The sequence below is a fragment of the Halolamina sediminis genome (assembly GCF_001282785.1).
GTDB classification, from domain to species: Archaea; Halobacteriota; Halobacteria; order Halobacteriales; family Haloferacaceae; genus Halolamina; species Halolamina sediminis.
The window spans coordinates 493,978-548,527 of the sequence record NZ_CVUA01000001.1 but is presented as its reverse complement, the minus strand read 5'-3'; the positions used below and the strand labels follow the sequence as shown (position 1 = coordinate 548,527).

At 67.5% G+C, this 54,550-nt stretch carries 60 protein-coding genes and 3 tRNA genes (1 of these 63 cut by a window edge); 33 read left to right on the top strand and 30 right to left on the bottom strand.

The genetic code is table 11. The features are described from left to right. Positions 1 to 142: the 5' portion of a dCTP deaminase gene (dcd, locus tag BN1959_RS02850; RefSeq protein ID WP_053947206.1), read on the bottom strand. Its footprint begins 449 nt before the window's first position; only the first 142 of its 591 coding nucleotides appear in the window; its start codon is at positions 140 to 142; its stop codon lies beyond the left edge, outside the window. A gap of 285 nt (positions 143 to 427) precedes the next feature. Here dcd and pth2 point away from each other — a divergent pair, with 285 nt between their 5' ends. Both pth2 and truD read left to right on the top strand, forming a co-directional pair. Further along, on the top strand, positions 428 to 766 hold the full coding sequence (gene pth2, locus BN1959_RS02845) for a peptidyl-tRNA hydrolase Pth2 (RefSeq protein ID WP_053947205.1): 339 nt from the start codon (positions 428 to 430) through the stop codon (positions 764 to 766). A 126-nt stretch (positions 767 to 892) separates the two neighbouring features. After that, positions 893 to 2,251 (top strand): tRNA pseudouridine(13) synthase TruD, encoded by a 1,359-nt coding sequence (gene truD / locus BN1959_RS02840; RefSeq protein WP_053947204.1) that lies wholly within the window; start codon positions 893 to 895, stop codon positions 2,249 to 2,251. A gap of 6 nt (positions 2,252 to 2,257) precedes the next feature. Here the strand turns inward: truD and BN1959_RS02835 are convergent, their stop codons facing one another. After that, positions 2,258 to 3,688, bottom strand: coding sequence for a hypothetical protein (locus BN1959_RS02835; protein ID WP_053947203.1), 1,431 nt, complete (start codon positions 3,686 to 3,688; stop codon positions 2,258 to 2,260). Between the two features lie 84 nt (positions 3,689 to 3,772). Here BN1959_RS02835 and BN1959_RS02830 point away from each other — a divergent pair, with 84 nt between their 5' ends. The 6 genes from BN1959_RS02830 (at position 3,773) to BN1959_RS02805 (ending at position 6,833) form a co-directional block, all read left to right on the top strand. Further along, positions 3,773 to 4,525 (top strand): DUF2103 domain-containing protein, encoded by a 753-nt coding sequence (locus tag BN1959_RS02830; protein WP_053947202.1) that lies wholly within the window; start codon positions 3,773 to 3,775, stop codon positions 4,523 to 4,525. A gap of 56 nt (positions 4,526 to 4,581) precedes the next feature. Continuing rightward, entirely contained in the window at positions 4,582 to 4,851 is a 270-nt protein-coding gene (locus BN1959_RS02825; RefSeq protein WP_053947201.1) for a 50S ribosomal protein L37, read from the top strand. Next, entirely contained in the window at positions 4,852 to 4,986 is a 135-nt protein-coding gene (locus BN1959_RS02820) for a DNA-directed RNA polymerase subunit P (protein WP_049981803.1), read from the top strand. It abuts the gene before it with no gap. Further along, complete coding sequence (locus BN1959_RS02815; protein ID WP_053947200.1) at positions 4,983 to 5,240, top strand: KEOPS complex subunit Pcc1; 258 nt, start codon at positions 4,983 to 4,985, stop codon at positions 5,238 to 5,240. The genes BN1959_RS02820 and BN1959_RS02815 overlap by 4 nt, the downstream gene beginning before the upstream one ends. 24 nt (positions 5,241 to 5,264) lie before the next feature. Next, on the top strand, positions 5,265 to 6,104 hold the full coding sequence (locus tag BN1959_RS02810) for a proline dehydrogenase family protein (protein WP_053947199.1): 840 nt from the start codon (positions 5,265 to 5,267) through the stop codon (positions 6,102 to 6,104). 66 nt (positions 6,105 to 6,170) lie between these two features. Further along, a complete protein-coding gene (locus tag BN1959_RS02805; RefSeq protein WP_053947198.1) occupies positions 6,171 to 6,833 on the top strand; it encodes a DUF502 domain-containing protein in 663 nt (220 codons plus the stop codon). Positions 6,834 to 6,858: 25 nt separating this feature from the next. Here the strand turns inward: BN1959_RS02805 and BN1959_RS02800 are convergent, their stop codons facing one another. Then, complete coding sequence (locus tag BN1959_RS02800; RefSeq protein WP_053947197.1) at positions 6,859 to 7,560, bottom strand: TVP38/TMEM64 family protein; 702 nt, start codon at positions 7,558 to 7,560, stop codon at positions 6,859 to 6,861. Between the two features lie 156 nt (positions 7,561 to 7,716). On the opposite strand from BN1959_RS02800, the gene BN1959_RS02795 reads away from it, so the two are divergent. After that, entirely contained in the window at positions 7,717 to 8,448 is a 732-nt protein-coding gene (locus BN1959_RS02795; RefSeq protein WP_053947196.1) for a creatininase family protein, read from the top strand. On the opposite strand, the gene BN1959_RS02790 is transcribed toward BN1959_RS02795, so the two are convergent. Continuing rightward, entirely contained in the window at positions 8,449 to 8,859 is a 411-nt protein-coding gene (locus BN1959_RS02790) for a DUF5790 family protein (RefSeq protein WP_053947195.1), read from the bottom strand. Positions 8,860 to 9,004: 145 nt separating this feature from the next. Beyond that, on the bottom strand, positions 9,005 to 9,355 hold the full coding sequence (locus tag BN1959_RS02785) for a dihydroneopterin aldolase family protein (RefSeq protein ID WP_053947194.1): 351 nt from the start codon (positions 9,353 to 9,355) through the stop codon (positions 9,005 to 9,007). A 93-nt stretch (positions 9,356 to 9,448) separates the two neighbouring features. On the opposite strand from BN1959_RS02785, the gene azf reads away from it, so the two are divergent. The 4 genes from azf to BN1959_RS15210 all read left to right on the top strand — a co-directional run bounded on the left by azf (position 9,449) and on the right by BN1959_RS15210 (position 13,486). Beyond that, on the top strand, positions 9,449 to 10,246 hold the full coding sequence (gene azf / locus BN1959_RS02780; RefSeq protein ID WP_053947193.1) for an NAD-dependent glucose-6-phosphate dehydrogenase Azf: 798 nt from the start codon (positions 9,449 to 9,451) through the stop codon (positions 10,244 to 10,246). A 368-nt stretch (positions 10,247 to 10,614) separates the two neighbouring features. After that, entirely contained in the window at positions 10,615 to 11,703 is a 1,089-nt protein-coding gene (locus BN1959_RS14300; RefSeq protein ID WP_161803739.1) for a HEAT repeat domain-containing protein, read from the top strand. Between the two features lie 14 nt (positions 11,704 to 11,717). Next, on the top strand, positions 11,718 to 13,199 hold the full coding sequence (locus tag BN1959_RS02775) for a glycosyltransferase family 2 protein (protein WP_202594634.1): 1,482 nt from the start codon (positions 11,718 to 11,720) through the stop codon (positions 13,197 to 13,199). Positions 13,200 to 13,363: 164 nt separating this feature from the next. Next, complete coding sequence (locus BN1959_RS15210) at positions 13,364 to 13,486, top strand: hypothetical protein (protein ID WP_394325235.1); 123 nt, start codon at positions 13,364 to 13,366, stop codon at positions 13,484 to 13,486. Here the strand turns inward: BN1959_RS15210 and BN1959_RS02770 are convergent, their stop codons facing one another. After that, entirely contained in the window at positions 13,487 to 13,960 is a 474-nt protein-coding gene (locus BN1959_RS02770; protein WP_053947192.1) for a redoxin domain-containing protein, read from the bottom strand. 89 nt (positions 13,961 to 14,049) lie between these two features. Here BN1959_RS02770 and BN1959_RS02765 point away from each other — a divergent pair, with 89 nt between their 5' ends. Continuing rightward, complete coding sequence (locus tag BN1959_RS02765; RefSeq protein WP_053947191.1) at positions 14,050 to 14,862, top strand: MOSC domain-containing protein; 813 nt, start codon at positions 14,050 to 14,052, stop codon at positions 14,860 to 14,862. On the opposite strand, the gene BN1959_RS02760 is transcribed toward BN1959_RS02765, so the two are convergent. The 3 genes from BN1959_RS02760 to BN1959_RS02750 form a co-directional block, all read right to left on the bottom strand. Further along, positions 14,859 to 15,500: a hypothetical protein gene (locus BN1959_RS02760; protein ID WP_053947190.1), complete on the bottom strand. Its 642-nt coding sequence runs from the start codon at positions 15,498 to 15,500 to the stop codon at positions 14,859 to 14,861. The genes BN1959_RS02765 and BN1959_RS02760 overlap by 4 nt on opposite strands. Then, positions 15,497 to 17,398 (bottom strand): flippase activity-associated protein Agl23, encoded by a 1,902-nt coding sequence (locus tag BN1959_RS02755; protein WP_053947189.1) that lies wholly within the window; start codon positions 17,396 to 17,398, stop codon positions 15,497 to 15,499. The genes BN1959_RS02760 and BN1959_RS02755 overlap by 4 nt, the downstream gene beginning before the upstream one ends. Positions 17,399 to 17,473: 75 nt before the next feature. Then, positions 17,474 to 18,895: a single-stranded DNA binding protein gene (locus BN1959_RS02750; RefSeq protein WP_053947188.1), complete on the bottom strand. Its 1,422-nt coding sequence runs from the start codon at positions 18,893 to 18,895 to the stop codon at positions 17,474 to 17,476. A 204-nt stretch (positions 18,896 to 19,099) separates the two neighbouring features. Here BN1959_RS02750 and BN1959_RS02745 point away from each other — a divergent pair, with 204 nt between their 5' ends. Together BN1959_RS02745 and BN1959_RS02740 are read left to right on the top strand one after the other, a co-directional pair. Beyond that, entirely contained in the window at positions 19,100 to 19,783 is a 684-nt protein-coding gene (locus BN1959_RS02745) for a hypothetical protein (protein ID WP_053947187.1), read from the top strand. A gap of 59 nt (positions 19,784 to 19,842) precedes the next feature. After that, complete coding sequence (locus BN1959_RS02740) at positions 19,843 to 20,037, top strand: cold-shock protein (protein WP_053947186.1); 195 nt, start codon at positions 19,843 to 19,845, stop codon at positions 20,035 to 20,037. A gap of 186 nt (positions 20,038 to 20,223) precedes the next feature. Here BN1959_RS02740 and BN1959_RS02735 read toward each other — a convergent pair. The 4 genes from BN1959_RS02735 to BN1959_RS02720 form a co-directional block, all read right to left on the bottom strand. Further along, positions 20,224 to 20,296 (bottom strand) — tRNA-Pro (locus tag BN1959_RS02735). Between the two features lie 42 nt (positions 20,297 to 20,338). Continuing rightward, positions 20,339 to 22,222 (bottom strand): SLC13 family permease, encoded by a 1,884-nt coding sequence (locus BN1959_RS02730; RefSeq protein ID WP_053947185.1) that lies wholly within the window; start codon positions 22,220 to 22,222, stop codon positions 20,339 to 20,341. A 48-nt stretch (positions 22,223 to 22,270) separates the two neighbouring features. Beyond that, a complete protein-coding gene (locus BN1959_RS14970; RefSeq protein ID WP_053947184.1) occupies positions 22,271 to 22,477 on the bottom strand; it encodes a hypothetical protein in 207 nt (68 codons plus the stop codon). Between the two features lie 37 nt (positions 22,478 to 22,514). After that, entirely contained in the window at positions 22,515 to 24,569 is a 2,055-nt protein-coding gene (locus BN1959_RS02720) for a DEAD/DEAH box helicase (RefSeq protein WP_053947183.1), read from the bottom strand. A 131-nt stretch (positions 24,570 to 24,700) separates the two neighbouring features. Here BN1959_RS02720 and BN1959_RS02715 point away from each other — a divergent pair, with 131 nt between their 5' ends. Further along, positions 24,701 to 24,904, top strand: a complete 204-nt coding sequence (locus BN1959_RS02715) for a hypothetical protein (RefSeq protein ID WP_053947182.1) — start codon at positions 24,701 to 24,703, stop codon at positions 24,902 to 24,904. A gap of 74 nt (positions 24,905 to 24,978) precedes the next feature. Here BN1959_RS02715 and BN1959_RS02710 read toward each other — a convergent pair whose 3' ends face one another. Next, a complete protein-coding gene (locus BN1959_RS02710; RefSeq protein ID WP_053947181.1) occupies positions 24,979 to 25,350 on the bottom strand; it encodes a cupin domain-containing protein in 372 nt (123 codons plus the stop codon). 87 nt (positions 25,351 to 25,437) lie between these two features. On the opposite strand from BN1959_RS02710, the gene BN1959_RS02705 reads away from it, so the two are divergent. Further along, positions 25,438 to 26,622, top strand: coding sequence for a CBS domain-containing protein (locus BN1959_RS02705; RefSeq protein WP_053947180.1), 1,185 nt, complete (start codon positions 25,438 to 25,440; stop codon positions 26,620 to 26,622). Positions 26,623 to 27,166: 544 nt separating this feature from the next. Here the strand turns inward: BN1959_RS02705 and BN1959_RS02700 are convergent. After that, positions 27,167 to 27,237, bottom strand: a tRNA-His gene (locus BN1959_RS02700). Positions 27,238 to 27,351: 114 nt separating this feature from the next. On the opposite strand from BN1959_RS02700, the gene BN1959_RS02695 reads away from it, so the two are divergent. After that, positions 27,352 to 27,807, top strand: coding sequence for a DUF5814 domain-containing protein (locus BN1959_RS02695; protein ID WP_053947179.1), 456 nt, complete (start codon positions 27,352 to 27,354; stop codon positions 27,805 to 27,807). Here BN1959_RS02695 and BN1959_RS02690 read toward each other — a convergent pair whose 3' ends face one another. Then, complete coding sequence (locus tag BN1959_RS02690; protein ID WP_053947178.1) at positions 27,808 to 28,194, bottom strand: ribbon-helix-helix protein, CopG family; 387 nt, start codon at positions 28,192 to 28,194, stop codon at positions 27,808 to 27,810. It lies immediately after the preceding gene. A 116-nt stretch (positions 28,195 to 28,310) separates the two neighbouring features. On the opposite strand from BN1959_RS02690, the gene BN1959_RS02685 reads away from it, so the two are divergent. Together BN1959_RS02685 and BN1959_RS02680 are read left to right on the top strand one after the other, a co-directional pair. Next, complete coding sequence (locus BN1959_RS02685) at positions 28,311 to 28,505, top strand: cold-shock protein (protein ID WP_049981782.1); 195 nt, start codon at positions 28,311 to 28,313, stop codon at positions 28,503 to 28,505. A gap of 125 nt (positions 28,506 to 28,630) precedes the next feature. After that, positions 28,631 to 29,131 carry an acyltransferase gene (locus tag BN1959_RS02680; protein ID WP_053947177.1) on the top strand — a complete coding sequence of 167 codons (501 nt, stop codon included), beginning with the start codon at positions 28,631 to 28,633 and terminating at the stop codon, positions 29,129 to 29,131. A 20-nt stretch (positions 29,132 to 29,151) separates the two neighbouring features. On the opposite strand, the gene BN1959_RS02675 is transcribed toward BN1959_RS02680, so the two are convergent. Next, entirely contained in the window at positions 29,152 to 29,955 is an 804-nt protein-coding gene (locus tag BN1959_RS02675; protein WP_053947176.1) for a mechanosensitive ion channel domain-containing protein, read from the bottom strand. Then, positions 29,955 to 30,761, bottom strand: coding sequence for a diadenylate cyclase DacZ (dacZ, locus tag BN1959_RS02670; RefSeq protein ID WP_053947175.1), 807 nt, complete (start codon positions 30,759 to 30,761; stop codon positions 29,955 to 29,957). The genes BN1959_RS02675 and dacZ overlap by 1 nt, the downstream gene beginning before the upstream one ends. A 118-nt stretch (positions 30,762 to 30,879) precedes the next feature. On the opposite strand from dacZ, the gene BN1959_RS02665 reads away from it, so the two are divergent. Next, positions 30,880 to 32,049: an AI-2E family transporter gene (locus BN1959_RS02665; RefSeq protein WP_053947174.1), complete on the top strand. Its 1,170-nt coding sequence runs from the start codon at positions 30,880 to 30,882 to the stop codon at positions 32,047 to 32,049. A 184-nt stretch (positions 32,050 to 32,233) separates the two neighbouring features. Here BN1959_RS02665 and BN1959_RS02660 read toward each other — a convergent pair. The 3 genes from BN1959_RS02660 to BN1959_RS02650 form a co-directional block, all read right to left on the bottom strand. After that, a tRNA-Leu gene (locus BN1959_RS02660) sits at positions 32,234 to 32,318 on the bottom strand. Positions 32,319 to 32,409: 91 nt separating this feature from the next. Then, positions 32,410 to 33,273, bottom strand: a complete 864-nt coding sequence (locus tag BN1959_RS02655) for a class 1 fructose-bisphosphatase (RefSeq protein WP_053947173.1) — start codon at positions 33,271 to 33,273, stop codon at positions 32,410 to 32,412. Then, positions 33,270 to 34,094, bottom strand: coding sequence for a class I fructose-bisphosphate aldolase (locus BN1959_RS02650; protein WP_053947172.1), 825 nt, complete (start codon positions 34,092 to 34,094; stop codon positions 33,270 to 33,272). The genes BN1959_RS02655 and BN1959_RS02650 overlap by 4 nt, the downstream gene beginning before the upstream one ends. Positions 34,095 to 34,338: 244 nt before the next feature. Here BN1959_RS02650 and BN1959_RS02645 point away from each other — a divergent pair, with 244 nt between their 5' ends. From BN1959_RS02645 to trmY, 6 genes are all read left to right on the top strand, one after another. Next, entirely contained in the window at positions 34,339 to 34,932 is a 594-nt protein-coding gene (locus BN1959_RS02645; protein ID WP_053947171.1) for a DJ-1/PfpI family protein, read from the top strand. 157 nt (positions 34,933 to 35,089) lie between these two features. Further along, positions 35,090 to 36,196: a PQQ-binding-like beta-propeller repeat protein gene (locus BN1959_RS02640; protein WP_079978585.1), complete on the top strand. Its 1,107-nt coding sequence runs from the start codon at positions 35,090 to 35,092 to the stop codon at positions 36,194 to 36,196. Positions 36,197 to 36,311: 115 nt separating this feature from the next. Continuing rightward, positions 36,312 to 37,673, top strand: coding sequence for a M28 family peptidase (locus BN1959_RS02635; protein WP_053947169.1), 1,362 nt, complete (start codon positions 36,312 to 36,314; stop codon positions 37,671 to 37,673). Positions 37,674 to 38,017: 344 nt separating this feature from the next. Further along, positions 38,018 to 38,449, top strand: coding sequence for a universal stress protein (locus BN1959_RS02630; protein ID WP_053947168.1), 432 nt, complete (start codon positions 38,018 to 38,020; stop codon positions 38,447 to 38,449). 100 nt (positions 38,450 to 38,549) lie between these two features. After that, the gene (gene ggt / locus BN1959_RS02625; RefSeq protein ID WP_053947167.1) at positions 38,550 to 40,199 is read left to right on the top strand and encodes a gamma-glutamyltransferase; all 1,650 of its coding nucleotides are present in this window, start codon (positions 38,550 to 38,552) and stop codon (positions 40,197 to 40,199) included. Between the two features lie 41 nt (positions 40,200 to 40,240). Then, positions 40,241 to 40,837 (top strand): tRNA (pseudouridine(54)-N(1))-methyltransferase TrmY, encoded by a 597-nt coding sequence (trmY, locus tag BN1959_RS02620; protein ID WP_053947166.1) that lies wholly within the window; start codon positions 40,241 to 40,243, stop codon positions 40,835 to 40,837. On the opposite strand, the gene BN1959_RS02615 is transcribed toward trmY, so the two are convergent. The 4 genes from BN1959_RS02615 to arcS form a co-directional block, all read right to left on the bottom strand. Further along, a complete protein-coding gene (locus BN1959_RS02615) occupies positions 40,834 to 41,670 on the bottom strand; it encodes an RAD55 family ATPase (RefSeq protein WP_053947165.1) in 837 nt (278 codons plus the stop codon). The two genes, trmY and BN1959_RS02615, sit on opposite strands and share 4 nt — an antisense overlap. Before the next feature lie 61 nt (positions 41,671 to 41,731). Beyond that, the gene (locus tag BN1959_RS02610) at positions 41,732 to 42,694 is read right to left on the bottom strand and encodes a beta-ribofuranosylaminobenzene 5'-phosphate synthase family protein (protein WP_053947164.1); all 963 of its coding nucleotides are present in this window, start codon (positions 42,692 to 42,694) and stop codon (positions 41,732 to 41,734) included. Positions 42,695 to 42,749: 55 nt separating this feature from the next. Next, entirely contained in the window at positions 42,750 to 43,097 is a 348-nt protein-coding gene (locus BN1959_RS02605; protein ID WP_053947163.1) for an SHOCT domain-containing protein, read from the bottom strand. Between the two features lie 93 nt (positions 43,098 to 43,190). Beyond that, positions 43,191 to 44,948, bottom strand: coding sequence for an archaeosine synthase subunit alpha (gene arcS / locus BN1959_RS02600; RefSeq protein ID WP_053947162.1), 1,758 nt, complete (start codon positions 44,946 to 44,948; stop codon positions 43,191 to 43,193). Positions 44,949 to 45,033: 85 nt separating this feature from the next. Here arcS and BN1959_RS02595 point away from each other — a divergent pair, with 85 nt between their 5' ends. Together BN1959_RS02595 and hemL are read left to right on the top strand one after the other, a co-directional pair. Continuing rightward, the gene (locus BN1959_RS02595; RefSeq protein WP_053947161.1) at positions 45,034 to 46,182 is read left to right on the top strand and encodes a sensor histidine kinase; all 1,149 of its coding nucleotides are present in this window, start codon (positions 45,034 to 45,036) and stop codon (positions 46,180 to 46,182) included. Positions 46,183 to 46,250: 68 nt separating this feature from the next. Next, complete coding sequence (gene hemL / locus BN1959_RS02590; RefSeq protein WP_053947160.1) at positions 46,251 to 47,591, top strand: glutamate-1-semialdehyde 2,1-aminomutase; 1,341 nt, start codon at positions 46,251 to 46,253, stop codon at positions 47,589 to 47,591. Here the strand turns inward: hemL and BN1959_RS02585 are convergent. Both BN1959_RS02585 and BN1959_RS02580 read right to left on the bottom strand, forming a co-directional pair. After that, positions 47,588 to 48,010 (bottom strand): PIN domain-containing protein, encoded by a 423-nt coding sequence (locus BN1959_RS02585; RefSeq protein WP_053947159.1) that lies wholly within the window; start codon positions 48,008 to 48,010, stop codon positions 47,588 to 47,590. The genes hemL and BN1959_RS02585 overlap by 4 nt on opposite strands. After that, positions 48,007 to 48,246 (bottom strand): hypothetical protein, encoded by a 240-nt coding sequence (locus tag BN1959_RS02580; protein ID WP_053947158.1) that lies wholly within the window; start codon positions 48,244 to 48,246, stop codon positions 48,007 to 48,009. The genes BN1959_RS02585 and BN1959_RS02580 overlap by 4 nt, the downstream gene beginning before the upstream one ends. Positions 48,247 to 48,344: 98 nt before the next feature. Between BN1959_RS02580 and hemC the strand changes: the two genes are divergently transcribed. Both hemC and BN1959_RS02570 read left to right on the top strand, forming a co-directional pair. Next, positions 48,345 to 49,493 carry a hydroxymethylbilane synthase gene (hemC, locus tag BN1959_RS02575; RefSeq protein WP_053947157.1) on the top strand — a complete coding sequence of 383 codons (1,149 nt, stop codon included), beginning with the start codon at positions 48,345 to 48,347 and terminating at the stop codon, positions 49,491 to 49,493. Next, positions 49,494 to 50,228: a uroporphyrinogen-III synthase gene (locus BN1959_RS02570; protein ID WP_053947156.1), complete on the top strand. Its 735-nt coding sequence runs from the start codon at positions 49,494 to 49,496 to the stop codon at positions 50,226 to 50,228. Between the two features lie 4 nt (positions 50,229 to 50,232). Here BN1959_RS02570 and BN1959_RS02565 read toward each other — a convergent pair whose 3' ends face one another. The 3 genes from BN1959_RS02565 to BN1959_RS02555 are packed head-to-tail and all read right to left on the bottom strand — an operon-like array spanning position 50,233 to position 51,865. Then, positions 50,233 to 50,688, bottom strand: coding sequence for a nucleoside deaminase (locus BN1959_RS02565; RefSeq protein WP_053947155.1), 456 nt, complete (start codon positions 50,686 to 50,688; stop codon positions 50,233 to 50,235). Between the two features lie 44 nt (positions 50,689 to 50,732). Further along, positions 50,733 to 51,350: a trimeric intracellular cation channel family protein gene (locus BN1959_RS02560; protein ID WP_053947154.1), complete on the bottom strand. Its 618-nt coding sequence runs from the start codon at positions 51,348 to 51,350 to the stop codon at positions 50,733 to 50,735. Beyond that, entirely contained in the window at positions 51,350 to 51,865 is a 516-nt protein-coding gene (locus BN1959_RS02555) for a nicotinamide-nucleotide adenylyltransferase (protein WP_053947153.1), read from the bottom strand. The genes BN1959_RS02560 and BN1959_RS02555 overlap by 1 nt, the downstream gene beginning before the upstream one ends. A gap of 202 nt (positions 51,866 to 52,067) precedes the next feature. Between BN1959_RS02555 and lonB the strand changes: the two genes are divergently transcribed. Then, positions 52,068 to 54,197: an ATP-dependent protease LonB gene (lonB, locus tag BN1959_RS02550; protein ID WP_053947152.1), complete on the top strand. Its 2,130-nt coding sequence runs from the start codon at positions 52,068 to 52,070 to the stop codon at positions 54,195 to 54,197. Positions 54,198 to 54,550: the final 353 nt, after the last annotated feature.

The following is a 54,550-nucleotide window of genomic DNA, read 5'->3' as shown; positions in this document are numbered from 1 at the left end:
TACGCTGGAACTCTAGGAACTCCTCGCCGAGGCGGAGATCGAGGCTGGCCGGCTGCAGTTGGGTGTCGAGATCGTCGACCGGGTCGACGACGAGGTCGCCCTCCTCCATCCGGCGCAGGATGTCGCGGTCCGAGAGGATCATACCCGAGGGAGAGAGCCGCGGGGGCCTAAACGCCCCGGTCCGCCGAGAGTTGAAAAGGGAGAGCGCGACCAGTCACGCCATGGTCTGAGAGCCACCCCGGAGCGGCGAGGGGGAGCGCAGCGCACCGCTTCGGGAGCCGTGAGCCCGCCTGTTCGCGATCCCGTGGCGTCGGCCCGGGAGGGTCGGCCACCACTGTGGGGCTGGAGTGGTGGCAGATAGCGACGGCCAGCGGCGAGGCCGCCGGACTCCCGAAGCGCTTACCCCCGCGCCGCGGGAGGGTCGGGTATGAAGCAGGCGATCGTCGCGCGGACCGACCTCGGGATGGGGACCGGCAAGCTGGCCGCACAGGTGGCACACGCCTCGCTCTCGGCGTACGAGGACGCCGACAGCCGCACCCGGACGGCGTGGAAAGGCGAGGGCCAGAAGAAAGTCGTCCTGAAAGGTAGCGGCGAGGACCAGCTGTTCGAGCTGGCCGACCGCGCCGAGCGGGAGGGGCTCCCCAACGCGGTCGTCCGGGACGCCGGCCACACCCAGCTCGATCCCGGTACGGCGACGACGGTCGCGATCGGCCCCGGGGAGGACGAGGTGGTCGACCGCGTGACGGGCGATCTCTCGCTCTACTGATCGTCCCGTCACAGCACCCGAACCGGCGTCAGTTCTCGGACCGCCCTCGGATCCCCCGTTTCGTCGGCGGCGTTTTCGAACTCGGGACGAACAGCGTTAACCCCCGAGGCGGGGTACTCTCGGGCGATGCGTGAAGCCCACCCCCGCGAGCGGACCGTCGGCGTCGACTGGTACGTCAGCGACGCCGACGGCGTCGGCGGCCGCCTACGGGACCGCCCCGAGGAGTTCCGGGTCCGGGAGCTGGAGGCGTTCGACACCGAGCCCGTCGCCGGCGGCGCCGACGACTACCCCTACCTCGTGCTCCGGGCGACGCTGTCCGGGTGGGACACCAACGACTTCGCCGGGCGGCTCTCCGACGCGATGGAAGCCTCCCGCGAACGCGTCGACTGGGCGGGCACGAAGGACAAACACGCCGTCACGACCCAGCTGTTCTCGGTGTACGACGCCGAGCCCGAGGCGCTGGCCGAGATCCGCGACGCCGAGATCGAGGTCGTCGGCCGCGCCGGGCGACACCTCTCCTACGGCGACCTCGCGGGCAACGCCTTCGAGATCACGGTCCGAGAGCCCACCCAGCCCGAGAACGCCGCGGCGATCACCGACCAGCTGCGGGCGTTCGCGGGCGATTCGGACGGCGATCGGATCGGCGTTCCCAACGTCTTCGGGCACCAGCGGTTCGGCAGCCGCCGTCCCGTCACCCACGAAGTCGGGCTCGCGATCGTCCGCGGGGAGTGGCGCGACGCGGTGCTTTCGTACGCGGGCAACCCCTCCGACACCGAGCCCGGCGACACCCGGGCGGCCCGGGCGTTCGTCGACGAGCAGGCCGCGAGCGAGGACCCCGACTGGGGCGCCTGCCTTGACCGGATGCCCCGGAAGCTGGGGTACGAGCGGTCGATGCTCCACCGGCTACAGGAGCGGGACGCCGGTGGCGCCGACGGCGGGGAGCCGGACGACTGGCGGCACGCGCTCGAAGCCGTCCCGTCGAACCTCCAGCGGCTGTTCGTCAACGCCGCCCAGTCGTACGCGTTCAACCGAATCCTGAGCGAACGACTCAATCGCGGGCTGGCGTTCCATGCGCCCATCGAGGGCGACGTGTGCTGTTTCGCCGACAACGCGATCGACGCGATCCGGAAGCCCGATCCCGATCGACTCCAGCGTGCGACCGCCGAGCGCGTCGACGTGCTCACCCGTCACTGCGAGCGCGGGCGGGCGTTCGTGACCGCGCCCCTGATCGGGACCGAAACCGAGTTCGCCGACGGCGAGCCCGGCGAGATCGAGCGCGAGGTGTTCGACGAGCTCGGGCTGGCACCGTCGATGTTCGACCTCCCGGGGAACTTCGAGTCCACAGGGACGCGGCGGGCGATCCTCGTCGACACGGAGATGACCGTCGAGCGCGACCCGCTGACGTTCGAGTTCGCGCTCCCCTCCGGAAGCTACGCGACGGCGGTGCTGCGGGAGTACCTGAAAACCGATCCCACGGAGCTGTAGGCGCGATCAGGCGTCGGTCGGCGTCGATCCCCGTTCCTCGCCGAGCAGCCACCCCGCGAGCAGCAGCGGCGCGCCGAGGAGCAACGCGGCGCTGACGGCCGGCAAGCCGAGCAGAATCCCGGGCACGAGTAGCCCGACCTGTGCGAAGTAGAGCACCGGCGACGCGACCCAGCCGAGCGCAGCGCCCGCGAGCGCGACGGTCAGCGCCGAGCGAGTTTGCCCCGCAGCGAGGCTGGCGCCGGCAGGGAGCAGGGCAAGCGTCGGTCCGGCGACCGTCAGCGCGAACCCGAGCCCGTCCCACGCGGTAGCGCCGGGCGGCGTCGGCTCGAACGCCCACGCGGCGAACGTCCAGCCCGTCGTTCCCGGCGCGGCGGTGCCGGCGACGACGCCGACGGCGGCACCGGCCCCCAGCGCGCGGATCGCGAGCCGTTTCGGCGAGCCGTCGCCGACGAGCGACGGCCGTACGAGCCCGACGGCGACGACCGCGAACGCGGCAGCGGGGCCGAACAACAGCGGTTCGGCGCCGCCGAGGATCGGACTGCCTAGCACCGAAGCCAGCAGCGGTTGGAGCGTGAGAGCTGCTGCCGTCGCGGCGAGGAGGCCAGCGACCCCGCGCCGCCAGCGGTCGTCCGGCTCGGGGAAGCTCCCGGCGAGGAGCACGAACAGCCCCCCGGTCACGAGCGCGTGAACGAACAGTGCCGGGAGGACGACGATGGCGGCGTTCGCGGCGACGACGGGGAGCAACACCGCAGCGAGACCGACGAAGCTCGGGAGGTAGCTCGCGTGACCGACGATGCCGGTCTGTGGTTCGAACGTCGCCAGCCCGGTGTGGCGTTCGGCCAGCGTGAACGAACTCCCGCCCAGCCCGTCGACGGTGTCGGTGCCCGGTAGCGTGTGCGTGATGTCGAGGAACGAGTGAACCGTCAGCCTGTCGACGCCGAGGCCGTCGTAGTTCGCTCCCTGCAGGTCGGCGCGGAACTTCGTGACGACCATGGCGCCGCCGACGGTGTCGCGGGCGAACTCGGGGTCGCTGAACCGGTAGTACCGGACGTGCTCGGCGTCCGGGAACGTCGGCCCCCCGCCGCTGGTGCGGTCGAATCCGGGTCCGGGGGTGGCCGCGACGAGCTGTTCACCGGCTGTTTCGGCCGCGAGCCGGCGATGCAGGCTGTCGTTCTCCGCCAGTTCCGCGGCGTCGGGGCCATCGAGGACCAGCCCGACACGCCACGTCGTGTTCCCGCTCTCGGCGAGCGTGACGACCGCCGCGCTCCGGGCGACAGTCACGTCGAGGCCGGCGTCGGCAGCGGCGCGTTCGTACGCCGGCGCGCAGTTCGTACAGACCGGTTCGGGCGGCGGCGCCGCGATCGCGGGCGCGGCGAGCGTGACCGTCGCCGAGACGGCGAGCAGCAGGACGAGCGCGTGGAGGGCACGTCGGGGCACGGGGAGTTGTTCAGCGAGAGAGCTGTTGAACGTTGCCCCGGGCACAAACGCTTCGCTTTTCCGGGCTAACCGTCACGTTCCAGCATGGACTGTCGGCGGTGTGGCACCGAACTCGATCGGCCGGGCGACTACTGTCTGGCCTGCGACACCGCCAACTGCGACGCCGTCGTCGTCGCGTTCGAACGCGAGCGCGCGACGCTCACCTTCCTCCGCGACCCGCCCGAGCACGCCGACGACGAGGAGCCCGAGATCGTCGGCGAGACGACGATCACGACCGTTCCCGAGGAGGACCCCGAGGCGCGCGTGGTCGAACTCCGGAACTTCGCCGGGAAGGTCGCCGACGAGATCCGGCGCAAGCGCCCCGAGGAGGTGTACGCCGCCGGCGCGCGCGAGCCGCTGCGGGAGTGTCGCGCCCAGCTCCACCACCGGTTCTACCGCGTGCCCGACGACGACCCCGTCGAGCGGGTGCGGAGCCAGCGCGGCGAGCGGAGCCTCGAAGTGGTCGACACGCCGCCGACCGAGAAGCTCGGCGGCTCGCACTCGACGTTGATCGGCGGCCGGGACGGCCGGGACGTGGTGAACACCGTCGCCGCCCACCCGAACGTGAAGAAGCTCATCCCGGGGCCGATCGAGGCCGGCGGTGGCGGCAGCCGCGGCGGCGTCCGGGCGAAGGCGACCCGCGCCGGCGAGAGCGGCAACGTCCGCCTGCTGATCCGGGACGGCTCCAGCGTGCAGGAGAACCGCGTCGTGACGACAGCGATGGACCGCGAGACCGGCGAGCGCGTCCGGGCGGCGCTCAACGAGGCGCTGGTCGAGGCGGGGTATCAGGACGACTGACGGGGGCGGCGCGACTCGCAGGGTTTTTGTGCGTACTGCGGCTACTCCCGTGCACTATGGCTGAGAACAAGTCCCGGTCCGCCGGCAGCGCCGGTCGCTTCGGTGCGCGCTACGGGCGGGTCTCCCGGCGACGCGTCTCGGAGATCGAGGACGCGATGGAGAACGCCACCGTCGACGGCGACTCCGTCAAACGCATCGGCACCGGCATCTGGAAGAACGAGGAGACGGGCGAGACGTTCACCGGCGGCGCCTACCGCCCGGAGACGCCCGGCGGTCGCTCGGTCCAGCGCTCCATTCGCGCGGCACTCTCCGAAGAGAGCGAATAGATGAGCTACAAGTGCTCCCGCTGTAAGCGCGACGTCGAACTCGACGAGTACGGCGGCGTGCGCTGTCCCTACTGTGGTCACCGCGTCCTGCTGAAGGAGCGCGGCGGCGACGTGAAGGAAGTCGACGTGAAGTGACGGCACACACGGCGACGCTCTCCGTCTCCTACGGCTCTCCCGACCGCGCCAGACGCGTCGCCGCCAGTCTCGACCCCGAGGTCGGGGGCGTCGACGACGACCGCGCCACCGCGCGCGTGGCACGGGAGGAGAACACCGTCGAGGTGACCGTCGAAGCGGCAGATCTGACCGCGCTCCGGGCCGGCACGACGAGCTGGAGTCGGCTACTGACGGTCGCGGAGCGGGTAACCCAGTCCGGAGCCCAACGGTTTTAGCCTCTGCACAGCAACTATAGGGGTGTGATACCCCCGATCGCCAGCAACTTCGTCGCGGGTGAGAGCCCGGCGGCCGCACTCGACCACACCGCGCGGGCGAACGACGACGGCGTGAACGTTATCCTGAACCTTCTCGGCGAACACTACGCGGAGCCGGAAAACGCCGCCGCGGACACGAAAGCCTACCGGGCGCTGGTGCGCGACATCGCCGACAGCGACGTCGACGCCTGCATCTCGGTGAAACCCTCACAGCTGGGCATCGACATCAGCGACGGCGTGTTCACGTCGAACTTCCGCTCGATCGTCGAGGCCGCACAGGACGCCGGCGTGTTCGTCTGGTGTGACATGGAGGACGCCGACACGACCGACGTGACGCTCGACGCCTTCGAGGAGCTCGCCCGGGAGTTCGACGGCGGCGTCGGGCAGTGTGTGCAGTCGAACCTCCGGCGGACGAGCGACGACCTCGAACGGCTGGCCGACGTCCCCGGGAAGATCCGACTGGTCAAGGGCGCCTACGACGAGCCCGGGTCGATCGCCTACACCGAGAAGTCCGACGTGAACGAACACTACCGCGAGGACCTAGAGACGCTGTTCTCGGCGTACGAGGGCGATATCGCCGTCGGGAGTCACGACCCGGCGATGATCGACTACGCCCGCGACCTCCGCGAGGAGTACGGCCGCGAGTTCGAGGTCCAGATGCTGATGGGGGTCCGCGGCGACGCCCAACGCGAGCTCGCCGCCGAGGGCGAGGAGGTCTGGCAGTACGCGCCCTACGGCGACAAGTGGCTCTCGTACTTCTACCGGCGGCTGCGCGAGCGCAAGGAGAACGCGCTGTTCGCGCTGCGGGCAATCGTGAGCGGATAGCCGCGTGACGCAATCGTGAGCGGGTAGCGGTACCGATTTACTTCTCGGGGCGACACGTTCGAGTGAATGACCCGGTGGAAGCGCGACTTCGCCAGCGGCCTGATCGTCGTCCTCCCGGTCCTGGTGCTGCTGTTGGTGCTCCGGTGGCTGATCGGCCACCTGCTCGGCCTGCCGCTGAACGTCCCCCCGGATCGCATCCCGGTGGGGCTACTGCCGCGGCCGATCAGCGTCGAGGCGGCGGCGATGGCGCTCGAACTGGGGCTGACCCTCGGGCTGTTCCTCTCTGTCACGCTAGCGGCCGGCTACCTGATGCGCACCCAGATGGGCCGAATCGCCGAGGGGCTGTTCGACGACGTGGTGAACCGCGTCCCCGGGGTTCGCGTACTGTACAACGCCTCGAAGCTGGCGGTCGAGACCGCCGTCTCGGGCGCGAGCGATCTCCAGCAGCCCGTGAAACTGGAGCCCTGGGACGGAATGCGGATGACCGCGTTCAAAACCGGGCAGACGACCGCCGACGGCCGGGACGTGCTGTTCCTCCCGACGGCGCCGAACATCACCACCGGGTTCGTCGTCGAGGTCGAGCCGGACGACTACGAGGAGACCGACGAGAGCGTCGAGGAGGCGCTGACCCGCGTGCTCTCTGCGGGGTTCGGCGAGTCGAGCGAGGCCGAGACCGCGCTGGGCGAGATCGGCGCCGAGGACGCGGACGGCGACCGATCCCGGCCCTGACCGCGTGTCGGCACCGCGGGGGGGCTCAGAACGGGATGCGTGGTTCGAGCCGTTCGACGAACCGCCGGATACGGTCTTGGTTGTAGTAGCCGAGCAGCGACAGCGAGATCACCACGCCGATCAGCACCGCGCCCGAGAGGAACTGTCCGTCCGCCAGTTCGCCGCCGGCGTACACCGTGATGACGTAGGCTGGCAGGCGGCCGACGGCGATGACCGCCATGAACGTTCTGAGGCGCCAGGTCGTGAGCCCGCTCAGAAAGCAGATCGCGTCGTCGGGGAGACCGGGGATGAGGACGAACACGATGAGCCCCGGGATCCCGACCCGCTCGACGAACCCGTCGAACCGTGTGAGGATGTCCTCGTGGAGCGCGCTCTCGACGAACGGGCGGCCGTACCGCTTTGCGAGGCTGAACGCGATCGCGCTCCCGATCAGTACGCCGACGAGGCTGTACACGGTCCCGGCGACCGCGCCGAAGAGGTAGCCGGCGACGAGGGCCACGATCTGTCCGGGGATGGGGGCGACGACGACCTGGGTCGCCTGCACGAGCACGAACACGAGCGGGGCGAACACGCCGAACTGGTCGATCCAGATCCGCAGCGCCTCCGTGTCGAAGACGAACGGTGCGTAGCGCTGCAACGCGACGTAGAGGGCGACGAACCCGGCCCCGAGGAGGACGGTCGCGAGGACCACTCGCCAACGGGCTTCCCGTGACGAGAAGAATTTCATAGAGTTCGATTGTCGGTACGCGTTCTTGAATCTTCTTTCTCGTGTCACAGGCTCTCACTCCTCGGCCGCGACGACTGTCGCCCACGGAGCCGGGGAAGCGCCGAGTCGGCACCGTCGACCCACAGCCTACAAGCGACGCCCGCCCGAGCACCGCGTATGCGCCTCGCCGACGCCACCTGGACCGACGTTCGCGACGCCGACGCCGAGCTCGCCGTGCTCCCGGTCGGCTCGACCGAGGGCCACGGCCCGCACGCGCCGCTGGGCACCGACGCGTTCACCGCCGAAACTGTCGCCGAGGCCGGCGCCGACGCCTACGAGGCAGAAACCGGCGAGACCGTGCTCGTGGCGCCGACGGTGCCGGTCGGGATCAGCGAGGAGCACCGCGCGTTCGACGGGACGCTCTGGGTGTCGCCGGACACGTTCCGCGCGTACGTCCGCGAGATCGTCGAGAGCCTCGCCGCCAGCGACGGCCCGGACGCGGTCGTGCTAGTCAACGGCCACGGCGGGAACGTCGACGCGCTGCGGGAGGTCGCCGCGCGGCTCACCCGGGACGAGGTGGCCCGTGTGGCCCCGTTCACCTGGTTCGAGGCGGTTGGCGAGCACAGCAGCGACATGGGCCACGCCGGGCCGCTGGAGACCGCGTTCCTCCGACACGACCGTCCCGAACTCGTCCACGAGGACCGTATCGACGAGGCCCGCGAGGGCGGGAGCGAGCGCTGGGGCGACTGGGTGTCGGGGGTGAATCTCGCGGTCGACAGCGACGAGTTCAGCGAGAACGGCGTCGTCGGCGATCCGGGTGAGGGCGACGCCGAACGCGGGGCAGAGCTCGCAGAGCTGGCGGCGGCGGCGCTGGTCGACCTGCTCGACGCGGTTCGGGAGCGGGCGTAGCTACTCGTCGTCTTCCTCGTCCCCGGCAGCGTCCTGGAGTTCGGAACGCAGTTCCGGGAGCGCGCCCGCGAGCTCGCTGGCGTCCTCGTGGGCGTCCTCGATCTCCTCGATCAGCGCCTCGAGGTCGTCGATCGCCGCCTCCAGATCGTCGGCGTCCTCGAACGCGTCGGCGCGCTCGCCCATCACGTACTGCTTCTTCGCCGCCCGGAGGTGCTCGGCGGCGTCGGCGGTGTCCAGCGCGGACTTGAGGCCGTTGAGCACGCCCAGCACGTTGTCTGCGTCGACCTCCCAGACTGCGTCGGCGGCAGGGAGCGACTCGCGGGCCTCGACGAGGTGGCTCTCGACCTCGCCGCGCATCTCCTCGGCCGCCTCGCCGAACAGGTCGTCCTCGTCGAACGTGGTCTGACTCATGCGGGTAGTTTGCACACCGGGCTGGTAAAAAGGTCGCCACGGAGTGGAACTGAAACAGCGGGAGATATCGGGTCAGAACGCGGTTCAGCCGGGTCCGGACGACCAGTTTCACCGCGCCGCCCGGCCGTCGATCGCGACAGCCGTCTCAGTCCTCGACCGCGACCAGTTTCATCCGTGGGTAGCCGTCTTCCATCGCCATCCGCGTGCGGACCGCCGTTCCCTCGTAGTTGATCCGCATCTCGACTTCCATCAGGCTGCCCGTGAGCTCGGCGTACCCCTCGTCGTGGTCGATCGCGTCGGCGACGCGGTCGTCGAGGATCTCGACGACGACGGAGTTGCAGTGGGGCTGGTTCTCGATCGCTTCCTCGATGGCGGTTTCGAGGCTGTGGCTGCTGTCCGGCGAGACGGGGGTGCCAGCGAACTGGTGGTAGAGCGAGCCGAACTTGATGCCGGCCTCGAAGCAGGCCTGCTGGGCGTCGGTGGGTGTGTCGGTCATGCTCGAGGCTGGGCGGCGGCCCGGCAAAGCGGTACCGGAGCCGACCCGCCGAACCGTTCCGTATTTACCCCCGCTATCCACATATCCACCCGAATGGACGACCCGGTGCTGCTGACGGGTGCCGGCGGCCGCGTGGGACAGGCGATCCTCTCGCGGCTCGCCGACGAGTACGACTGGCGGCTACTCGATCGAGAACCGGTCCCCGAGGACCGGCGCCACGGCGTCCCCGAGTCGGCGTCGATCGTTGCGGACGTGACCGACGAGCACGCCGTCGCCGACGCCGTCGCGGGCTGTGGCGCGGTGATCCACCTCGCGGGCGACCCCCGGCCGGACGCGCCGTGGGACTCGGTGCTCGCGAACAACATCGACGGCGCCCAGACCGTGTTCTCGGCGGCCGTCGACGCCGGCGTCGAGAAGCTCGCCTTCGCCTCCTCCAACCACGCCGTCGGCGCCTACGAGACCGACGAGCGCACGCCTGAGATGTACCGCCGCGACGACGAGTACCGACTCGACGGGACGGAGCTCCCGCGGCCGTCGAACCTCTACGGCGTCTCGAAAGCCAGCGGCGAGACGCTCGGGCGCTACTACCACGACCACGCCGATCTGGACGTGGTCTGTGTCCGGATCGGCAACCTCACCGAGGGTCACCCCCCGCGGGAGTACGAGCGCGGGCAGGCGATGTGGCTCTCCCACCGCGACTGCGCCCGCCTGTTCCGGCGCTGTCTGGAGGCCGACTACGGCTACGAGATCGTCTACGGCATCTCGGATAACGATCGCAAGTACTACTCCCTCGAACGCGCGAAGGCGGTGCTCGGCTACGAGCCCGTGGACAACTCCGCGGCGTACACGTTCGACGGCGAACCCCGGGAAGACGAAGGGTCAGAGGAGTAGATTTCCCACCAACAAGCTTCGAGACGTATGCCTCTGAGCGGGAGCTATCTGTATCCCGCTCTGCGTAGTCATACACACAGTGTTGGTGGGTCGTCGCCATCTGTCGGTTCTCCTGTTGCTTGATCTCGGAGATCCCTATTCTTTGGGATTAAATGATAGAAAGAGTGTCATAGATCTGCACCTCACTCGTTGAATCGATAAGTACAGACGAACACTATAACATACAAATTCTCCCCCAATACTCATAAGTTAGTGCGTCATACACAGACTCGTTCATTAGTGGTATACATATGATACATTCTTCTGACAGAGTCAGCTTATTACCCGAAACGATTCTTTTTCCCTTTCAGATGATTCCTTCTTTTTCGATGATAGAGATTATGCTGGTCGTTGTCGGGCTAGCATTTTTCCTCCTTCTGCTAGAGGTGTTCACTCTCGGCTATGCATTTATTAAAAGGTTGAAAGATATACGAAGAAATAGTGTTGACTCTCGCGTAGAAGAACTAATCCAAGACCGATTAAGAGAGGAACCAGGAGACTGGGAATCTTTTATAAATAAACTTTCCCCACGCGAACAAGCTTCTGCACGTAGGATCGTTCGTAGCCTACTGTATGAGGCAACGGACTGTGATGCCGTACATCTACGGCGACTTGCCATTGACCTTGGGTTGGAGGAAACAGCGGCGAACCAAATTGAAGAGGGTGACCGTATCAGCCGACTCAATGGGTTGACATCCCTAACCCTACTTCGCTCTCCGCCATCGGTCGATATGCTCTGCCCCCAATGCCAAGAAGATTCTCTTCTTCGAGGAGCAGCCGCGCAAGCTTTGATGAGTGTACATACTGAAACCGCTTATCGCGATGCTCTCGGGTTTTTATTCGATGAATCTGGGGAGGAACTTGCGGTGATAGGAATGGGGGTGATTTACGAAGTTGGGCAGCGAGCACCAAACCTCCTCGTTGCAGAAATTGCAAAGATGACTGACCGCCTAAGTCAAACGGAACTTGTTCAAATCCTATATGTAATCAGCGAACTTGACGAATTGGGGGTTGTTATTGGCGCACCGCCTCCGTGGTTGGAAATGGCGATAGAGGAGAAGAACGCGCAAGTTCGTGAGGCTGCTGTGATGGCACTCCGGAGTTTCGAACCTGAAACCTCTAATCAGGTCTTAGATAGTCTTTTGATGGCAGTAGAAGATGAAAATAAGCGTGTTCGACTAGCTGCAGCAAGAACGATTTGCGACTGGGGGGGTGAATTTGAGCTTACACGTCTTGAAGTTCGGCTCAATAATGAACCAAGTGAACGCGTTCGGCAAGCAATCATTGATACTTTGCTTTATCACAACCACCGACCTCAAAGGTCCCTCTCAGTAGAGGCCAAGAGATCCTGGGTTTGGAAAAAAGAACTAAATCGAATTCCTGCGAGCAATGAATTGAGCACGACAGAGACAGATTGATGATAATACAGATAATGATGGAAAGCAACCCTATTATCTTGATTACGAGTTCCTCCGTTGATTTTGTGCCCCTCGTACAACTTTTTTTCGAGGAAGCACTTGCTGGGATGATTCAGATGTTCGGCTGGTTTGCGATCTTACTTTATATATTAATCAATGTGCTGTACCTCACCATTCATACGGTCGCACTCCCAAAATTACAGACGGAGTTCCGTCTTGCTGAATGGGATCCACCGTACGAGACGTTGAATTCTCCATTTTTGCCGGGAGTTGCAGTTATTATTCCCGCATATAATGAAGAGCAAGTCATCGTTGACTCCGTTCGATCGTCGATCAACCTTGAGTACCAAGACAATGAGACGATCGTAATTAACGATGGGTCCGACGATGCCACGCTTGATGTATTGATTGAAACCTTTGATTTACGATCTGTCGCTGCTCCGTGTCCAATCGACTTCCCTACTGAACCAGTGAAACAGGTGTACCGATCGTCAGCGCATCCAAGTCTCTACGTTATCGACAAAGAAAATGGTGGTCGTAGTGATGCAGTCAACGCCGGAGTTTGGTTTACTGAGCAGGAACTCTTCTGTACTATCGACGCAGATACAATTCTTGACCGTTCCGGACTCAATGAGGTAGTCAAGCCCTTTATTCGTGAGAAGAAATCGGTTATCGCAGCCGGCGGAACGGTTCGTGTGGCGAATGGTAATCGAGTTGAAGATGGCGACATATCTACCCCAGAATTTCCCAATAAATATCTACCAGGAATTCAAGTACTTGAGTATCTCCGGGCCTTTTACTCGGGTCGAGCGGGCCTCGATTCGCTAGGATTGTTGATTATTCTCTCCGGTGCATTTGGAGTTTTTCGGACCGATATAGTTCAAGATATAGGTGGGTATCGAACGGACACACTTACAGAGGACCTAGATTTAGTTATCCGTTTGCATAAACATATGATTGATGCAGGTGAAGAGTACACAATTTCTTTCGTTCCTGCTCCAGTTGCTTGGACAGAGGTTCCAGAACGGTGGTCGGTGCTTATGGCTCAGCGACGTCGCTGGTACAACGGGCTAATCGAGAACTTGATTACTCACCGCCAGATGTTATTCAATCCACGATACGGTCGAATCGGGATGTTCGCACTCCCGTATTTCCTTATCGCGGAAGTCATCGGCCCACTGGTAGAGTCGGTAGGCTATCTCGTGTTACCAATTGCTGTCGTTCTTGGCTTGTTCAAACCTGCCCCGTTCGTCCTATTCTTTTTGGTTACCAGCGGGTTCGGGATATTCCTGTCTTGGTACGCGACCTACGCAGAAGTGTGGACGTTCCGAAGATATCGAAAAGTCACCCAAATAGCTCAGCTGATGGCTCTTGGCGTTCTCGAGAATATTGGTTATCGACAAATACGCACCTTGATAAAGTTCACAGGAATTCCGAAGTTCATCCGCGGTAACACTGAGTGGGGAGAGATGACCCGTAAAGGGTTCGACGATTGATCTATCCGCTTCCTTGTTCCCAGTACTAGTCCATTAATCGATGGGAGCCATCCTTGTTCGCGAAGATAGATTGTCGATAGATTCGCAATCCCACTTACCGGCTGATTCGACACAGTTTTTTTAACCATACTGATTCAGTAGTACTAGCACACCGATATTTCACTGTGTATGACTTCACGCGAAAGTACTACTGGCTTAAGCGCACCAAAGAGGTGCTCGGCTACGAGCCCGTGGACAACTCCGCGGAGTTCACGTTCGAAAGGGAGCCGAAGGACGACACCGAGTAGCTACGCGTCCTCGACGGCCGCGATCACGGCCTCGTAGTCGGGTTCGTTCGTCGGATCGTCGGCGACCCAGGAGTACGTCACCGTCCCCCCGTCGTCGAGCACGAACACCGCGCGGTTCGCGATGTCGAACAGGCCGAGATCGGGGATGTCCATCTCCAGCCCGTACGCCCGGATCGCCTCGCCGGCCATGTCGCTCACGAGGTCGAACTCGATGCCGTGCTCCTCCCGGAACGCCCCCTGAGAGAACGGCGAGTCGGCGCTAACCCCGAACACCGTCGCCCCGGCGGCCTCGAACTCGCCGAGGCGTTCCTGCAGCGCGACCATCTCGTTGGTGCAGGGCGGCGTGAACGCGCCGGGGAAAAAGGCGAGCACGACCGGCCCGTCGCCGAGGTGGTCGTCGAGGTCGAAATCCTCGTGGTCGCTCGTGCCGTTCGTCGCTGAGAACACTGGTGCGGAGTCGCCGGGAGAAACCATACCGAACAGTACGGCCCGCCGGCAGTTAAACGCGGGCACGAACATGAGCGGGAACGAACATCTATGTCCGCGGGGGGCTACTCCCAGCCGTGTCCAGACTCGAACGCGTCCGGATCTACCCCGTGAAGGGGCTCGACGCCACGGAACTCGAATCCTGCGAGGTTCTCGACGGTGGCACGCTCGCGGGCGACCGGGAGTTCGCGCTGTTCGACGCTGCTGTCGCATCCGAGAGCGACGACGTCGACGGCAACCCCCACGACAACGGCGTGTTCAACGCCAAGCACAGCGACCGGTTCCACGAGCTCGACACCGCGTACGACCCCAGAACGACGACGCTGACCGTCGAGACCGCCGACGGCGAGCGTCGCGAGTTCGACCTCGACGACGAGCGCGCGGCGGCCGGGGCGTGGTTCTCCGAGTTCTTCGACGCCGATCTCACCCTCCGGCGCGACGCGTCGCGGGGGTTCGTCGACCGTCGGGAGATGGGGCCGTCGGTGATCAGCACCGCGACGCTTTCGGCCGTCGCCTCGTGGTTCGACGACCTGCGCGTCGAGGGCGCGCGCCGGCGCCTGCGTGCGAACCTCGAAGTCTCCGGCGTGCCGGCGTTCTGGGAGGACCGCTTCGTCGGCGACGACGCCCCGGCGTTCGAGGTCGGCGGCGTCCGGATCGAGGGGGTGACCCCCTGTGCCCGCTGTGTCGTGCCCGAACGCGACCCCGAGACGGGCGAGCCGACGCCGGCGTTCCGGCAGCGGTTCCTCGAGAAGCGCGAGAAGACGTTCCCGGAGTGGGCCGACGAGGCGGCGTTCGACCACTTCTACACGCTGATGCTGATCGGGCAAGTGCCCGAAAGAGATCGCGGAGCGACGCTCCGCGTCGGCGACGCCGTGGAAGTCGTCGACTAGAACAGCCCCGAGACGTCGTCCTCCTTCCGGCGCTCTCGCTGGACCATCGACGAGAGCCGTTCGAAGACGATGGATCGCTGACTCGCGTCGGCGTCCGCGTAGTCCCGAACGAACGTCGCGTAGCGCGTGCTCTCCGGCTGATCGCTCTCGCGGGCGTACCGGACGGCGTCGACCACGACCTCGGGATCGTCGCCGATACCGGTCGCGACGGCGACGGCGACCAGCGCGGCCGCCGAGAGGGGTAGCTCCCCGGGCGTGGGCTGCTCCCCGCCGATAGAGAGAAGCGGCGGCGGCGACCGCTCGGCGAGCGCTGGATCGGCGCGGAACGCTGCCAGCCAGCGCTCGACCGGCGTGAGATCGACGCCAGTGGGGTCGTCGCGTGGGTCGGCGGCGGCGAGTTCTGAGTCGGCCTCTTCGGCCGCAGCGAGGGCGACGGTCCACCCCCCGCGGCGCGCGTCGAGGACGGCCGTCGCGAACGCCGCGAGCCCCGTCCGGAGCGAATCGTCGGGGCCGGTCTCGGGAGCCATCGGGGTCTCGCCCGCCCAGATGGCCCGGGCGATGTCGTACTCGCCGACGTTGTGGGCGGCGACGCCGGCACGCAGCGCGTCGGCCGCCGTCGCCGGCGTCTCGTCAGTCACTGTTCTGCCTCCGCCAGCGCCTCGTCGTCGATGTACACGACGACCTCACGGCCCATCGTCCGGAGGTGGTGCTGACGGCGCTCGTACCCGTCGCCGAGCGCGGCGTCGACCGTGTCGTCGTGGTCGACGTGGGCGATCACGACCGCGGGCTGGCTCGCCTCGATCTGTGACTCGAGTTCGGTCTCGTTGTACGCACACTGCTGGGTCACGTCGTCGGCGGCGATGTACCAGTGGAGCGGGAGTGCGTGCCCGAGGTTGAGACACTCCGGGGCCATCCCGCCGCCAGTGCCGGGTTCGACGACCAGCTCCTCGCCGTAGACCAGGAGGTCGGTCCCATCGTGTGTAGGCGCGATCGCGCCGATGTCGTCGAACGTCTCTCGGAACTCCTGTTGGGGCTGGGCGTACTGGACGAGCTCGTTGTCGTCGGCGGTGGGGTTGACGTACGACGCCGAGGCGGCCGGGACGAGCATCGCCCCGGTGACGAGCAGCAGCAGCGCCACGGTCAGCACGGTGCCGACGCGGTCCTCCGCGGCGAGTGACTGCCAGCCCCAGCGGACCACCAGCCCCAGCGCGACGGCGGCCGGGATCACCAGCGGGACGATCGCGTTCACCATGATCCAGCCGGCGCGGATGTCCGTCGCCAGCGGGTAGCCGAGGATGCTGACGAACCCCCAGTAGCCCGCGAACATCACCAGCGAGCGCGGGCGGTCGCCGGCGTAGCGCGCGACGACGAACCCCAGCGCCGCGAACGGCACGACGACTAGCGCGTAGTTCGCGAGCACCGAGGCCGTGTGTTCGAGGAAGCAGACGTAGCCGCCGATGATCGTCTCCTCGCCGCATTTCGGTTCGACGCTCCCGCCGAACCAGTACTCCAGTCCGGGGCGGATATCGCCCCACGTCGCGTCGAGGAGTGCGGGGAAGCGGAGGGGGTTGAACACGGCGTCCCAGAGGCCGACGCCCGAGCCGACGGTTCGTGGGGCGTAGAAGAACAGCGAGACGAGGAAGAACAGCCCGAGACTCCCCAACAGCGCGCCGCCCCACCGGATGGCGTGCCCGTCCGGACGGACGACGTCGACGAGCATCGTCAGCGAGACCAGCAGCACCAGCGCCGCCACGACGGCGGTCGCGGGCCAGCCCGACAGCGCGGCGTAGCCCATCACGAGCAGCGTGAGCGCCGTGAGGACCGTCCAGACGGCGGCATCGGTCGAGCGCTCCGGGTCACGCAGCGCGTCGGCGTAGGGCGCCACCCGGGCAGCGACGGCCTCGATCCCCGAGTCGTAGTGCCGGGGGTGCATCAGCGAGAAGTCGAGCAGGAGCGCGCCCGCGCCGACCCAGCACATCAGGTACACCAGCGCGTTCTCCTTGGCCGCGAAGCCGAGCGCGCCGAACGCGAAGGCGGGGTAGAGCAGCCGCGGCCGGGCGTCGTCCACCGCGCGGAGGCCGAAGCCGAACGCGACGAACATGAACGCCGCGACCAGCAGCGAACTGCGGTAGAACCGTGAGTAGTAGAGCACGATCGGGTTGAACGCGAGCAGGACGGCGACGATCACCGTCTCCGTGTCGCGCAGGCGCTGGCGGAACAGCAGGGCAGAGAGCGGGAGCAGCGCACCGACGACGGCGACGAACAGCCGCATCGAGAAGTCGGTGGGACCGAGGACGGCGAACACCCGCGCGTCGGCATACTGTGCGAGCGGGCCGTGGACGATGTACCGGTAGCTGATCTCGCCCGTCTCGAGGTAGTGCAGGGCCCAGTACGCCACGCGTCCCTCGTCGAAGTGGGCGACGCGCTGGCCGAGGAAGAGGAGACGGGCGACCAGCCCGGCGGCGACCACGACGAGCACGGCACGGACCGTATCGTCGGTCCGGCGGAGGGCGTCGGGGAGCGAGGAACGATCCATCGGTCAGCGAGTGTAACGGGTGAAACCTAAGTGTGTCCTTCCAGGCCCGAGCGTGCGGTACAGCCCCGGAGCGGCTCAGAGCAACTCGTCGGCGTCGATGCGGCCGTCCTGCTCGACCCCGCGAACGGTGACCTCCTCGCCGAGTTGGACGCTCTCGCTCGTCTCGACGCTGCGTGTCTCCTCGCCGTTGTCGACGACGACTGGGCTACCGGACTGGACGACGGTGCCGGTGAACTCGACCGCCTCGCCGTCACCGCTTCCGCTCTCCTCGTCGCGGAGCCCGTCGGCGCCGTCGCCGTCCTCGCCGAACGCGGAGAGACCACCCTGATCGGCCGACGGCGGGGTCTTCTCGTCACTACCCGCGTCGGCCCCCGCCACGTCGGCCTCGCCGTCGAGGATCGAGACGGTGGACTGCCAGCCGGCGGAGGCCTCGAGTTCGTCCTGCCAGCCGTCTTGGATCTCCACGTCGGTGAACGCGACCCGGTCTGCGAGCGTGATGTCACGATCCGCTTTCTCACCCCAGAGCGCGACCCGGATGTCGCCGCTGTCGTCACGGACGCGGACGTTCCGGACCTGCCCCTCGGAGCCGTCGTCGCGGTCGAACGTGCGCTTGTCGTCGGTCTCGATCACCGCGCCCGCGATGTCGACGGTGTCGTCCATCTCCACGTCGGCGATGTCCGTCGTCTCGGGAACGTACTCGACGTCCTCGTCGACCGCCTCGATGGTGCCCCGCGAGCCGACGTGCAGTTCGAGGTCGCCGTCGCGCTCGCGGACGTAGCCGTCGACGACCTCGACGACCTCGTCGGCGTCGAGTTCCTCGAGGAGGTCGGTGGCCTCGTCCCAGAGTGTCACCCGGATACGGCCCGTCTCGTCGCCGATCGCGACGTTTCCGACCCGGCCCTCGGTGCCGTCGTCGCGGTCGAACGTCCGGTACTGGTCGTCCACGTCGAGCAGTTTCCCGACGAGGGTCACGTCCGAGAGCCCCATCGAGAGCTCCTCGACGGTGTAGCTGTCGGTCAGCGACACGTCGATCTCCACGTCGGGGTCGATCTCGGCTTTGTCCGCCGAGACTTCGACGCCGTTGTACCCCTCCTTGGGGCGGCCAGCGATCCGGAGCACGTCGCCCTCCTCCAACTCCTCGAGCGCGGACTCGGCCATCTCGTCCCACAGCGAGAGCCGGATCCGGCCGGACTCGTCGGCGACCTCGGTGTTGACGACCTGCCCGTCGGGCTGGTCGCCGTCGCGCTCGAACGTCCGCTTTTCGCCGATCGAGACCAGCTTGGCGACGAACTTCACGTCGTCCATGCCGGGTTCGATGTCCGCGACGCTCTCGACCTCGCCGCCCTCGTCCTCGAGTTCGTGGGCGACCAGCATCGCCGCCGTCTCGTCGTCCGCGAGGCCACCCATCTCCTCGACTTTCTCCGCCACCATCTCCTCGAACTCCTCGACGGAGACGTCCGCGTCGAGTTCCTCGTGGACGTCGTCGATGGCACTCATTCGTAGCGGTGGGTAGCACAGCCGACGGTTAAGCGTTGCCGTTGGGGTGGGAACGCGGCGCTTGCGTGCGGTTTCGTCGTTCGGTTCGTGGCGTCCATACGTGGTGTGGCGCGCCCTCCTACAAGAGGGCCGGGGCAGCGTCGCGGGCCGGGGGACGAACCGCCGGCGACAACGCTTTTCGGTGCGCTGGCGCTTATCGAGGACATGAGCTACGAGACCACGACCGAGCGGGGGTTCCTGCTGTCGGCCCGCGAGTGGGGCGTCGTCGGCGGCGCGACGGGGCTGATGCTCCTCAACGTGCTGGTGATGTACGTCGCGGCGGCGACGCCGATCGCGGCGGTGAACCGGATCGTGTTCTCGGTCCCGATCGTCGGCGCGCTAATCTACGGCGCGCTGATCACGGGCGGGCAACTGGTCGCCGAGCGGGGCTTCGAGAACGACTCGATGGGGCTGGCGATGGCCGGCGTGGTCGTGCTCGAACTGGCGTTCGGCGCGTTCGGCGGTGGTGTGCTCTCGTTCCTCTCGGAGGGCGTCCGGATCACCGCGCTGGCGATCACCGGCGCCATCGTCGTCGCGATGACGGCGCTGATCGGGAGCTACGTCTACCTGCGCTCGGGCACGCAGTTCGACCACTACGGCCGCTGGGCGACGTACGCGTTCCTCGCCGGGCTGGGGGCGATCCTGCTCGGGACGTTCGTCCCGGCCGTGGGCGTCGCCGCATTCGCGCTGATCTTCGCGGGGTTCCTGCTGCGGCTCGGCTACGAGATGTGGCAGGTCCGGGAGAGCCGCGGGCGGCCGGCGATGCAGTCCGTGGGGCTGTACGTCGCGGTGGCCGGGGTGTTCGTCCACGTGCTCCAGCTCGTGGTGCGGTCGCTGGCCGAGCGGTAGGTCGTGGTACCACGACCCTCGGAAGGGTTATCCCGGAACGGACTGTACATTTGTTTGTAATGGCAAACGGTTCAGTTGATTTCTTCAACGACACGGGCGGCTACGGTTTCATTTCCACTGAGGACGCGGACGACGACGTTTTCTTCCACATGGAAGACATCGGCGGCGCCGACCTCGAAGAAGGGCAGGACGTGGAGTTCGACATCGAGCAGGCCGACAAGGGCCCGCGCGCGACGAACCTCGTCCGCAACTAATCTGTCTTCGGTCGCGTAACCGCGACTGGGTACAGCGCTTTTGACGTGTGATCGACTATCGACGAGCGACGCCGTGGCGTCGACGCAGGAACGCGGACTCGTCGCTAACGCTCGTCGTTGCGTCGGCAGAAGTGGGACCGCCGAGAACCGGCCCTCCCGGTTCTCGTGCTCTCACATCGAAGATGATGGGACCGCCCGGATTCGAACCGGGGTCACGGGCACCCAAGGCCCGAAGTATACCAGGCTAACCCACGGTCCCGTACCCCTACATCGACGACTCTCGCGGTAAAGCGTTTCGGGGTCAGACCGCGATCGGGATACCGAACATCGTCGCGATCCCGAGCGTCGTCACGCCCATCAGCAGCAGTTGGAGCGGCCCACCGACCCGGACGTAGTCCGTGAAGCGGTAGCCGCCGGGGCCGTAGACGAACAGGTTCGTCTGGTAGCCCACCGGCGTCATGAACGCCGTACTCGCCGCGAACATCACCGCGAACAGGAACGCAGTCGCGCTGGCGTCGACGGCCTGTGCGGTCTCGACAGCGACCGGGATCATCAGCACGACGCTAGCGTTGTTGCTGATCACGTTGGTCAGCAGCGCGGTGAGCAGATAGAACACCGCGAGCACGCCGATCACGGGGAGCATGGCCGAGGAAGCGACGACCCCTTCCGCGAGCAGCGAGGCAGCGCCGGTGCGTTCGAGCGCGATCCCCAGCGGGATCACGCCGGCGAGCAGGAGGATCACGTCCCACTGCACCGCCTCGTAGATCTCCCCGGGGTCGAGACAGCGCGTGACGACCATCGCGAGCGAGCCCGCCAGCGCCGCGACGACGATCGGGAGGACCCCCAGCCCCGCGAGCGCGACGACGCCGGCGACGATGCCGATCGCGAGCCCGGTCTTCTCCTGGCGATAGTCGTGCTGTTCGACCTCGCCGATCAGGATGAACTCCCGGCCGCCGTCAATCCGTTCGATCGTCTCCGTCGGCGCCTGCACCAGCAGCGTGTCCCCGACCTTCAGCGGCACCTCGTCCATCCGTCGGCGAACGACCTCGCGCCCCCGCCGGAGCGCGAGCACGGTCGCGTTGTAGCGCTGCCGGAACCCGATCGAGGTCAGCGACTCGCCCACCAGCGGCGAGCCCGGGGCGACGACGACCTCGACGAGGTTCTGGCCCGCCTCGGCCTGTTCGAGTTCGGCCTCGTCGACGGGCACGTCCACGAGATCCAGCCCCTCGAGATCGAGCAGGGAGAGCAGCGTGTCGCGGTCGGTCCGGAGCGTGAACGTGTCGCCGGCCCGGATCTGTTTGGGGCCGAGTGGTTCGAGGAACACCTCCTCGCCGCGGATGAGCTGGAGCAGGTCCACATCGAGATCGCCCTCCGCCAGCGCGTTCCGGACTTTCCGGCCGACGAGCGGCGAGTCCTCCCGGACGGTCACCTCCGTGAGGTAGTCGCCGACGCCGAACTCCTCGGTCAGGTCGTCGGTGGGCTCGATCCGGGCGGGCGTGAGCCAGCGGCCGACGGTCAGCAGGTAGGCGATCCCGACCAGCATCACCACGACCCCCAGCCCCGTGAACTCGAACATCCCGAGTTCGTGGAGGTCGGTGTTGGCGTACTCCGGCGCCGCGGCCAGCCGCGCGGCCACGTCGCTCGCGAGCACGTTGGTCGAGGTGCCGATCAGCGTGAGCGTCCCGCCGAACATCGAGGCGTACGACAGCGGGAGCAGGAGCTTCGAGGGGGAGGTGTTGCCGCGGTTGGCCACGTCGGTCACCATTGGGAGCAGGATCGCGACCGCGGCGGTGTTGTTGATGAACCCCGAGACCGGTGAGACGATGCCGACGATCGCGCCGAGCTGTTTCGTCTCGCTGTCGCCGGTAATCCGGCCGATGTACTCGCCGAGCGTCTGGACGATCCCGGTCCGGCGGACGCCCTCGCTGAGGATGAACATCGCGAGCACGGTGATCGTCGCGGGGCTGGCGAAGCCGGAGAGCCCCTGCTCGGGCGTGATCATCGTCACCTGCCCCGCGAGGACGCCGGCATCGGCGAGTACCCCGCTGACGGGCTCGACGAGCATCAGCGTCACCATGATCCCCAGCGCGGTGATGTCGACGGGGACCGGCTCCGTCGCGAACAGCACCAGCGCCGCCAGCACGATCAGGGTGACGACGACGACTCCGGGCGTGATCGCTGCCACGGGGATGTGGTTACCACCGGCCGGCAAAAGGGTGCGGGTTCCCGGCAGTCACTCCCGCTCGGCGAACGCGGCGCCGAGGGTGGCACCCAACGCGGGGCCGACTCCCATCCCGATCGCAAGGTTGTCCAGCGACAAGCCGATCGCCGAGCCGAGCGCCACCCCGACGCCGATCCCCAGCGCCATCGCTTCGTCGTCCATCTCGTCCGCATCCGGCTCCTCGGGTGCCGGCTCGTCGGCCGGGTCGTCACTCGTCATGCGGGAGCGCGCGACGCGCGGGGAGAACTCGGTTTCGCTACAGCTCCTGCTCGGCGAGTTCGAGGGTCGCCACCTGCTCGTAGGCGCTCTTCCCCTCGCGGATCCCTTCGAGGATCAGGAACGCGTCGTCCGGCGAGAGGAAGTGACTCGTGACCGCCCGACCCAGCGGCGTGGCTTCGAAGCCGTCGATGAACTCCCACTCGAGCAGCTTCCCGACCGCGTGTTTGGTGGGCACGTCGCCGATCATGCGGTCGTTGAGTCGCTTCGCGAGCTTACCGGCGACGGCAATGTTCGCCAGCGTCTCCTCGGCGGCAGCAGTCTCGTCGTACATCGTCGAGACGTCTTCCATCTCGCCTTTGAGGAGCTTGAACGCGATCTCGTCCTCGGTGGCCTCCATCGAGGCGTGGTAGGAGCAGTCGGGCTCCACGAGCAGGTACACCGTCCCCTGATCGTGGTAGTCCGGGCGGCCAGCACGGCCGAGCATCTGGGAGAACTCCTGGACGGAGAGCCACTCGATCCCCATCGCGAGCGAGTCGAACACCACCTGCGAGGCGGGGAAGTCGACGCCCGCCGCGAGCGCCGCGGTGGTGACGACCGCCGCGAGGTCCTGATCGCCGAACTGGCGCTCGACCTGCTTGCGCCGGCCGTAGTCAAGGCCGGCGTGGTACGGCGCGGAGTCGTACTCCAACTTCCGGGAGATCTCGTGACAGCGCCGCCGGGAGTTGGTGAAGATGATCGTCTGCCCGCGGTACCCTTTGGAGGACTTGCTGTCGAACTCCCGCCTGACGAGACGGTCTTCGATCCGCAGTTTCTCCCGGCCGTCGGCGAACGTGACGTGGCGCTCGATTGGGACAGGACGCTCCTCGAACTCGATCAGCGTCGCACGCAGTTGCTCGGCCAGCCACTCGGGGTTGCCGACGGTCGCGGAGAGGTAGACGTACTGCGCGCCGTCGTAGCCCGAGCGGTCCTTCGCACGCTGCTCGCAGTAGTGCTTGAGCCGGGAGATCATCCCGTCGAGGCGGTGGCCCCGCTCGCCCTCCTTCAGGCTGTGGACCTCGTCGATGACGACGGTGCCGATGTCGCCCATCTCCTTGCCGGTCCGGAGGCCGTGGTCGATCCCCTCGTAGGTACCGACGATCACGTCGGCGTTGGGGTCGAACTGCGCGCCGGAGTCGGTCACGCGTGAGCCGCCGACACGGAGTGTCACGTCGAGGATGTCGCCGTAGCGCTCCTCGAAGTCCTCGTGTTTCTGGTTCGCGAGCGCGACCAGCGGGACGAGAAAGAGCAGCTTCCCGTCGCCTTTCAGTGCGCGGTCGACGCCCGCGAGCTCGCCGACGAGGGTCTTTCCCGTTGCCGTCGCGGAGACGACGAGCTGGTCCCGGCCCTCGAACAGCCCGTTCTCGACGGCGAGGCTCTGAACCGGGAGGAGGCTGTCGAACCGCCCCTCGATCATCGACTGCAGTTTCGGGTGGAGGTCGAGATCGCTGGTCGGGAACGGATCGACCTCGTCGGTGGTCGCGGAGATCGTGTCGAACTTCGTGAGGTCGGGGTCGAGATTTCCCTGCAGGAGGTCGGTGATGCGGTCGAGGTCGCCGACCTCCAGCAGAAGCTCCTCCAGGCGCTCCTGTGCGGCGCCGGTGAACTGCCCCTTGTAGGCGAGTTCGCGTTCGAGCTCCTCGACGGCGCAGTCCTGACAGATGTAGTCCCGGTCCGCCGAGATCGCGGTCTCCTCGGTGATCGGCGAGTAGCGGCCGGCGTTGGCGCAGTACCGACAGGTGCGTACGACCAACGCCTCCTGCTGGTAGCCGTCGAGCATCGCCTGCAAGCGTTCGCGGCCCTCGGGGGAGGTCTGCTCGGAGATGCGGATGCGCTCGGCGCGGCGGGCGAGTTCGACGAACTCCTCGGGGCGCATCGGCTCGCCGCCGTCGTCATCGGACTGCAGGAACCGACGGGGGCGGGGGCCGGCGTCGGTCTCCTTGAGTTCGAGCGTGCCGCGGAACACCCGTGAGCTGTCACGGAGGACGACGACGCGGTAGTCGTCGCCGGACTCGTGGAGGAACAGGGTGTCGACGCGGGCGACCTGCTGAGACACGAGTGGGGGTACGCGAAACGGGTACTTCAGCCATGCGGTCGGCGGGAAGCCGTGCCGCGGGAATCCGGCGCATGCGGGTGCAACACAGCCTCACGGAGGGTTTACCACCCCAGAACGGCTAAGGTTCGGTAATGACCCCCTCCGCACGCACGAAGGCGACGCTGTTCTGCTCCGTCTGCGGGCACGAGAGCCCGCCGGACGGCGATTGGGACGAATCGGCGACGACAACCGAGCTCGGCGAGCGGATCGCGCTCTCCTGTCCGGACTGCGCGACGACGATCACGCGCCGGCCCGTCAGCAAGCGGAGCGTCGACGCCGTGGTGGCGAGCGACTGACCGGCACGCTGTCAGCCGGGCAGGTCGAGCGACTAATCGGCGACTGTCGGCCGGGTAAGGTCGCTGAGAACCGACTATTCTTCTTCGACCAGTTCGATCGTGTCGTCGCCGTTCGGCACCGCACAGAGGAACGCGCCGGGGCGGTCGCTGTCGTTCCGGTACCAGTGGACCGCGCCGGCGGGAATGAGCAGCGAGTCGCCGGCGGAGACCGTGTACTCCTCGTCGCCTATGCCAACCACGTACTCGCCCGCAAGCACGTACTGCTCGTGTTCGACCGCGTTCGTGTGCTCGGGCACCTCGGCGCCGACGTCGAGTTCGAACCGCCGGACCGCGAAGTTCGGCGCGCCGTCGCTCTCGTCGAGCAGGACCCCTTTCTGCAGTCCCTCGGCGGCATCGACTGGTTCGTACTCGATCTCCTCGCTGCGTTTCACGACGTGATCGACCATACCGGCCGTTCGGCGTCTGGGCGCTAAACCGTGACGGCACGGGCCGCGGCGACCGCCTTTTTCACTCCGTCGGCCAAACCGATCCGTATGCGAGGAATCCGTCTCGGGAGCATCTTCGGTATCCCGATCAAGCTGGACGCGACGTTCCTGCTGATACTGCCGGTGTTCGCCTACCTGATCGGGAGCGACGTGACGACGCTGGCCGAGGAGGTGTTCAACCCCACGTTCGGCGCCGGAATCCAAGCCGGCGTGTTGACGCAGGGGTACACGCCCTTCGTGCTCGGCGCCGCGGCGGCGATCGGCCTGTTCACGTGCGTGCTGCTCCACGAGCTGGGCCACTCGGCGGTCGCGATGTACTACGGCTACGAGATCGACTCGATCACGCTCTGGCTGCTGGGCGGCGTCGCCCAGTTCGCCGAGATGCCCGAGGACTGGAAGATCGAACTGCAGGTCGCCGTCGCGGGACCGATCGTGAGCGTCGCCCTCGGCGTGGTGGGGTACGCCGGCTTCTCGCTCGTCGCCGGCGGCGGGCAGCCGATCGCGACGTTCCTGCTGGGCTACCTGATGCTCGCGAACGTCATGCTCGCGGCGTTCAACATGCTGCCGGGGTTCCCGATGGACGGCGGGCGCGTGCTGCGTGCGCTGCTCGCCCGGACACGATCCCACGCCCGCGCGACCCAGATCGCCGCGGAGGTCGGGAAGGGGTTCGCGCTGCTACTGGGGCTGGTCGGGCTGTTCAGCGGCCCGAACCTGCTGCTGGTCGCGCTCGCCTTCTTCATCTACATCGGCGCGGCGGGCGAGGCCCAGCAGACCGTCCTCAAGGCGGCGTTCCAGGGCGTCAGCGTGGGCGACGTGATGACCGGTGGAGCGGACCTCCGGACGGTGTCGCCGGCCGACAGCGTCGCCGACCTCATGGGGCGAATGTTCCGCGAGCGCCACACCGGCTATCCGGTGGTCGAGAACGGCGAGCTCGTCGGGATGGTGACGCTCTCGGACGCCCAGTCGGTCGACGAGGTCGAACGTGATGCGATGCGCGTCGACGACGTGATGTCGACGGACGTGTACACCGCGACGCCCGGGACCGACGCGATGGAGGCGTTCCAGACGATGCAGGAGCACGGCGTCGGGCGCCTGCCCGTCGTCGACGCCGACGGCAAGCTCTGCGGGATCATCTCCCGGACGGACCTGATGACCGCGTTCGACATCATCCAGCAGAGCGGCGCCAGCCCGGACGGGTCGATGGGGCCGAACCTCTCCCCGTTCGGGCGGTAGTCGGGGTTTTTTCGGCGGTTTTCGTGGTTGTCGGTTCTGTCGGTCGTGATCCTGGTTTCGGAGTCAACTGCTGGAACAGCAACGGCAGCTCGATCGTTGGCCACTTGCGACCGCCCCGCACAGCCCTCGATCCTCCCCAGCCGACTCGCGCTCGGTTCGCGCACGGAGGCGCGAACGCTTCGCGCCGACCACCACAGCGGTGCGGTGGCGGTGGACGCCTCGCCGGCGCCAATCTCGGCGCCGGCGGGGGGAGGGGTGGGGACTCGGCGCTGTGCCGTTGACGAGAATCTCCGATTCTCGTCTGCCAATCAGAAATCGAAGATTTCTGATGATGGGCCTCGTGCTCGGCACACTGCGGTCACAAGTGTTCAAGCATCGAGATGCTGTTGCTGTCGCGAAAGGTCGTCACTATCCACTTGATAGGAGCCAACGGGCGGGGGCGCGGGAATTGAACCACGGTCGTTCCGCTCACTCCGTTCGCTCCACTCCCTGCTTCAATCCCCGTTGGCAGACTTTTCACTGCTCACTTCGTTCGCAGGAAAAGGTCCGGGCGCGGGAATTGAACCCGCGTCTCAGCCCCCACAAGGCTGAAGGATACCACTACCCCAGCCCGGACACACCGATTCCTACCACGGTTTCAGGGAAATACGTTACGACATTCCCGGCCCCGTGACACGCCGCCGCAGGGGAGCGAGAGGCTTTTGCCGCCGACTCGCGTAGCCGCCGGTAGTGGCGATCACCGACAAGATCTACGTGAAGAACCACCGGCAGATCGCCTCCCAACTCGAGCGCTCGATCCCCAAGGGCGCGTTCAAGGGGGCGACGCTGGACCTTCTCTTTACCGGTGACGGCATCGAGAAACTCGACGAAGCCACCCGCGAGAAGGTGCTCGACTTCGCGGAGGACTTCCTCGACTGCGACTGCGACAACAACCCCTACTGCGGCCACCCCGAGGAGAAGTTCATCCAGTACCTGCTCGAACTCCGCGCGCAGGGGCTCGGCCCCGACGCCATCGTCGACACGATGTCCGCGGAGTACATGCTGTACGCCTACTCCGGCGACGTGCTCTCCTTCCTCGACAGCTCGATCCGGCGGCTGGAGGCCGTCGAGTCACTGGCAGAAGTCGAAGGGGACCGAGAAGCGGCGCGCCGCGCCCGCGAAGCCAAACAGGAGCTCTCGGGCTGACTACCCGATCTGGTACGTGTTCTCGTCGCGGTCGAGCTCCTCCAGCTTGACGACGTCTTCGGCCTCGTCGGCCTGCTCGCGCAGGTAGTCGATGTAGCGCTTGTGCTCCTCCAGCTGCTCGCGCAGGTGGTCGGCCTCCAACTCGAGCCGCTCGTGCTCGCGGATGAAGCTCTTGGGCACCTCCACTGTCGGCGGGAAGCTCTCGTCGTCCTCGGCCTCCCGGTCGGCGGGGACGAGATCCACCTGCCCGTCGTGGGCGACGAGCGTGTCGACGTAGTCCCGGAACACCGCCGACAGCGAGAGTTCCCGCTCTTCTGCGATCTCCCGCAGCGTCTCGAACGCGTCCTCGTCGACGCGGAAGGAGATCGTCTTGCTCTTGGTCCCCATCTCGCCCGGCGGTTGTGAGCGGCCGAACTTAAGCGTTTGTGGGCGTTCGAGCCGACGATCGTGCGGGTCGCGCTCTCGAAAGGGTTATCCGGGCGCGGCGCGTTGCTTCGGTTGCAATGGCGACTGGAACGGTTGATTTCTTCAACGACACGGGCGGTTACGGTTTCATCGAGACTGAGGACGCAGACGAGGACGTCTTCTTCCACATGGAAGACGTGGGCGGCCCGGACCTCGAGGAAGGCCAGGAAGTTGAGTTTGACATCGAACAGGCCGACAAGGGCCCCCGCGCGACGAACCTGACCCGTCTGTAAGTCGGTTCTTCGCTGCGGACTTCTGCGTTTATCACACCGAGTAGCGGCGGCGCTACCGGATCGACGATCGACACCTCCAGTAGGGCGTCCCCTGCCGTTTTGTCTCCCCCCGACCAACCCCGCCCATGAGCAACGACACGCGGTTCGATCGACTGGACCGCCACGCCACCCCCGGCCCGCGGAACTCCCTCCGGCACTGGCCCGACGCCAAGTCCCCGCTGCGGGTGGCGCTGAACTACGTCGCCGTCTGGCTGATCCGGATCTCGCCCAGCCTCCGGCTCAAGAACTGGCTGCTCCGGCGGCTCGGCGCCGACGTGGGTGCGGGCGTCTCGTGGGGGCTGGAAGCCACGCCGGACGTGTTCTGGCCCGAGCGAATCACGCTGGGCGAGGACGCGATCGTCGGCTACGACGCGACGCTGCTCTGTCACGAGTTTCTCCAAGAGGAGTACCGGCTGGGTGACGTGGAAATCGGCGACCGAGCGATGATCGGCGCGGGCGCGGTCGTGCTTCCGGGCGTCGAGATCGGCGACGATGCACAGGTCGCGGCGAATTCGCTGGTGACCGAGGACGTGCCGGCGGGGGAGACCGTCGCGGGCGTGCCCGCTGAGCCACTCGACCGGGAGTAGGCTACTGGAGCCGGAGTAGGCTACTCGTCGTGGACGATCACGATCCCGCCCTCGAACACGCGGTCGTTCGGGACGATGTACTCCTCGCCGTCTGACTCGATGTGGGTGACGAACACGTCGATCTCCTGGACGACGCCGCGCTCGTCGCCGATCTTCACTGTGTCGCCGATTCCGTAGGGCTCGTTCAGGAACAGGTACAGCCCCGCGGCCGCGGAGGTGAGCATCTGCTTGCCCGCGACGACGGTGAACACCACCAGTGCGAGCGCGTACAGCGCCAACAGCACAACCAGCGCGAACGTCGCGATGCCGATCTGGTCCAGCGCGAGCACGAACGCGACGTAGAAGACGCTGTACTTCGCAGTGGTCGGGACGATCCCGATCTGGGGAAGTTTGACGCTCCGCAGCCGCTCGGAGAGCACGAGCCCGACCTTGTCGCCGACGATGACGCCGACGATCAGAATCAAGACGGCAACGAAGAAGCTGGGGAAGAATCCGGTCGCCTGGGACCAGAACTGCTCGGCGTAACTCCGCTCGGCGATGGAGATCGCGACGATGGCGCCGAGGATGACGATGAACCACCCCGAGAGCTGTGAGAGGATCGCGACGGTCGAGGTGCCGATCCCGCGAACGGTGCGCTCGAACGCCGTCCCCTCGATCGTCTCCGGCAGGCCGGCCCGTCGGAGCAGCCCCGCGTTGACTTTGACGACCAGCCACGCGAGGACCACTGCGAGGACGAACACCGCCAGTGCGAGCCAGACCCGTTTGGGGACTGCACCCAACGGGCCGCCGATCTCGAACCCGGGCTGGAGGGCCACCAGCGGCATCAGTAGTCCTCCGGGTCGATCTCGAGGATCAGCTCGCCGCCCTTGAACGCCCGCACCATCCCGTCGGATTCGGAGAGCACGATCGCGGTCGCGTTGGTCGCCCGGGTGACCGCCGCGCCGGCCATGTGGCGAGTGCCCAGCCCCTTCGGGATGTCGACGCCCTCCGCCCCCGGTTCGAGGTAGCGGTACGCGGAGACGATCTTCCCGGAGTCGCTGATCACGAACGCGCCGTCGAGCCGCGAGAACTCCTTGAGCATCACGTTCACGATCGGGTCGCCGACGTGGACGTGGGACTTCTCGAAGGGGTTGTAGCTCAGCGGCCGGGACTTGTTCATCACCTTCCCGGCGTCACCGATCACGAACAGCGCGCCGACGGGCTTGCCTTTCTGCCCTTTCTTCCCCAGTTCGATCACGACTTCGAACACGTCGCGGATGACCCCCGGATCCGCACGCGAGTTCGCGAACAGGTCGTACACGCCGGAGTGCATCGACTCGTCGGCGCGGACGCGCACGACGGAGTCGTGCTCGTCGAACACGCTGACCACACACGCCACCTCGTCGCCGTCGTCGACGACACCGCGGTCCATCGCGCCCTCGACGCCGAACTTGATCCGGTCGCGGACGTTCTCGAACTCCAGCGGGAGCTCGACGAACGTCTCGGCGTCGACGACGTTCTCCGGCGCGATCACCACCACCTCCCCGTCGAGATCCTCGAACCGTTCGTAGAACCCACTACTGGGTGAAAACACGAACAGGGCGTCCAGATCCGCCGTCAGGTCGTCGAGGAGATCGGCAGGGGTCGGCATTATCAAGAATAATCCCGCCCGTGGATGAAAGGGTTTGTGGGTCCGTCAGACGGCCGTCAGACGCGGCGGTCCGAAAGCCTCCAGCAAGCTTTAGACCGAACGCGCTGATGGGTCGCGTATGGACGAGAGACGGCTGATTATCGCCCTGTTCGGCGTGGTCGTCGCGGTCATGGTCGGCTTCCTCGGGTACCAGTTCATCGCCCCGCTGACGGTGTCAGTGTTCCTCTACTACTCGACGCGTCGGTACTTCAAGTTCCTCCGGCGGCTCCGACTCCCCGCGCGAGTGCGTGCGGTGACGGTTCTCGCCTCGCTCGCGGTGCCGCTGTTGCTGCTCGTGAGCTACGCGACGGTGCTGCTGGTGATCGAAGCGCGGTCGTTCGTCGAGCAGTACTCGCTGCTCGAAGTGGCGGCGACGGAAGTCGAGTGGCTCGGCGGGATCGACCGCATCCCCGAGTTCACCGTACAGGGCTTGTACGAGGCGTACCAGTCGGGCGACCTCTCGCCGTTCATCCAGTTCGCGAGCGACCACGCGGAGCTTTTGACCTCGCTGGTCTCGGGCTTTTTCCTCAACCTCTTCGTCGTCGTGATCGTTACCTACTACCTGCTGATCGACGGGCGACGCATCCGCGACTGGCTGCTCCGGTTCGACGACGACGCCATCATCCGGGAGTATCTGGAGGCGGCCGACGCGGAGCTGGAGTCGGTGCTGTTCGGCAACCTCCTGAACGTGATCGCCATCTCGCTGATCGCGATCGCGGCGTTCACCGCCTACAACGCAGTCGCCCCCGCCCCGGCGGAGGTCCCCTACCCCGCGCTGGCGGGCACGCTGACCGGGATCGCGAGCCTGATCCCGGTAGTGGGGATGAAGATCGTCTACCTCCCGCTAACGGTTATCGCCGCGCTCCCGATCGTGCTCGGCGGCGACCAGTCGCTGCTCGTCTACATCGTCGGCTTCCTCGCCGTCGCGGTCGTCGTCGTCGACACGATCCCGGACATCCTGCTGCGGCCGATCCTGAGCGGCGAGAACACCCACGTCGGCCTCCTGATGCTCGCGTACACGCTCGGCCCCGTAGTGCTGGGGTTCTACGGACTGTTCTTCGCGCCGATCGTGCTGGTGGTCGCCCTAACGTTCGCCCAGACCGCGCTGCCGCGGCTGCTCGGCGCCGACGAGGACGACGGGATCTCCTCGGACCAGATGCGGCTGCGTGACTTCACCGAGCAGCGGAGCTTCCGGGAGAGCGTCCGGGAGCGAGTTCGTGACGGGGTGACCGGGAACGATCGGCAGTGACGCCGTTCCTCGCAGGGTTCGGGATCCTCTTAGCGATTTTCACGACTCTCCCTACGGTCGAGTCGGAAAATGCGCGGGACCGGATTCGAACCACGGTCGGACGTGCTCGCTTCGCTGCGCGCGACCTCCCTGCTTCGAATCCTCCGACGCGCAGACATGCCTCTCACGTTCGTTCGAGGCAGTATGCGCGGGACCGGATTCGAACCGGCGGACCCCTACGGGATAGCGTCCTAAGCGCTACGCCTTTGGCCTGGCTCGGCAACCCGCGCGCACCTCCACGTACGACCCAATCGCTGTAAGAAACTGTCGTTCGTGCTTCCATCGTCGGCGGCGATGGGACCGGCGTCGAGGCGCCCCGCCTCAGTCCGAAAGCGCCGCTTCCAGCCGGTCGACGTACGCCTCGTTCCCGACGTGAACGGGCACGCGCTGGTGGAGCTCCGTCGGTTCGACCGACAGCAGCGACTGCTCGCCGTCCGAGGAGGCGCCGCCGGCCGCCTCGATGATCTTCGCGATCGGCGCACCCTCGAACTGGAGGCGGAGCTTCCCGTTCGGCGCGGACTCCAACGCAGGGTAGGCGAAGATACCCCCGTAGCTCAGCACCTGATTCACGTCGGCGACCATCGCGCCGCCGTAGCGGAGCTTGAGCTCGGTCTCGACCTCGCGGGCGAACTCGCGGAATGCGTCGGGCCAGTCCGGCACGCGGCCGCCGAAGCCGTAGACGACGGGATCGTCGGGCAGCGTCACGTCCTCCTCGACGGCACGGGCCTCCCCGCCGTCGATTACGGAGGTCGTCACCGTCCCCTCGCGAGCGACGGTCATCGTCGTGATCGGGCCGTAGAGCACGTACGCCGCGGCGACGAGCTCTTCCCCCGCGGCGGGGAGGGAGTCGTCGGCGATCCCGACGATCGTCCCCATCGCGTTGTTGGAAGCGAGGTTCGAGGAGCCGTCGAGCGGGTCGATCGCGACCGCCACGTCGCCCTCGCCGGGCTCACCGTCGCCAGTGTCGACGACCGCCTCCCGCTCCTCGCTGGCGAACTCGACGACGCCGTCGATCGCTCCCAGCGCCTCGAAGAACAGCTCGTCGGCGTGGACGTCCGCAGCCGTGACGCTCTCGCCGGAGGGGTTCTCGACGCCCGCCTCCGTGAGTCGGCGGCCCGGGAGCCCGCCGCGGACGTCCGGGGCGACCGCCGCGACCGTCTCCAGTACGTCGTCGACGGTGCTCATCCGTCCAGCGTCGCCTGCGCGCCGTGGCTCTCGACGGCGGCCAGCCCCTCCTCGACGGACGTCTCCTGGAAGATGATCTTCTCCAGCCCGTCGAGCAGCGCCTCGGGGTTCTCCCGCTGGAACACGTTCCGGCCGACCGCGAGCCCCTTCGCGCCGGCGTCCATCGCCTCCTTCACCGTCGAGAGGAACGCCTCGTCGGAGGCTTTCGAGCCGCCGGACATCACCACGTCCGTCGACGCCGCGGCGTCGCAGGCGTGGGCCATCGCCTCGGGGTCGCCGGGGTACTTGATCTTCGCCACGTCGGCGCCGAGTTCGAGGCCGAGTCGGGCGGCGTAGGAGATCGTGCCCGGCTTGGTGTCGTTCTTGACGCCCTGCCCGCGCGGGTAGGACCACATCACGACACCCATGTCGCGGTCGCGGGCTTCCTCCTGTGCCTCGGCGAACTCCTCGGCCATCTCGACCTCGTGGTTCGAGCCGCCGTAGAGGGTGAAGCCGATGGCGTCGGCGCCGAGCTCGTCGGCGTAATCGACGCTCCAGTTCACCGCGGAGTCGTGCTCGCCCATCCAGAGGTTCGAGGTGCCGTTGAGCTTCGCGAGCAGGTTGACCTCGTCCTCGTAGTCGGGGTAGTGGGCCTCGGCGACACCCTTGCCGACCGCGAGCGCGGTGACGGCGTCGTGGGTCGCCACGTCGAAGACGTGCTCGGGGTGCATCGACTCCGGCACCGCCTCGAAGTCTACGGGGCCGTGTTCGAGGCCGTGGTCGTACGCCAGAATCAGCAGTTTGCCGTCGCGCGAGATGGGGTCAGTTGCGCCGGGGATCATGTTCTGCGTTCGGGCGAGTCGACACAAAAAGCTATCCAAGCGCCGCCTCGCGACCGGCCCACACACCCTTCCGTCGGGGTCGATACTCGGCCGGCAGCTGCCGGATTCGGCGACCACAGGCGGACACCTAGCCCGCCGGTGGCGTCGTTGGACCGTCGATCGGAACACGCGGTTTACGACGCCACGACTCCGGAGAACCGACAAAATACCTAATAGCTCGCCGCCCGTACTGATACGCGGGAAAATGTCAAACAAGATGATTTTGGAGATCGTCGGCGACTTCGTCGAGGACTACGAAGTGATGGTGCCGTATCAGGCGCTCGAGATGGTGGGCCACGAGGTCCACGCTGCCTGCCCCGAGAAGGACGAGGGCGACGTGGTCAAGACCGCCATCCACGACTTCCGCGGCGACCAGACGTATCTGGAGACGCGCGGCCACGACTTCGGCGTCGACGTGACGCTCGAAGAGATCGACCCCGCAGACTACGACGCGCTGGTGGTCCCGGGCGGGCGCGCCCCCGAGTACCTGCGCACGTACGACTCCGTGATCGAGACGGTGCAGCACTTCTTCGCGGAGGACAAGCCCGTCGCGGCGCTGTGTCACGGCCCGCAGATCCTCGCCGCCGCGGGCGTGCTGGAGGGCCGGGAGGCAACGTCCTACCCCGCGGTCCGCGCCGAGGTCGAGGGCGCCGGCTGCGCGTGGGTCGACGGGACCGTCCGCGACGGCAACCTCGTCACCGGACAGGCGTGGCCCGACCACCCCGAGTGGCTGGCCGAGTTCCTCGACGTGCTCGGCACGGAGATCGACCACGCCGAGCCCGTGGCCGCCGACGACTGAGGCGGGCGGTCCCGGTGGAGCGAGACACGTGGTTGCGACAGTCAGCGACACATTTTCGACGAATTGCCAGACATGTCAGCGTTTCTTCGGTACATTTTTACACATCTGTCACTGTTTCCCGTAGAGAGCTGTCGTTAAGACGACATCACCCCCTACAATGAGTGATCAAGATTCGTGGCCGATGTACGGCCCGGACCCGGCCAACACTGGGTCCGTCGAGAGTGCTGGTCCGAAACGAGGAATCGAGGAAACGTGGCAGTTTTCCGGGGAGGAGGTCATCGCGACGTCTCCGACGCTGAAAGACGAAACCGTGTACGTCGGCGAAGTCGGCGAGTTTCGTGACGATCAGAGCCACGTGTACGCAGTCGACGCGACGGACGGAAGCGAGAAGTGGCGGTACGAATCGGCGGAGAACGGCGCTCCGTCACTGGCGGTCACCGACGAGTACACCATCGTCGCAGAGAGCCGAGAATCGTACGACAACGACGATTCCGGCTGTATCACCGCATTGGACCGCTCAACGGGAGCAATCCATTGGCAGTTCGAGGTGGATGACGTCGTCTACGCCGCTCCTACCGTCGTCGACGGAACCGTTTTCGTTGGGAGCCACGACAACAACCTCTACGCGATCGACTGTGAGACGGGGGAGGAAACGTGGCGTTTTCGAACGAACTCCGACGTCGCCACGACACCCGCCGTCTCCCAAGGGACGGTCTTCATCGGAAGCGGGCGAAAGGACGGCCACGTTTACGCCGTCGACGCCGAAACCGGTCGCGAACAGTGGCGGTTCAAAACCGGGGAGTACGACGACTTCAACTCCATGGACGAGGGCGGCGTGTTCAACGCGATCGCGGTGAGCGACGGCGTGGTGTACGCCGGCGCTCACGACGAGCGACTGTACGCGCTCGATGCGGAGTCAGGCGACGAGCGATGGAACTTCAAAGCCGAAGGCGGTATCGACTCCTCGCCAGCACTGGACGACGGGACCCTCTTCTTCTCGACGTGGGAAGACAATATCTACGCGGTCGACGCGATTGACGGCTCGGTTCGATGGAAGGTCGACGTTCCGACCTCCCAAGGTGCTCGCCCGGTCGTGGCGGACGAGACGCTCTACATCGGCGCCGGCATCCTGCGTGCTTTCGACCCCGAAACGGGGGAGGAGCTGTGGAACGACAAGTCGTTCCGCGGGGAGGCACGTCCAGCGATCGTCGACGGGACGATGTATATCGGATCCGGCCATTTGACCGCATTCGAGGATCCGTGAGACCATTGTGAGAACGGAACAGAGGGAGTAGCGAGTGCCCCGGTCAAGGGCTCCCGGTCCCTCGCTCTTTCCGCGACCCGCACCCCTTTATCCCACGGCCGAAACAGCGTCGAATATGGTCCATCTACCCGACGCCGTCGTCGGCGACGCACAGACGAGCCTGTTCGCGTGGAACCGGCTCGAAGAGCTCGTCGACGTGGGCAACCGCATGGCCGGGCAGACCGGCGAGGCAGCCGGCGCCGAGATCATCCGCGAGGCGTTCGAGACGGCCGGGCTCCAGAACCCCCACGTCGAGGAGTTCGAGATCCCCGGCTGGTGGCGCGGTGAGTCGTCGCTGACAGTCGAGTCGCCGAGCGAGCGCGTCCACGAGGGGAGTCACCAGGTCGTCGCGCTCCCGGGCACGCCCGCGGGCGAGGCGACGGCGCCGATCGTCGACGTCGGCGACGGCACCTACGAGGAGTTCGAGGCTAAGAGCGCCGAGCTCGATGGCGCGATCGCGATGGCCACGAGCGACACCCCCGAGTCGGCCGACCGCTGGCTCCACCGGATGGAGAAGTACGTCAACGCCGCAGATCACGGCGCGGTCGCGTTCGTGTTCCGGAACCACATCGAGGGCGCACTGCCGCCGACGGGCGAGGTCGGCTACAACAACCGCCCCGGCCCGATCCCCGCCGTCGGCGTCTCGAAGGAGGTCGGCGCGCGACTGGCGCGCTACGCCGCCGACGGCGACTGCGAGGTGACCGTCGACGTGGACTGCCGGAACGAGCCCGCGACCTCCCGGAACGTCGAGGCGTTCGTCGGCCCGGAGGGCCCCGACGAGGGGGGCAATGCGGACGAGGTGCTCGTGACCGCCCACGTCGACGCCCACGACATCGCCGACGGCGCCAACGACAACGGCGCCGGCTCGGTGCTCGTCGCCGAGGTCGGCCGACTGCTCTCGCAGGTCGCCGACGACCTCGACAGCCGCGTCCGGCTGGTTACGTTCGGCTCCGAGGAGATCGGCCTGCGCGGCGCGTACCACTGTGCGGAGACGACCGACCTCTCGAACGTGAAGTGCGTGATCAACCTCGACGGCGCCTGTAGCTCCCGGACCCTCCGCGTCGGCACGAACGGGTTCGACGAGCTCGGCGAGCTGTTCCGCTCGGTCGCCGCCGACTTCGATGCGCCGATCTCGACGGGGTCGACGATCTCTCCCCACGGCGACCAGTGGGCGTTCGTCCAGGAGGGCGTGCCAGCGACGATGACCGGTACCAGCTCCGACCAGTCCGGCCGCGGCTGGGGGCACACCCACGCCGACACGCTGGACAAGCTCGACTCCCGGGATCTGCGCGACGTGGCGACGCTGGTGACGGAGGCAGTGTACCGCGCGGCACAGGGGGAGTTCGAGGTCGAGTCCCGCAGCCGCGAGGAGACCCGCGACGCGATCGACGAGGGGTACGTACAGGAATTGAAGATGGGCGGGCGGTGGCCCTACTGAGCCACGGCGAGAGACCCCGTGTCGCAGCGACGGAACCCATGCCGTGGCTCTGTCGAACTGAAACCACGGCACGCGACCGCTCGCGGCCTCTGTGCCGCGAGCACGGAGCCTACCCCGTGGCTCTGTCGAACTGTAACCACGGCACGCGACCTGTCGCGCGTTCCGTCGCGCGAGCACGGAGCCTACGCCGTGGCTCTGTCGTACTGAACTGCGGCGAGTGACCGTTCGGGCTATACCGCGAGCAGGGATCTCGACGCCGCAGGGAGTTCGAGACGCGCCGATCCAGTCCCGCCGATCGGGAACTGGCCGGTAGTTTTTCGCTCCACGAATCCGACCAAGTATTCGTGCCCAAGACCGTACTCGTCCCCGTCGACGGATCGCCACAGTCCGAGGTCGCGCTCGACCACGCACTCGAACAGTTCCCCGACGACGAGATCGTCGCGCTGACCGCGGTCGACCCCATCGCGGCCGGCTACAGCGCCGCGCCGGGGGCCGAAGGAGGCTACCCCGGTGAGTGGATCGAACAGGCGAACGAGCGTGCGGACGACATCCTCAACGACGCCGTCGAACACGCCGCCGAGCAGGGCCACGAAATCGACACCGTCCGCGTCACCGACCGGCCGGCCCGGGCGATCGTCGACTACGCCGACGAGGAGGACGTCGACCACATCGTGCTCGGCAGCCACGGCCGGACGGGCGTCACGCGCGTGCTGCTGGGCAGCGTCGCCGAAACCGTCGTCCGGCGTAGCCCGTGTCCGGTGACGGTGGTTCGGTAGCTGAACGGATACCTCGGTTTCCGGCACCGAGAGCCGACAGGCCCCGGCAGAGCCCGCCCGGTCCTATCCCTTTTTGCGTCGGCTGCTCCAACTGCCAGCCATGTCTGAACCGGACTTAGACCGCTTCACTTCGCGCCGGTCGACCGTCTACGGCGCGGAGGGCGTCGTCGCGACCAGCCAACCCCTCGCCTCACAGGCGGGGATCTCCGTCCTGCGCGACGGCGGCAACGCGTTCGACGCCGCGGTCGCGACCGCGGCCGCGCTGAACGTCGTCGAGCCCACCTCTACGGGGCTGGGCGGCGACGTGTTCGCACTGTACAAAACCGCCGACGGCGACGTGGGCGCGATGCGCTCCTGTGGTGGCGCGCCCGCCGACGCGACGCTCGAGAACGTCCGCGAGGCCGTCGCCGCGGAGTCCGACGAGGAGATCGAGCCCGAGGAGGCCGAGATGCCGATGACCGGCGCACAGGCCGTGACCGTCCCGGGTACCGCGCGGGGCTGGGAGCTCACCGCCGAGGAGTTCGGCAACAAGGGGCTGGCCGAACTGCTCCAGCCGGCGATCCGCTACGCGACCGAGGGGTACCCCGTCTCCGAGGTCATCGCGTCCCAGTGGCAGCACGGCGAGGAGCTGTTCACCGACGAGCACGCCCGCGAGGCGTACCTGTTCGATGGCGAGGCGCCGAGCACGGGGCAGGAGGTCACGCTCCCCCGACTCGGTGAGTCCCTCCAGACCATCGCCGAGGAGGGCGCCGACGCGTTCTACGAGGGCGAGATCGCCGAGAAGATCGCCGAGGAGGTGCAGTCGAAGGGCGGGTTCATGACGACCGAGGACCTCGCCGACTTCGAGCCCGAGCTCCTCGACCCGGTGTCGACGACGTACAACGGCGCCGAGGTGTACGAGCTCCCGCCGAACAACCAGGGACTGATCGCGCTGGAGGCACTCAACGTCGCCGAGGAGATCGGCGCCGGCGAGCACGACCTCGACAGCCCCGAGCGCGTCCACTACTTCGCGGAGGCGATGAAGGTCGCGTTCGCGGACGGCCACCACTACATCACCGATCCCGAGTACGAGGACCACCCGCCGCTGGGTTCGGAAGACTGGGCGAAAGAGCGCGCCGACCTCATCGGCGAGACCGCCAACCACGACGTGAGCTTCGGCGTCGAGGGGAGCAACGCCGAGGACGCCGACACCGTCCTCCTCTGTGTTGCAGACGGGGAGGGGAACGTCGTCTCCTTCATCAACTCCCGCTTCGCCGGCTTCGGCTCCGGACTGGTCGCGGGCGACACGGGGATCGCGCTCCAGAACCGCGGCGCGTCGTTCTCGCTCGACGAGGACCACCCCAACCACATCGAGCCCGGGAAGCGCCCGTTCCACACGCTGGTCCCCGCGATCGCGGACTTCGCGGCCGATGACGACGAGACGGAGGACTGGGCCGCCTTCGGCGTGATGGGCGGGTTCATGCAGCCACAGGGCCACCTGCAGGTGATCTCGAACATCGTCGACTACGACCTGCCGCTGCAGGCCGCACTGGACCTGCCGCGCTGGCGCTACCGGGAGGACGGCACGCTGGCCGTTGAGGAGCGACTGGGCGACGGCAACGAGCTGCTGACGAAGCTCACCCGGAAAGGCCACGACGTGCGGGTGCTCTACCCCGGCCTGTTCGGCGGCGCCCAGATCGTCCGGAACGAGGACGGCACGCTGTCGGGCGCGACCGAGCCCCGGAAGGACGGGAACGCACAGGGGTACTGAAGAACGTAACTGCTTCCCGCTCGGGGCGCGGGTCTCAGACCATGCGCCAGTTCCTCGTCGTCGGGCACGACGCCCCGACCGAGCCGTCGTTCTCGCTCGACGACATCGCCGGCGGCGCCGGCCGGCTGGACGTGCTGTGTCGCTGTGTCAACGCCGCGTTCTTCCTCTCACACGACCTCCGAGAGGACGTACAGGTCCACCTCGTGCTCGCCGACGAGTACACCGTCACCTTCGACGGCGCCGACCTCCGCCGGCTCAACCCCGACGAGCGCTCGACGGCGGCGTTGATCCGCGGCGCACTGGAGGAGAAGCGGGAGGCGATCGGCCACCAGCCGGTCGAGACGAGTCCGGGCGTCTCGCTCTACCGGATGGGCGTCGAGGCGACGTTCGAGCGCGTCGCTCGGGACGCGACGGTCGTCCAACTCCACGAGGACGGCGAGCCGCTCCCGGAAGTCGAACCGCCGGCGGACCCGCTGTTCGTGCTCTCCGATCACCACGACTTCGCCGAGTCGGAGGCGGAGCTGCTAGCGGAGAACGCGGACCAGCGAGTCCGGGTGGGCCCGGAGCTGCTCCACGCCGACCACACGATCACGGTCGCGCACAACTACCTCGACACCGCGGGGTACGAGCGGTACTAGCGGATCTTCCGCACGTCGCTCACGTCGAAGCCGCCCTCGTGGATCTCGGTCTCGAAGCGGACGATGTTCTCGGCCTCCAGTTGGGAGAGCACCCCCCGGAACTGCCGGACGACCATCGTCCGGGCGCGCTGGGAGCCGCCGGACTCCCACGAGAACTCGAACGTCCCCTCGGAGGCGTCCATCAACTGCCCGAACTCCGTGCGGGTGATCGCGTCGCGGTTGACGATCATGATGATCAGGCCGTCCCAGGTGTGGGAGGCCTTGGTGAGCCCGCGGAGCAGCGTCGTGATGTCGTTCCACTCCACGTCCTCGCCCATCGCGCCGACGAGGTCGGAGATCGAGTCGAGCACGACGAGGTTGCCCGTGGCGTTCTCGTTGAGGTAGTCCCCGAGCGCGCCGAGCACGTCCTCGGTCCCCTCGGATTTCCCGAGGTCCTCGATCGTCTGGGCCTCGCCCATGTACCACTCCCGCGGAATCGGCGAAAGCTGGAAGTACTCCGGGGAGAGGTCGCGGAACTGCATGTGTTCGGTCGCCGCCTCGACGATGTCGTCGTCCATCGAGTGCTGCATCTCGCGGGCGATCTCGTCGGCGTCGGCGGTGAAGGAGACGTAGTGGACCTCCGGCGGGACGACCGACCGATCGGGCAGATCGCCGTAGTAGAGGTCGAACAGCTCCGGGTCGGCGTCGTACAGCGCGTTCATCGCCGCCGCGGTGTGGGCGAACTCGCGGGCGCCCGCCCCGGACTCCCCGGCCGCGAGCAGGGTGCTCCCCGGCGGCGCCCCGCCGCGGAGGATGCTGTCGATGCGCGCGACGCCCAGCGGTAGCCGCTCCATAGCTCTTCGAGGGCACGCCGGCCGTATAAAGGGTTCCCGTGTCGGCCGCGGTCCGGAGCCGTTAGTCGATCGACGCCCCGCGGTTACGCCCCGCAGCGACGAGTACCTCCCCCCCGACGCCCGTCGCCTCGAGCGCGTCCGCTCCGGCCTCGCGGGCAGCGTCGGCGTGTGCGGCGTCGGTGACGCCGTACACCGCCGGCCCCCACGACGACTGGCCGGCGCCGTACACCGCGGCCGACGAGGAGAGCGCGTCGACGACGCTCCCCACCGGGGGTCGGTAGGTGCCGCCCTGCTCGTCGGCGTACCACGCGCCGTTGAGCCGACCGACCTCGCTCACGGCGTCGCCGAAACGGGCGGCGTCGCCGGCCGCGACCGCGGGTAGCACCCCGCGGACCACGACGCCCGCGATCCGGTCGGCGAGTTCGGACTCGGCGTCGGCGACCGTCCGGCGCATCGAGGCGTCCTCGTCGTCGCCGCTTCGTCCCGCCGAAGCGTCGGGGACGACGACGAGGAACCGCCAGTCGCCGGGGACGGGGTGGCGCGCGGACACCGCCGGTACCTCCCACGCCCCCACCTCGGGCGCGTCGGCCGTGAACAGCGCCGCGGGGTGGCCGGCGTCGAGCACGAACCCGCCCTGTTCGAACGTCGCGACGCCGACGCCCGAGCGGCCCCCGCGGCCGAGATCGGGCGCGCGCTCACGGGCTGCTGGCGCGCGGCCGTACGCCCGGGCGATCGCCGCGAGCACGGCCAGCGCGGTCTGCGTGCCGCTGCCGAGCCCGGCGTGGCGGGGGAGGTCGCTCTCGACAGACACCGCTGCACCGGGTAGATCGAGCAGCTCGCAGACGCGCTCGGCGTACTCAGCGGCCACCTCGTCGTCGCAGACCACCGCCTCGGCGGTCGTCGCCTCGACGGCGAGCGTCGGGCGATCGAGCGCGACGCCCAGCGCGCCGTAGAGCCGGTCGTGTGCCAGCGCGAGGTTGCCGAAGCCGAAGTGGAGTCGCGCAGCTGTCTCGACGCGTGCCATCGTCCGTCTCTCTCGCTCCGGGCCCTTCGCCGTTTCGGCGGCTCCCGTGACGTCGTTACCGCTCCTCGACCACGGTCCGCTCCCGATCCCGGTTCGAGGGCTGTTCGGTGCCTTCGGTCTCCAGCAGCGTGTCCAGTTGCCGTTCGAACTCCGCCTCGGTGAGCTCGCCGCGGGCGTAGCGCTCCCGCAGCGTCGCTACGGGGTCGTCGGCCGCTTCAGGATCGCCGTCGGCATCGTCCTCGTAGTACGTGAGGATCGCCAGCGCCGGCGCGACGATGAACCAGCCGAGGATGAGGACGACCGCGGGGAGGGCGCCCAGCGAGAGCACTGCGGTGAGGGCGGCGAGTCCGAGCGAGACTACGAGGACGAGCGCGATGCCCGGCCAGGACTTGAGCGGGACCATGTCCGGAGACGCGTCAGGAATCCTGAAAAATCTACCGTGGTCAGGTGGCGTCGACGGTCACGAGTGCGACGCGCTCGGAGGCAGACGAAGCGTTCAAATCTCGTCGACGTGCCGCGTCTCGACCGCGATCCCGCGACTCGACTCGAGCATCTCCTCGCCGAACATCGACGCCCGGCCGACGCCGAACGCCTTCGGGCCGTCGACGATCACTTCGTCGCCCGTGCGGATCTCCTCGTCGGCGTCGACGACGCCCGGCGCGAGCACGCTGCCGTGGGGGACGAACTCGTCGATCTCGACGGTCTTGCTCGGCGCGTCGCTCTCGGCCCACTTCCGGGCGCCCGCGGTGGTAAAGGAGAGCACGCCGTAGTTGGGCACCATCGTCGCCAACTGCTCGCCCTCGCTGTCGCGGACCTGCAGCTTAGGGTAGCGACTGGTGGTCTGAATCTCGTCGCTCGGGAACAGCGCCTCGCCCGCGCCCTCGCCGAGCTGGTAGTCGGCCATCGCGCGGACGATCCGGTGTTCGCGAGTGCGCTTCTGGTACGCTTCTTCCCCCTCCAGCGCCGCCGAGAGCGCGTCGAGCGACTCGTCGGTCGTGGGGTGGTCGCCGACAGTGTACTCGAACTCGGCGTCGACGGCGGGCTCGACCGTCTCGCAGATGTCGGTGTAGCCGCCCGGCGGGACGTGGGCGATCACGCGATCGTAGTCGTTCCGTTCGAGGTAGCGCCGCAGCACCGCCGAGACGAACTCCTTCTCGTCGGCGCTCCAGCGGCCGGTGACGACGGTGTCGTACTGCTGGGCCGGGTAGGTGAGCTCCAGCTCCTGCGGGACGACGCCGATGGGCGAGGTCATCGACGCGAGGTGGCCGCGCCACTGGATCGCGTCGTGGAACTGTCGGTGGCTCTGGGACTCGCTGTACGGCTTCGTCGCCGAGCAAGGCACCAGCACGAGCGGCCCGTCGAACTCGGCCCGATAACGTTCGGTCACGCGCTCGGCGAAGCGCTGGATCTCGGGCCGGCGGATGCTGTCGCCGCTTGCGGCCGCGAGTTCGCTGTCCCGGACCACGGGGGCGCGCTCCTCGACGTACTCGTACTGCTGATCGAACTCCCGGAACGCCGCAGTGAGCCACTGGTCGTGGCGGGCCTGCCCCTCGACGTAGTCCCGGAGGCGCCCCTCGCGGATGCGCTCGCGGACGACCCGGAGTTCGGTGCGCAGTGCGTTGACGTTGTGCTCCGCGCAGTCCCGGCGGTCGAACTCCTCGATCGGCTGCTGGCAGGCCGAACACGAGCAGGGAAGCTCTCGGAGGTCTTCGAGGAACCGCTCGCCCTCGCTGGTGAGGTAGAACCCCTCCGCGCCGCGGACCTTCGCTTTCTTCGCGTCGACGAGATCCACGCCGGCGTAGACGAGCGTCGCGACGTTGCGCGGCGTCGCGACGCCGGAGAGGTAGAGCGCGGTGTCGGCGGGGATCGCCTCGCGGGTGCGGACGATCGCGTCTTTGAACGCCGCGGCGTGGCCGACGAAGCCGTTGGCGTCCGAGAGCAGGTAGGCGTCGGCACCCACGTCCCGGGCCTCCTCGCTGGAGACGACGGCGGCGCTGGGGGCGTCGATCTCGGGGTGGTCGACGCGGAACGACTCCCGGACGGGCTCGCGGGTGCCCGGCGGGAACGCGCGGTGGGGGAGGATCGTGAGGCGGTCGTCGGCGCCGTCGGGGAGCTCGCGGTCCTCGGCCCAGAGGGAGCCGGCGTCTTCGGTCACCTCGTCGACCGTGGCCGGCGTCGTGACGGGGTCGGCGAGGCGAAGTTCGCCGAGGCGGGCGGCGCCGTCGCGCCCGTGCACCTCGAAGTACTCGGTCATGGCCGGAACTGGCGCGGGGAGGGCCTTATCGGGTTCGTTGTGACACCGCCGACAGCTTGATGCGGCCGGTGGGACAGACGGATCTATGGTGGAATCAGGAGGGAGCGGGGGTATCGTCGCCGTGCTCCTGCGAGAGATCGGCTTCAACCCCGACGTGGAGAGCGACCGCGAGCCCGACCGTGGGCCCGTCCGGCTGGTCGCGAGCGCTATCGTCGTCCTGACGGGGGTCGTCCTGCTGATCCCGAACATCACCGTCCTGCTGACGCCGGGGCTCGGGCCGGTCGGGCTCGCGCTCTCGCTGCTCGGCACGGTGGTCTCGACCGGGCTGGTCGCTGCGGGGTACAGCCTCTACCACAGCAACTTCAGCAACCGCAACGCGATCCGGATCGCGATCTGGAACGTGCTCGGGATCGTCGTGCTGGGAGCGGTGATGCTCGGCCTGTTCGCCTACCAGCGCAACGCCGGCGCCGCCCCGGTCGACCGGGCGTTCACGATCGCGAACCTGCTCGCGATCGGCGCGGCGGCCCACGTCATCATCGGCGTCTACGACGCTCGGCGTGTCCGGGCGGAGGAACTGGCCGCCGAGCGCCGGAAGCTGGCGGTGCTGAACCGCGTGCTCCGGCACAACCTACGGAACGAGGCGACGGTGATGCTCGGTCACGCCGACCAGATCGCTGCAGTCGCCGAGGATCAGGGGGTCGTCGACTCCGCGGAGACGCTCAAGCGGCACGTCGAGACCGTCGGCGAGCTCGCCGAGGAGGCCGACACCGTGATGAGCATCTACGATCGCCGCGGGAGCGGGCTCGAGGAACGGTCGATCCGGGCCGACGCGAAGGAGGCAGTGGCCGCGGTGGCCGACGCCCATCCCGACGCCGACCTCACGGTCGACGTGTTGGAGGGGGTGACGGTCCGTTCGGACCCCGCGCTTACGGACGCGCTGGCGGAGCTCGTCGAGAACGGCGTCGTCCACGGCGCCGAGGAGCCCGAGGTCACCGTCACCGCAGCCCGCGAGGACGGCCGCGTCGCGATCGAGATCCGGGACAACGGTCCGGGCATCCCCGAGGAGGAGTACCAGGTCGTCACCGGCGACACCGAGATCACCCAGCTCACCCACGGCTCCGGGCTGGGGCTCTGGGTCGCGCAGGCGGTCGTCGATGCCGCCGACGGGCGGCTGGAGTTCGGCTCGTCCACCGAGGGCGGCACGGTCGTCACGCTCCGGCTCCCGGCGGCCTGAGCCGGGGGACGCGGCCCCCTCTGCCGAACCCGTTAGCTTCTTTCGCCGTCCGGCCCGAGCCCCGACGTATGAACCACGAGCGCTCAGGCGAGCTCTACGACCGCGCGCTGTCGGTCATGCCCGGCGGCGTGAACTCCTCGGTCCGGGCAGCGATCGAGCCGTATCCCCCCTTTGCCGACCACGGGGAGGGCGGCCACCTGATCGACGCCGACGGCAACCGCTACGTCGACTGGGTGATGGGGCTCGGTCCGCTCCTGCTGGGCCACGACCTGCCCGAACAGGTCCAGTCGGAGATCCAGCGCCACGCGAGCGCGGGACCGATGTACGGGATGCCGACAGAGATCGAAGTCGAGCACGCCGAGTTCGTCGCGCGACACGTCCCGAGCGTGGAGATGCTCCGCTTCGTCAACTCCGGCACCGAGGCCACCGTGTCGGCGACGCGGCTCGCCCGCGGCTACACGGGCCGGAACAAGATCGTCGTGATGCAGGGCTCCTACCACGGCGCCAACGACTCCACGCTCGTGGAGGGCGACATCGACGAGCGCGGCCCCTCGACGCAGGGAATCCCCACCGAGTTCGCCGAGCACACCATCCCGGTGCCGTTCAACGACCACGAGGCCGCGACCGAGGCGTTCGAGAAGCACGGCGACGACATCGCCGCCGTGCTCGTCGAGCCGATCCTCGCGAACAAGGGGATCGTCCACCCCGTCGACGGCTACCACGAGACGCTGCGCGATCTCTGTGACGACTACGGCTCCCTCCTCATCTGGGACGAGGTGATCACGGGGTTCCGCGTCGGCGGGCTGGGCTGTGCTCAGTCGAAGTTCGGCATCGAGCCCGACGTGACGACGTTCGGGAAGATCATCGGCGGCGGCTTCCCCGTCGGCGCCATCGGCGGCAAAAGCGAGATCATCAGCCAGTTCACCCCCGCCGGCGACGTGTTCCAGGCCGGGACGTTCTCGGGCCACCCTGTGACGATGGCCGCCGGACTCGAAACGCTGCGCTTCGCCGCCGAGAACGACGTGTACGAGCACGTCGACAGTTTGGGCGAGCAGCTCCGCGAGGGGCTCACCGAGATCGTCCGGGAGCAGGCGCCCTCGTACACCGTCGCCGGGACGGACTCGATGTTCAAGCTGCTCTTCACCCGTGACGGCCCGGAGAACGTCGACGACACCTGCGCGGGCGGCTGCAAGCAGACCGAGAGCTGCCCGCGTTACGACGACTGCCCGAAGACCGGCGCCGACGTGGCCGCCGCCGAGACCGACCGCTGGCGGCGGCGCTTCTGGCCGGCGATGAAGGAACAGGGCGTGTTCCTCTCCCAGAACCAGTTCGAGTCCCAGTTCGTCTCCTACGGCCACACCGAGGCGGACGTGGAGAAGACGCTCGAAGCGTATCGGGAGGCGCTCTAAGCGTACTCCTCGATCTCTAACGTATCGACGTTCGCCTGTTCCTTGATCCTACGACGAAAATCACCATCGTCGGTGACGACCGGTTCCCCGAGGTGTACTGCTGTCGCGGCGATCACTGCGTCGGCGACGCCGACACCGCTATCGTTCGGGTCGGCTGCCTGCACTCGGCCTTCGATCTCGCCTGCGCGTTTCACGATCGAGTCCGTGGTCTCCGCCCGCGGGAGTCCGTCAAGTACACGTTCGAACTTCCGTCGATTGGCCTCCGTTTCATTCCCCTTTCCGACAGCAGTCCACAACTCGAAGACGACGACGTGTGGGACTCGGCGGGGAACCCCCGCGTCCTCGATCTCCCGAGCTTTCTCGATTGCTTCGGGCCGGTTGGCGTCGATGTCGATAAGGAAGTTCGTGTCGAGGATCACGTCTCCCGCTCCGTGAGATCGGTCAGCGAGACTTCGTCGGCATCGGCAGTACGTTCGAGGGCAGCTTTTCGCTCGTCAGCGCGTTCCTCGTCGTACTCCCCGTCGTCAGCGAGATCGAGTAGCGACACGTCGTCGATAAGCCGATCGACAGTCTCCGAGACGGTTTCATCCTCGCGCTTGCGGGCCATCACTCGCTCGTAGAGGTCGACATCGAGCCGAACGCTCTTGGTCGGCATGCGTATACGTTCGTATACGACCGGTATCAGTGTTTCGCCGGAATCGACGTTCGACGGCGAACGTACCCCTTTTCCCCACCCGTCGCCCACTCCCGCCCATGAGCACCGACAGGACCCTCCGCCTCGCCACGCGCGGGTCCGACCTCGCCATGCGACAGGCCGCGTTCGTGCAGGAACGGGTGGGCACCCGCCGGCGCCCGGTGGAGCTGGTCGAAGTCCAGACCGAGGGCGACCGGATCCGGGACGAACTCATCGCCGACCTCGGCCGCATCGGCGCGTTCGTCCACGCGTTGGATCAGGAGGTCGTCGACGGCGACTGCGACGCCGCGGTCCACTCGATGAAGGACATGCCCACGGAGTTCGCGGACGGGATCGTCGTCGCCGCCGTGCCCGAGCGAGCGCCCGCCGGCGACTTGCTGGTCACGAAGGAGGGGAAAGAGTTCGACGAACTCCACGAGGGCGCCGTCGTCGGCACCTCGTCGGTCCGCCGGACCGCCCAACTGCTGCACGCCCGCCCCGACCTCGACGTGCGGCCGCTCCGGGGGAACGTCGACAGCCGGATCGAGAAGCTGCTCGCGCCCGAACTCCAGCGCGAACACGAGCGCCGGCTCGGGACGGACGAGGAGGAGGCGAGCAAGGAGATGCGAGAGTACAACATCGATCCCGAGGGCGTCCTCGACGACGAGAACGAGGGGCTGAACGCGATCGAGGAGGAGACCGACGAGTTCGACCAGTCCGTCGAGGAGTGGTTCGACGGCCTCTCCGAACTGGAACGCGGCGCGCTGGGCCAGGAGTACGACCACGAGTACGACGCGATCGTGCTCGCCGAGGCCGGCCTCGAACGCAGCGGCCTGCGCCACAGGATCGGCACCAGCCCCCTCCCGACCGAGGAGTTCGTGCCGGCGCCCGCACAGGGGGTCATCGCCGTCACCGCCCGGGACGAGGACGTGATCTCCCGGCTCCGGAAGAAGCTCGACCACGCGCCGACCCGCGTCGCCGTCACCGTCGAGCGCACCGTGCTTGCGGAGCTGGGCGGGGGCTGTGTCGCCCCGCTGGGCGTCCACGCGACCGTGCAGGGCGACAGCGTCTCCGTCCGCGCGCAGGTGCTCTCGACCGACGGCACCGAGGTCGTCGAGGAGACCCGCGACCTGCCCATCGACAGCCACGTCGACGCGGCCGTCGAGTTCGCGGCCGACCTCGCCGACCGCGGCGCCGACGACCTGATCGCGGCCGCCGCCGAGGAGTAGATGCCCCGCCCCCGCGTCGCCGTCTTCCGCCCGGACGACGGCCGCATCGACGACGCCGCCGACTTCCTCGACGCCCTCGGCGCCGAGCCGGTGCCGGATCCGATGCTGACGATCGAACCGACCGGGGAGACACCGCCGGACGCCGAGTTTGTCGTCCTCACCTCGGCGACGGGCGTGGACGTGCTCGCCGCTGCGGGCTGGGATCCGGGCAACGCTGTGCTCTGCTGTATCGGCTCCTCGACCGCCGAGGCCGCCGAAGCGAAGGGCTGGACTGTCGACCGCGTCCCCGAACAGTACGACTCCGAAGGGATGGTCGCCGAGCTCGAAGGCGACGTTGCGGGGAAGACCGTCGCCCTCGGACGCTCGGACCGGGCGAGCGCGACGATGCCCGAGGGGCTGCGCGACGCGGGCGCCGACGTGACCGAGACGACGCTGTACCGGCTCGAACGGCCCGCGGACGCCGGTGAGTCCGCGGCGCTGGCTGGCCGCGGCGAACTCGACGGTGCCGCGTTCACCTCCTCCTCGACCGTCGAGGGGTTCCTCGTGGCCGCCGAGGAGCGGGGGGTCCGTGAGGAAGCTGTCGCGGGCCTCGAAGACGCGGTCGTCGGCGCCATCGCCGAGAGCCCCGCGGAGAGCGCACGGGACGCGGGGATCGCGGTCGACGTGGTGCCCGATGAGGCGGATTTCGAGGCGCTCGCGCAGGCAGTCGTCGAGCGGGCGAAACACCGCGCGTAGCCCGTTACCAGTGGGCTTCGTGGAGTTTCTCACCCTCCGGCCGGAGCACATCCGTGATTACCCGGACGTCGCCGCCGCCCGCGGCGAACACCGCCGTCGAGGAGAGGAGCGAATCCGTCCCGCGGATCGCGGCGGCACGCTCGCCCGAGACGCTGTAGACGACCGCACGGAGCCCCGCGATGTCGATCCCGCCGGCACACATCGGGCAGGGTTCCGTCGAGGTGTACATCATCAGCTCTCCCGCGTCGTCTCGCTCCGAAGCGGCGCGTTTCGCGAGCGTGAGCTCCGGGTGGGCTCGCAGATCGTTCTCGGTGACGACGCGGTTGCCGGCCCGCATCACCACCTCGTCGTCCTTCACGAGCACCGAGCCGTACGGCTCGTCGCCGCGGGCGGCGGCCTCGCGGGCGCAGTCGATCGCTTCGGCCATGTGGGACTCGTGGTCGAACTTCTCGAGATCCATACCGGGACTGACGGCGCCGGAGCCTAAAGTGGATGCGGGCGGGCTCACACCGTCGGTAGCCGCCAGCCGTACCGCAACGCGCCGAGGCGGAGCGCGAGCACGACGCCCGCGGCGAGCAGCGTCGTCGTGCCGAGCCCGATCCCGAGCGCGACCGCCGGCGGGGCGACGGCGCCGCCGACGACCGCGGGCGTCGCGTAGAAGTCCTCGCGGAGCACCGCCGGCACGCGGGCAAGCAGCAGGTCCGAGAGGCTCCCGCCACCGACGCCAGTCAGCGTCGCGGTGACGACGACGCCGAAGGGAGAGAGGCCGGCCTCGATCCCCACGGCGGCACCGGTGGCCGAAAACGCCGCGAGCCCGAGCGCGTCCGGGAGGAGGACGGCGGGGCTCGCCATCAGGTCGCCGCGGACCCGCATCGCGAGCACGACGGCGAGGGCGATCCCACTGGCGGCGAACAGCACCTCCGTGTTCGACTGCAGCGACGTGGGGATGCGGCCGACGAGCAAGTCCCGGATCGTCCCGCCGCCGAGCGCGGTGAGGAAGCCGAGCACCGCCACGCCGAACAGGTCGAGGTCGGCGTCGCTACCCTTCAGCGCGCCGACGACGGCGAACGCCACGAGCCCGATCGCGTTCATCGCCTCGAACGCGGGGCCTGCGTCGACCATCAGTCCCCGTTGGTGTCGGTCTCGGAGATGTGGCGGATGCGGTCGACGCCGTCGATCTCGTGGATCGTCGTGGCGACCGCCTCGGGGACGAGCGACTCCCAGTCCCCGCCGGTGACCAGTCGCTCGCGGATCTCCGTCCCTTCGAGTACGTCGCGCTGGAACATCGGCGACTGGCGCACCTCGACGCCGGACTCCTTGAACAGCCGGACGACGAGGGGGTTGTTCGAGTACGCCACGTCGAACTTCGGCGTCATCGACTGAACGTGGCCGACCCAGACCGCGTTGCGGTCGAGGTCCTCGATCGGGACGACGTAGGTGGGGATGTCGAGCGACTCCAGCGCCTTCGTCACCATCATCACGCGCTCGCCGGCGGTGAAGGGGTTCCGCGTGGTGTGGGAGTCGCCGGCGGAGCCGATCCCGACCACGAGCTCGTCGACCTCCTCGGCGATCTCCCCCACCATTCGGTGGTGGCCGTCGTGGTACGGCTGAAACCGTCCGATGTAGAACCCCCGCATGCTCACGGCGTTCGCTCTCGGGGGGTATAAAAACGGCGAGTCGCGACCGGGGGTTCATTTATAAGCTATCGAGCCGGCAGCCGTTCAGAGAAACGGCGCCTAACGCCAGTATAACGCCGGATTACGACGGAGGAGCGAATTCCGCTGATGGGGGAAAGTATATCAAGCTCACGAGCCACTCTCGAAGTAGCGACAGCGTTCTATGAGCAACGAAACGGACGATACCGACGTGCCCGACGAGGGGGAGCAGGGTGACGATCCCTTCCCGCTCAACGGGTCGGGCGCCCGCGAGGGCGACCCCGACGAACAGCCCGACCCCCCTGCGGAGCAGCAGCGCCGCGGGGAGGACGAGGACGAGCCTCCCGAGATCGACGACCTCGGGAGTGAGGTCGAGTTCGACGCCGAGATCGCCGACGACGAGGAGATCGGGAAGGACGACCTGCTCGGCGGGCTCCGCATCGATTCGACCAGCGAGATCGAAGTGCCGGATCGGCTGGTCGATCAGGTGATCGGACAGGAGCACGCCCGGGACGTCGTGATGAAGGCGGCAAAGCAGCGCCGCCACGTGATGATGATCGGCTCCCCCGGGACGGGGAAGTCGATGCTCGCGAAGGCGATGGCCGAGCTCCTGCCGAAGGAGGAGCTCGAAGACGTGCTGGTGTACCACAATCCGGACGACGGCAACGAGCCGAAAGTCCGGACCGTGCCCGCGGGCAAGGGCGAACAGATCATCGACGCCCACAAGGAGGAGGCCCAGAAGCGCGATCAGCTACGGAGGCTCCTGATGTGGATCGTGATCGCCGTGGTCGCCGGCTACGCCATCCTCGCGATGGGGAACCCCATCATCGCCGTGATCGCGGCGGTGCTGATCTACATCGGGTTCCAGTACATCTCACGGGGCAGCGACGCGATGATCCCGAACCTGCTGGTGGACAACGCCGACACGAAGACCGCGCCGTTCGAGGACGCCACGGGCGCCCACGCGGGGGCGCTGCTGGGCGACGTGCGCCACGACCCGTTCCAGTCCGGCGGGATGGAGACGCCGAGCCACGACCGCGTCGAGGCCGGCGCCATCCACAAGGCGAACAAGGGCGTGCTGTTCATCGACGAGATCAACACGCTCGACGTGCGCTCCCAGCAGCACCTCATGACCGCGGTCCAAGAGGGCGCGTTCGGGATCACGGGCCAGTCCGAGCGCTCCTCGGGCGCGATGGTCCAGACCGAGCCCGTCCCGACGGACTTCGTGATGGTCGCGGCGGGGAACATGGACGCGATGGAGAACATGCACCCCGCGCTCCGGAACCGCATCCGCGGCTACGGGTACGAGGTGTACATGGACGACACCATCCGCGACAGTCCGGAGATGCGCCGGAAGTACGCGCGCTTCGTGGCCCAAGAGGTCGAGAACGACGGCCGGCTCCCGCACTTCACGGACGACGCCGTCGAGGAGGTCATCCTCGAGGCCCGGCGCCGCGCCGGCCGGAAGGACCACCTCACGCTCGAACTCCGTTCGCTGGGTGGGCTGGTCCGCGTCGCGGGCGACATCGCCCGCGGCGAGGGCGCGGCGTCGACGACCCGCGAGCACGTGCTCGAAGCCAAGGGCCGCAGCCGCTCGATCGAGCAGCAGCTCGCCGACGACTACATCGAGCGCCGGAAGGACTACGAGCTGCAGGTCTCGGAGGGGTACCAGGTCGGCCGCGTCAACGGGCTCGCGGTGATGGGCCAGGACTCCGGGATCATGCTGCCCGTGATGGCGGAGATCACCCCCTCTCAGGGGATGGGCGGACAGGTGATCGCCACCGGCCAGCTGCAGGAGATGGCCGAGGAGTCGGTGCAGAACGTCTCGGCGATCATCAAGAAGTACACCGACGAGGGGATCGCCGACAAGGACATCCACATCCAGTTCATCCAGACCGGCCAGCAGGGCGTCGACGGCGACTCGGCGTCGATCACGGTCGCGACGGCGGTGATCTCCGCACTGGAGAACATCGGCGTCGACCAGAGCCTCGCGATGACGGGCTCGCTGTCGGTGCGGGGCGACGTGCTCCCCGTCGGCGGCGTGACCCACAAGATCGAGGCCGCCGCGAAGGCCGGCTGTGACCGCGTGATCATCCCGAAGGCCAACGAGCAGGACGTGATGATCGAGGACGAGTACAAGGAGATGATCGAGATCATTCCGGTCTCGCACATCTCCGAGGTGCTCGAAGTCGCGCTGGAGGGCGAAGGCGGGAAGGACTCGCTGGTGAGCCGGCTCAAGAGCATCACCGGCTCCGCGCTGGAGAGTTCGGACGTGACGAAGCCCGCGGGCGGGTCGGAGCCGACGCCGCAGTAAGCGGTCCTTTTTTCGGGCGCTTTTTTGGGTGACGCCACGGTGGGTAGCGGTGGCGCCGACATACTGAAGCGAAATATCTTGTTTGCGTGTAAAATCAGCTTTTGGCCGACGGATCGGCGGGTATGAGCCAGCGGGAGTCAGCGTGGCCCAACAGAATGAACGTCCAAGCACGCGTGCGTCACGTTGCGTCAGCGTGAATCGGACACGGACGCCGGATGAATCACCGACGTACCGTAGTCTCGCGGGATACTGGCGTGAAGCACCTCGAACGGATGGTCAAGCAGAGAGCGATCACGAAGCCGTCGACACCGAACGAAAGATCGGATACAAGCCCGACGAGGTGACACAGTTCC

Coding starts and splice junctions, on each gene's coding strand:
- pth2 (WP_053947205.1), top strand. CDS start 428: ATGAAGCAGGCGATCGTCGCGCGGACCGACCTCGGGATGGGGACCGGC.
- truD (WP_053947204.1), top strand. CDS start 893: ATGCGTGAAGCCCACCCCCGCGAGCGGACCGTCGGCGTCGACTGGTAC.
- BN1959_RS02830 (WP_053947202.1), top strand. CDS start 3,773: ATGGACTGTCGGCGGTGTGGCACCGAACTCGATCGGCCGGGCGACTAC.
- BN1959_RS02825 (WP_053947201.1), top strand. CDS start 4,582: ATGGCTGAGAACAAGTCCCGGTCCGCCGGCAGCGCCGGTCGCTTCGGT.
- BN1959_RS02820 (WP_049981803.1), top strand. CDS start 4,852: ATGAGCTACAAGTGCTCCCGCTGTAAGCGCGACGTCGAACTCGACGAG.
- BN1959_RS02805 (WP_053947198.1), top strand. CDS start 6,171: ATGACCCGGTGGAAGCGCGACTTCGCCAGCGGCCTGATCGTCGTCCTC.
- BN1959_RS02800 (WP_053947197.1), bottom strand. CDS start 7,560: ATGAAATTCTTCTCGTCACGGGAAGCCCGTTGGCGAGTGGTCCTCGCG.
- BN1959_RS02795 (WP_053947196.1), top strand. CDS start 7,717: ATGCGCCTCGCCGACGCCACCTGGACCGACGTTCGCGACGCCGACGCC.
- BN1959_RS02790 (WP_053947195.1), bottom strand. CDS start 8,859: ATGAGTCAGACCACGTTCGACGAGGACGACCTGTTCGGCGAGGCGGCC.
- BN1959_RS02785 (WP_053947194.1), bottom strand. CDS start 9,355: ATGACCGACACACCCACCGACGCCCAGCAGGCCTGCTTCGAGGCCGGC.
- azf (WP_053947193.1), top strand. CDS start 9,449: ATGGACGACCCGGTGCTGCTGACGGGTGCCGGCGGCCGCGTGGGACAG.
- BN1959_RS14300 (WP_161803739.1), top strand. CDS start 10,615: ATGATAGAGATTATGCTGGTCGTTGTCGGGCTAGCATTTTTCCTCCTT.
- BN1959_RS02775 (WP_202594634.1), top strand. CDS start 11,718: ATGATGGAAAGCAACCCTATTATCTTGATTACGAGTTCCTCCGTTGAT.
- BN1959_RS02770 (WP_053947192.1), bottom strand. CDS start 13,960: ATGGTTTCTCCCGGCGACTCCGCACCAGTGTTCTCAGCGACGAACGGC.
- BN1959_RS02755 (WP_053947189.1), bottom strand. CDS start 17,398: ATGGATCGTTCCTCGCTCCCCGACGCCCTCCGCCGGACCGACGATACG.
- BN1959_RS02750 (WP_053947188.1), bottom strand. CDS start 18,895: ATGAGTGCCATCGACGACGTCCACGAGGAACTCGACGCGGACGTCTCC.
- BN1959_RS02745 (WP_053947187.1), top strand. CDS start 19,100: ATGAGCTACGAGACCACGACCGAGCGGGGGTTCCTGCTGTCGGCCCGC.
- BN1959_RS02740 (WP_053947186.1), top strand. CDS start 19,843: ATGGCAAACGGTTCAGTTGATTTCTTCAACGACACGGGCGGCTACGGT.
- BN1959_RS14970 (WP_053947184.1), bottom strand. CDS start 22,477: ATGACGAGTGACGACCCGGCCGACGAGCCGGCACCCGAGGAGCCGGAT.
- BN1959_RS02715 (WP_053947182.1), top strand. CDS start 24,701: ATGACCCCCTCCGCACGCACGAAGGCGACGCTGTTCTGCTCCGTCTGC.
- BN1959_RS02710 (WP_053947181.1), bottom strand. CDS start 25,350: ATGGTCGATCACGTCGTGAAACGCAGCGAGGAGATCGAGTACGAACCA.
- BN1959_RS02705 (WP_053947180.1), top strand. CDS start 25,438: ATGCGAGGAATCCGTCTCGGGAGCATCTTCGGTATCCCGATCAAGCTG.
- BN1959_RS02690 (WP_053947178.1), bottom strand. CDS start 28,194: ATGGGGACCAAGAGCAAGACGATCTCCTTCCGCGTCGACGAGGACGCG.
- BN1959_RS02685 (WP_049981782.1), top strand. CDS start 28,311: ATGGCGACTGGAACGGTTGATTTCTTCAACGACACGGGCGGTTACGGT.
- BN1959_RS02680 (WP_053947177.1), top strand. CDS start 28,631: ATGAGCAACGACACGCGGTTCGATCGACTGGACCGCCACGCCACCCCC.
- BN1959_RS02675 (WP_053947176.1), bottom strand. CDS start 29,955: ATGCCGCTGGTGGCCCTCCAGCCCGGGTTCGAGATCGGCGGCCCGTTG.
- dacZ (WP_053947175.1), bottom strand. CDS start 30,761: ATGCCGACCCCTGCCGATCTCCTCGACGACCTGACGGCGGATCTGGAC.
- BN1959_RS02665 (WP_053947174.1), top strand. CDS start 30,880: ATGGACGAGAGACGGCTGATTATCGCCCTGTTCGGCGTGGTCGTCGCG.
- BN1959_RS02655 (WP_053947173.1), bottom strand. CDS start 33,273: ATGAGCACCGTCGACGACGTACTGGAGACGGTCGCGGCGGTCGCCCCG.
- BN1959_RS02650 (WP_053947172.1), bottom strand. CDS start 34,094: ATGATCCCCGGCGCAACTGACCCCATCTCGCGCGACGGCAAACTGCTG.
- BN1959_RS02645 (WP_053947171.1), top strand. CDS start 34,339: ATGTCAAACAAGATGATTTTGGAGATCGTCGGCGACTTCGTCGAGGAC.
- BN1959_RS02640 (WP_079978585.1), top strand. CDS start 35,090: ATGAGTGATCAAGATTCGTGGCCGATGTACGGCCCGGACCCGGCCAAC.
- BN1959_RS02635 (WP_053947169.1), top strand. CDS start 36,312: ATGGTCCATCTACCCGACGCCGTCGTCGGCGACGCACAGACGAGCCTG.
- ggt (WP_053947167.1), top strand. CDS start 38,550: ATGTCTGAACCGGACTTAGACCGCTTCACTTCGCGCCGGTCGACCGTC.
- trmY (WP_053947166.1), top strand. CDS start 40,241: ATGCGCCAGTTCCTCGTCGTCGGGCACGACGCCCCGACCGAGCCGTCG.
- BN1959_RS02615 (WP_053947165.1), bottom strand. CDS start 41,670: ATGGAGCGGCTACCGCTGGGCGTCGCGCGCATCGACAGCATCCTCCGC.
- BN1959_RS02610 (WP_053947164.1), bottom strand. CDS start 42,694: ATGGCACGCGTCGAGACAGCTGCGCGACTCCACTTCGGCTTCGGCAAC.
- BN1959_RS02605 (WP_053947163.1), bottom strand. CDS start 43,097: ATGGTCCCGCTCAAGTCCTGGCCGGGCATCGCGCTCGTCCTCGTAGTC.
- arcS (WP_053947162.1), bottom strand. CDS start 44,948: ATGACCGAGTACTTCGAGGTGCACGGGCGCGACGGCGCCGCCCGCCTC.
- BN1959_RS02595 (WP_053947161.1), top strand. CDS start 45,034: ATGGTGGAATCAGGAGGGAGCGGGGGTATCGTCGCCGTGCTCCTGCGA.
- hemL (WP_053947160.1), top strand. CDS start 46,251: ATGAACCACGAGCGCTCAGGCGAGCTCTACGACCGCGCGCTGTCGGTC.
- BN1959_RS02580 (WP_053947158.1), bottom strand. CDS start 48,246: ATGCCGACCAAGAGCGTTCGGCTCGATGTCGACCTCTACGAGCGAGTG.
- hemC (WP_053947157.1), top strand. CDS start 48,345: ATGAGCACCGACAGGACCCTCCGCCTCGCCACGCGCGGGTCCGACCTC.
- BN1959_RS02570 (WP_053947156.1), top strand. CDS start 49,494: ATGCCCCGCCCCCGCGTCGCCGTCTTCCGCCCGGACGACGGCCGCATC.
- BN1959_RS02565 (WP_053947155.1), bottom strand. CDS start 50,688: ATGGATCTCGAGAAGTTCGACCACGAGTCCCACATGGCCGAAGCGATC.
- BN1959_RS02560 (WP_053947154.1), bottom strand. CDS start 51,350: ATGGTCGACGCAGGCCCCGCGTTCGAGGCGATGAACGCGATCGGGCTC.
- BN1959_RS02555 (WP_053947153.1), bottom strand. CDS start 51,865: ATGCGGGGGTTCTACATCGGACGGTTTCAGCCGTACCACGACGGCCAC.
- lonB (WP_053947152.1), top strand. CDS start 52,068: ATGAGCAACGAAACGGACGATACCGACGTGCCCGACGAGGGGGAGCAG.